This window comes from Yoonia sp. F2084L (genome assembly GCF_023015625.1).
In the GTDB taxonomy this organism is placed as follows: Bacteria; Pseudomonadota; Alphaproteobacteria; order Rhodobacterales; family Rhodobacteraceae; genus Yoonia.
Window position 1 is genome coordinate 561,605 of the sequence record NZ_JALKAH010000002.1, and the last position, 56,915, is coordinate 618,519.

General features: G+C 56.3%; 54 protein-coding genes and 3 tRNA genes (1 of these 57 cut by a window edge). 27 read left to right on the forward strand and 30 right to left on the reverse strand.

From position 1 onward, the window contains the following. Positions 1-29 precede the first annotated feature (29 nt). Genes ugpC through ugpB form a run of 4 tightly spaced genes read right to left on the reverse strand, consistent with a single transcriptional unit; the run spans position 30 to position 4,189 of the window. A complete protein-coding gene (gene ugpC, locus MWU60_RS08340; RefSeq protein WP_247226793.1) occupies positions 30-1,085 on the reverse strand; it encodes a sn-glycerol-3-phosphate ABC transporter ATP-binding protein UgpC in 1,056 nt (351 codons plus the stop codon). Between the two features lie 3 nt (positions 1,086-1,088). Continuing rightward, positions 1,089-1,925, reverse strand: coding sequence for a sn-glycerol-3-phosphate ABC transporter permease UgpE (gene ugpE, locus MWU60_RS08345; RefSeq protein ID WP_247226876.1), 837 nt, complete (start codon positions 1,923-1,925; stop codon positions 1,089-1,091). Between the two features lie 20 nt (positions 1,926-1,945). Continuing rightward, on the reverse strand, positions 1,946-2,827 hold the full coding sequence (gene ugpA / locus MWU60_RS08350) for a sn-glycerol-3-phosphate ABC transporter permease UgpA (RefSeq protein ID WP_247226794.1): 882 nt from the start codon (positions 2,825-2,827) through the stop codon (positions 1,946-1,948). 51 nt (positions 2,828-2,878) lie between these two features. Then, on the reverse strand, positions 2,879-4,189 hold the full coding sequence (ugpB, locus tag MWU60_RS08355; RefSeq protein WP_247226795.1) for a sn-glycerol-3-phosphate ABC transporter substrate-binding protein UgpB: 1,311 nt from the start codon (positions 4,187-4,189) through the stop codon (positions 2,879-2,881). Positions 4,190-4,415: 226 nt separating this feature from the next. Here ugpB and MWU60_RS08360 point away from each other — a divergent pair. The 4 genes from MWU60_RS08360 (at position 4,416) to MWU60_RS08375 (ending at position 9,279) form a co-directional block, all read left to right on the forward strand. Next, positions 4,416-4,489, forward strand: a tRNA-Gly gene (locus MWU60_RS08360). 97 nt (positions 4,490-4,586) lie between these two features. Continuing rightward, positions 4,587-6,377 (forward strand): ABC transporter transmembrane domain-containing protein, encoded by a 1,791-nt coding sequence (locus tag MWU60_RS08365; protein WP_247226797.1) that lies wholly within the window; start codon positions 4,587-4,589, stop codon positions 6,375-6,377. Between the two features lie 107 nt (positions 6,378-6,484). Further along, a complete protein-coding gene (locus MWU60_RS08370) occupies positions 6,485-8,371 on the forward strand; it encodes an acyl-CoA synthetase (protein ID WP_247226798.1) in 1,887 nt (628 codons plus the stop codon). A gap of 35 nt (positions 8,372-8,406) precedes the next feature. Beyond that, positions 8,407-9,279, forward strand: coding sequence for an NAD(P)-dependent oxidoreductase (locus MWU60_RS08375; protein ID WP_247226799.1), 873 nt, complete (start codon positions 8,407-8,409; stop codon positions 9,277-9,279). Between the two features lie 73 nt (positions 9,280-9,352). Here MWU60_RS08375 and MWU60_RS08380 read toward each other — a convergent pair whose 3' ends face one another. The 10 genes from MWU60_RS08380 to MWU60_RS08425 all read right to left on the reverse strand — a co-directional run bounded on the left by MWU60_RS08380 (position 9,353) and on the right by MWU60_RS08425 (position 16,951). Beyond that, positions 9,353-9,874 (reverse strand): chemotaxis protein CheD, encoded by a 522-nt coding sequence (locus MWU60_RS08380; RefSeq protein ID WP_247226800.1) that lies wholly within the window; start codon positions 9,872-9,874, stop codon positions 9,353-9,355. Further along, positions 9,871-10,803, reverse strand: a complete 933-nt coding sequence (locus MWU60_RS08385; protein WP_247226801.1) for a CheB methylesterase domain-containing protein — start codon at positions 10,801-10,803, stop codon at positions 9,871-9,873. Before MWU60_RS08385 ends, MWU60_RS08380 begins: the two co-directional genes overlap by 4 nt. A 186-nt stretch (positions 10,804-10,989) precedes the next feature. Next, positions 10,990-11,373 carry a hypothetical protein gene (locus MWU60_RS08390; protein WP_247226802.1) on the reverse strand — a complete coding sequence of 128 codons (384 nt, stop codon included), beginning with the start codon at positions 11,371-11,373 and terminating at the stop codon, positions 10,990-10,992. Then, the gene (locus MWU60_RS08395; RefSeq protein WP_247226803.1) at positions 11,370-11,756 is read right to left on the reverse strand and encodes a response regulator; all 387 of its coding nucleotides are present in this window, start codon (positions 11,754-11,756) and stop codon (positions 11,370-11,372) included. The genes MWU60_RS08390 and MWU60_RS08395 overlap by 4 nt, the downstream gene beginning before the upstream one ends. Beyond that, entirely contained in the window at positions 11,753-12,658 is a 906-nt protein-coding gene (locus MWU60_RS08400; protein WP_247226804.1) for a protein-glutamate O-methyltransferase, read from the reverse strand. The genes MWU60_RS08395 and MWU60_RS08400 overlap by 4 nt, the downstream gene beginning before the upstream one ends. Then, on the reverse strand, positions 12,655-13,122 hold the full coding sequence (locus tag MWU60_RS08405) for a chemotaxis protein CheW (protein ID WP_247226805.1): 468 nt from the start codon (positions 13,120-13,122) through the stop codon (positions 12,655-12,657). The genes MWU60_RS08400 and MWU60_RS08405 overlap by 4 nt, the downstream gene beginning before the upstream one ends. After that, positions 13,109-15,211 (reverse strand): chemotaxis protein CheA, encoded by a 2,103-nt coding sequence (locus tag MWU60_RS08410; RefSeq protein WP_348644671.1) that lies wholly within the window; start codon positions 15,209-15,211, stop codon positions 13,109-13,111. The genes MWU60_RS08405 and MWU60_RS08410 overlap by 14 nt, the downstream gene beginning before the upstream one ends. Positions 15,212-15,215: 4 nt before the next feature. Continuing rightward, complete coding sequence (locus tag MWU60_RS08415; protein WP_247226807.1) at positions 15,216-15,584, reverse strand: response regulator; 369 nt, start codon at positions 15,582-15,584, stop codon at positions 15,216-15,218. Continuing rightward, positions 15,581-15,856 carry an STAS domain-containing protein gene (locus tag MWU60_RS08420; protein ID WP_247226808.1) on the reverse strand — a complete coding sequence of 92 codons (276 nt, stop codon included), beginning with the start codon at positions 15,854-15,856 and terminating at the stop codon, positions 15,581-15,583. The genes MWU60_RS08415 and MWU60_RS08420 overlap by 4 nt, the downstream gene beginning before the upstream one ends. A gap of 123 nt (positions 15,857-15,979) precedes the next feature. Continuing rightward, positions 15,980-16,951 (reverse strand): glycosyltransferase family 2 protein, encoded by a 972-nt coding sequence (locus MWU60_RS08425; protein ID WP_247226809.1) that lies wholly within the window; start codon positions 16,949-16,951, stop codon positions 15,980-15,982. 281 nt (positions 16,952-17,232) lie between these two features. On the opposite strand from MWU60_RS08425, the gene MWU60_RS08430 reads away from it, so the two are divergent. The 3 genes from MWU60_RS08430 to MWU60_RS08440 all read left to right on the forward strand — a co-directional run bounded on the left by MWU60_RS08430 (position 17,233) and on the right by MWU60_RS08440 (position 20,222). Continuing rightward, positions 17,233-19,137, forward strand: coding sequence for a YjbH domain-containing protein (locus MWU60_RS08430; protein ID WP_348644674.1), 1,905 nt, complete (start codon positions 17,233-17,235; stop codon positions 19,135-19,137). After that, complete coding sequence (locus tag MWU60_RS08435; RefSeq protein WP_247226811.1) at positions 19,137-19,802, forward strand: YjbF family lipoprotein; 666 nt, start codon at positions 19,137-19,139, stop codon at positions 19,800-19,802. The genes MWU60_RS08430 and MWU60_RS08435 overlap by 1 nt, the downstream gene beginning before the upstream one ends. Positions 19,803-19,961: 159 nt before the next feature. Continuing rightward, positions 19,962-20,222 carry a hypothetical protein gene (locus tag MWU60_RS08440; protein ID WP_247226812.1) on the forward strand — a complete coding sequence of 87 codons (261 nt, stop codon included), beginning with the start codon at positions 19,962-19,964 and terminating at the stop codon, positions 20,220-20,222. A 163-nt stretch (positions 20,223-20,385) separates the two neighbouring features. On the opposite strand, the gene MWU60_RS08445 is transcribed toward MWU60_RS08440, so the two are convergent. The 7 genes from MWU60_RS08445 to thyX form a co-directional block, all read right to left on the reverse strand. Continuing rightward, a complete protein-coding gene (locus MWU60_RS08445) occupies positions 20,386-22,083 on the reverse strand; it encodes an ABC transporter ATP-binding protein (RefSeq protein ID WP_247226813.1) in 1,698 nt (565 codons plus the stop codon). After that, positions 22,083-22,988: an ABC transporter permease gene (locus MWU60_RS08450; RefSeq protein WP_247226814.1), complete on the reverse strand. Its 906-nt coding sequence runs from the start codon at positions 22,986-22,988 to the stop codon at positions 22,083-22,085. Before MWU60_RS08450 ends, MWU60_RS08445 begins: the two co-directional genes overlap by 1 nt. Further along, a complete protein-coding gene (locus MWU60_RS08455) occupies positions 22,985-23,959 on the reverse strand; it encodes an ABC transporter permease (RefSeq protein WP_247226815.1) in 975 nt (324 codons plus the stop codon). Before MWU60_RS08455 ends, MWU60_RS08450 begins: the two co-directional genes overlap by 4 nt. A gap of 24 nt (positions 23,960-23,983) precedes the next feature. Continuing rightward, positions 23,984-25,564 (reverse strand): ABC transporter substrate-binding protein, encoded by a 1,581-nt coding sequence (locus MWU60_RS08460; protein ID WP_247226816.1) that lies wholly within the window; start codon positions 25,562-25,564, stop codon positions 23,984-23,986. 273 nt (positions 25,565-25,837) lie between these two features. Beyond that, positions 25,838-26,206 (reverse strand): hypothetical protein, encoded by a 369-nt coding sequence (locus MWU60_RS08465; protein WP_247226817.1) that lies wholly within the window; start codon positions 26,204-26,206, stop codon positions 25,838-25,840. Between the two features lie 597 nt (positions 26,207-26,803). Beyond that, entirely contained in the window at positions 26,804-27,490 is a 687-nt protein-coding gene (locus MWU60_RS08470; RefSeq protein WP_247226818.1) for a hypothetical protein, read from the reverse strand. A 94-nt stretch (positions 27,491-27,584) separates the two neighbouring features. Then, positions 27,585-28,499, reverse strand: coding sequence for an FAD-dependent thymidylate synthase (gene thyX, locus MWU60_RS08475; protein ID WP_247226819.1), 915 nt, complete (start codon positions 28,497-28,499; stop codon positions 27,585-27,587). 197 nt (positions 28,500-28,696) lie between these two features. Between thyX and MWU60_RS08480 the strand changes: the two genes are divergently transcribed. After that, positions 28,697-30,088: a hypothetical protein gene (locus MWU60_RS08480; protein WP_247226820.1), complete on the forward strand. Its 1,392-nt coding sequence runs from the start codon at positions 28,697-28,699 to the stop codon at positions 30,086-30,088. 8 nt (positions 30,089-30,096) lie between these two features. Here MWU60_RS08480 and MWU60_RS08485 read toward each other — a convergent pair. Further along, positions 30,097-30,171 (reverse strand) — tRNA-Thr (locus MWU60_RS08485). An 88-nt stretch (positions 30,172-30,259) separates the two neighbouring features. Here MWU60_RS08485 and MWU60_RS08490 point away from each other — a divergent pair. The 3 genes from MWU60_RS08490 to MWU60_RS08500 are packed head-to-tail and all read left to right on the forward strand — an operon-like array spanning position 30,260 to position 32,157. Then, entirely contained in the window at positions 30,260-30,409 is a 150-nt protein-coding gene (locus MWU60_RS08490; protein WP_247226821.1) for a hypothetical protein, read from the forward strand. 6 nt (positions 30,410-30,415) lie between these two features. Next, the gene (gene murA / locus MWU60_RS08495) at positions 30,416-31,681 is read left to right on the forward strand and encodes a UDP-N-acetylglucosamine 1-carboxyvinyltransferase (protein WP_247226822.1); all 1,266 of its coding nucleotides are present in this window, start codon (positions 30,416-30,418) and stop codon (positions 31,679-31,681) included. Further along, positions 31,678-32,157: a DUF2948 family protein gene (locus MWU60_RS08500; RefSeq protein WP_247226823.1), complete on the forward strand. Its 480-nt coding sequence runs from the start codon at positions 31,678-31,680 to the stop codon at positions 32,155-32,157. Before murA ends, MWU60_RS08500 begins: the two co-directional genes overlap by 4 nt. 295 nt (positions 32,158-32,452) lie before the next feature. On the opposite strand, the gene MWU60_RS08505 is transcribed toward MWU60_RS08500, so the two are convergent. From MWU60_RS08505 to MWU60_RS08525, 5 genes are all read right to left on the reverse strand, one after another. Further along, complete coding sequence (locus MWU60_RS08505; protein ID WP_247226824.1) at positions 32,453-33,454, reverse strand: oligopeptide/dipeptide ABC transporter ATP-binding protein; 1,002 nt, start codon at positions 33,452-33,454, stop codon at positions 32,453-32,455. Beyond that, complete coding sequence (locus MWU60_RS08510; protein WP_247226825.1) at positions 33,451-34,452, reverse strand: ABC transporter ATP-binding protein; 1,002 nt, start codon at positions 34,450-34,452, stop codon at positions 33,451-33,453. The genes MWU60_RS08505 and MWU60_RS08510 overlap by 4 nt, the downstream gene beginning before the upstream one ends. After that, a complete protein-coding gene (locus MWU60_RS08515; protein WP_247226826.1) occupies positions 34,449-35,591 on the reverse strand; it encodes an ABC transporter permease in 1,143 nt (380 codons plus the stop codon). Before MWU60_RS08515 ends, MWU60_RS08510 begins: the two co-directional genes overlap by 4 nt. Continuing rightward, positions 35,588-36,601: an ABC transporter permease gene (locus tag MWU60_RS08520; protein WP_247226827.1), complete on the reverse strand. Its 1,014-nt coding sequence runs from the start codon at positions 36,599-36,601 to the stop codon at positions 35,588-35,590. Before MWU60_RS08520 ends, MWU60_RS08515 begins: the two co-directional genes overlap by 4 nt. 105 nt (positions 36,602-36,706) lie before the next feature. After that, a complete protein-coding gene (locus MWU60_RS08525) occupies positions 36,707-38,746 on the reverse strand; it encodes an ABC transporter substrate-binding protein (RefSeq protein ID WP_247226828.1) in 2,040 nt (679 codons plus the stop codon). 181 nt (positions 38,747-38,927) lie between these two features. Here MWU60_RS08525 and MWU60_RS08530 point away from each other — a divergent pair, with 181 nt between their 5' ends. From MWU60_RS08530 to MWU60_RS08555, 6 genes are all read left to right on the forward strand, one after another. Beyond that, positions 38,928-40,112 carry an FAD-binding oxidoreductase gene (locus tag MWU60_RS08530; RefSeq protein ID WP_247226829.1) on the forward strand — a complete coding sequence of 395 codons (1,185 nt, stop codon included), beginning with the start codon at positions 38,928-38,930 and terminating at the stop codon, positions 40,110-40,112. Positions 40,113-40,205: 93 nt separating this feature from the next. Then, positions 40,206-41,096 carry a MurR/RpiR family transcriptional regulator gene (locus tag MWU60_RS08535; protein ID WP_247226830.1) on the forward strand — a complete coding sequence of 297 codons (891 nt, stop codon included), beginning with the start codon at positions 40,206-40,208 and terminating at the stop codon, positions 41,094-41,096. 56 nt (positions 41,097-41,152) lie between these two features. After that, on the forward strand, positions 41,153-42,637 hold the full coding sequence (locus MWU60_RS19575; RefSeq protein WP_247226831.1) for a M81 family metallopeptidase: 1,485 nt from the start codon (positions 41,153-41,155) through the stop codon (positions 42,635-42,637). A gap of 285 nt (positions 42,638-42,922) precedes the next feature. Beyond that, entirely contained in the window at positions 42,923-44,233 is a 1,311-nt protein-coding gene (gene hisD, locus MWU60_RS08545) for a histidinol dehydrogenase (RefSeq protein WP_247226832.1), read from the forward strand. Then, the gene (locus MWU60_RS08550; protein ID WP_247226833.1) at positions 44,230-44,709 is read left to right on the forward strand and encodes a UPF0262 family protein; all 480 of its coding nucleotides are present in this window, start codon (positions 44,230-44,232) and stop codon (positions 44,707-44,709) included. The genes hisD and MWU60_RS08550 overlap by 4 nt, the downstream gene beginning before the upstream one ends. Positions 44,710-44,713: 4 nt before the next feature. Further along, a complete protein-coding gene (locus MWU60_RS08555) occupies positions 44,714-45,196 on the forward strand; it encodes a low molecular weight phosphatase family protein (protein ID WP_247226834.1) in 483 nt (160 codons plus the stop codon). 27 nt (positions 45,197-45,223) lie between these two features. Here the strand turns inward: MWU60_RS08555 and MWU60_RS08560 are convergent, their stop codons facing one another. Beyond that, entirely contained in the window at positions 45,224-46,354 is a 1,131-nt protein-coding gene (locus MWU60_RS08560) for a GGDEF domain-containing protein (protein ID WP_247226835.1), read from the reverse strand. 295 nt (positions 46,355-46,649) lie between these two features. Here MWU60_RS08560 and infA point away from each other — a divergent pair, with 295 nt between their 5' ends. From infA to MWU60_RS08585, 5 genes are all read left to right on the forward strand, one after another. After that, a complete protein-coding gene (gene infA / locus MWU60_RS08565) occupies positions 46,650-46,868 on the forward strand; it encodes a translation initiation factor IF-1 (protein ID WP_007205486.1) in 219 nt (72 codons plus the stop codon). 78 nt (positions 46,869-46,946) lie between these two features. Next, the gene (locus MWU60_RS08570) at positions 46,947-47,552 is read left to right on the forward strand and encodes a nucleoside triphosphate pyrophosphatase (RefSeq protein WP_247226836.1); all 606 of its coding nucleotides are present in this window, start codon (positions 46,947-46,949) and stop codon (positions 47,550-47,552) included. Continuing rightward, complete coding sequence (locus MWU60_RS08575) at positions 47,549-48,583, forward strand: ribonuclease E/G (RefSeq protein ID WP_247226837.1); 1,035 nt, start codon at positions 47,549-47,551, stop codon at positions 48,581-48,583. The genes MWU60_RS08570 and MWU60_RS08575 overlap by 4 nt, the downstream gene beginning before the upstream one ends. Next, complete coding sequence (gene yacG / locus MWU60_RS08580; RefSeq protein WP_247226838.1) at positions 48,583-48,768, forward strand: DNA gyrase inhibitor YacG; 186 nt, start codon at positions 48,583-48,585, stop codon at positions 48,766-48,768. Before MWU60_RS08575 ends, yacG begins: the two co-directional genes overlap by 1 nt. 95 nt (positions 48,769-48,863) lie before the next feature. Continuing rightward, positions 48,864-48,938, forward strand: a tRNA-Phe gene (locus MWU60_RS08585). A gap of 313 nt (positions 48,939-49,251) precedes the next feature. Here the strand turns inward: MWU60_RS08585 and parE are convergent. Beyond that, a complete protein-coding gene (parE, locus tag MWU60_RS08590) occupies positions 49,252-51,210 on the reverse strand; it encodes a DNA topoisomerase IV subunit B (protein WP_247226839.1) in 1,959 nt (652 codons plus the stop codon). Positions 51,211-51,411: 201 nt separating this feature from the next. On the opposite strand from parE, the gene MWU60_RS08595 reads away from it, so the two are divergent. Then, positions 51,412-51,948 (forward strand): dimethylsulfonioproprionate lyase family protein, encoded by a 537-nt coding sequence (locus MWU60_RS08595; protein ID WP_247226840.1) that lies wholly within the window; start codon positions 51,412-51,414, stop codon positions 51,946-51,948. Positions 51,949-52,094: 146 nt separating this feature from the next. On the opposite strand, the gene MWU60_RS08600 is transcribed toward MWU60_RS08595, so the two are convergent. Continuing rightward, positions 52,095-53,378 (reverse strand): alpha/beta fold hydrolase, encoded by a 1,284-nt coding sequence (locus tag MWU60_RS08600; protein WP_247226841.1) that lies wholly within the window; start codon positions 53,376-53,378, stop codon positions 52,095-52,097. A 120-nt stretch (positions 53,379-53,498) separates the two neighbouring features. Between MWU60_RS08600 and MWU60_RS08605 the strand changes: the two genes are divergently transcribed. The 4 genes from MWU60_RS08605 to MWU60_RS19580 form a co-directional block, all read left to right on the forward strand. After that, complete coding sequence (locus tag MWU60_RS08605) at positions 53,499-54,383, forward strand: NAD(P)-dependent oxidoreductase (RefSeq protein WP_247226842.1); 885 nt, start codon at positions 53,499-53,501, stop codon at positions 54,381-54,383. Further along, the gene (locus MWU60_RS08610) at positions 54,383-55,315 is read left to right on the forward strand and encodes a 2OG-Fe(II) oxygenase family protein (protein ID WP_247226843.1); all 933 of its coding nucleotides are present in this window, start codon (positions 54,383-54,385) and stop codon (positions 55,313-55,315) included. The genes MWU60_RS08605 and MWU60_RS08610 overlap by 1 nt, the downstream gene beginning before the upstream one ends. Before the next feature lie 73 nt (positions 55,316-55,388). Beyond that, entirely contained in the window at positions 55,389-55,796 is a 408-nt protein-coding gene (locus tag MWU60_RS08615) for a DCC1-like thiol-disulfide oxidoreductase family protein (protein WP_247226844.1), read from the forward strand. After that, positions 55,793-56,915, forward strand: the 5' portion of a protein-coding gene (locus MWU60_RS19580) for an SDR family oxidoreductase (RefSeq protein WP_247226845.1). Its footprint extends 488 nt past the window's final position; the window shows 1,123 of its 1,611 coding nt (coding positions 1-1,123); its start codon is at positions 55,793-55,795; the stop codon falls past the right edge of the window. Before MWU60_RS08615 ends, MWU60_RS19580 begins: the two co-directional genes overlap by 4 nt.

The window sequence follows — 56,915 nt, forward strand, 5'->3', positions numbered from 1 at the left end:
CCCGATAAGCACGACGTGATACTGACGCGTTATGCCGTAAGGCGCAGGCCTGAATTGATATCGAACAGATGTGATTTGTCGGGCTGTATGGAAAACTGCATGTCAGTTGTTTCACGACTGAGGATATGAACACCCGGCAGGCTGGCGGTAAAGCTTTCCTTGGTGTCAACAAGCTCGCAATGCAAAAGCGTGTTTGCTCCAAGCGGCTCTGCCATCTTGGCTTTCACGCGGATGGCTCCGGCTTCATCAGCGACCAGGTGTTCTGGACGGATGCCAAACTTGGTGGGGCCACTTGGCGCATTGGCTTCGACGATGCGCTGGTCGCCCAACATGACCCATCCGTCTTTGATTTCGGCATCCAGAATGTTCATCGCGGGGCTGCCGATGAACTGTGCCGCAAACAGGGTGCGCGGGGTCTCGTAAACTTCAAGCGGGGTGCCGATCTGTTCGGCGATCCCACCATTCATCACGATCATCCGGTCGGCCATTGTCATGGCTTCGACCTGATCATGCGTCACGTAAAGCGCCGTAATACCCAGCTTTGATTGAAGCTCTTTGATCTCCAGCCGCATTTGAACGCGTAGCTTTGCGTCAAGGTTCGAGAGCGGTTCATCAAAAAGGAATACTGCCGGTTCACGGACAATCGCGCGGCCCATCGCAACGCGCTGGCGCTGCCCGCCTGACAGTTCGCGCGGTTTGCGATCCAGCAGCGGTTCAAGTTGCAAAAGCTGGGCTGCCTGCAGCACTTTGGCGTCGATCTGATCTTTCGGCAGCTTTGCGATCTTCAAACCGTAGCCCATGTTCTGCCGCACCGACATATGCGGGTAAAGCGCGTAGTTTTGGAACACCATCGCGATATCGCGGTCCATGGGTTCTTTGTCGTTGGCACGTGTGCCCCCGATCACAACATCACCCGCCGTCACCGTTTCCAGCCCTGCAACCATGCGCAACAAGGTGGATTTACCGCAACCGGACGGCCCGACGATGACGATAAACTCACCATCGGCGATGTCCGTCGTGATGCCGTGGATCACGTCCGTTTCGCCAAAGCTTTTCTTGATATCTTGCAGGGAAACCGTTGCCATATCTTACTTCTCGCTATCGACAAGGCCGCGGATAAACAGCCGTTGCATGCCCACGACCACAATCACAGGCGGGATCATCGCAAGGATGGATGTCGCCATGATCGTCGGCCAATGGGCAAAGTCATCGCCACTGGGGAACATCTGTTTGATGCCCATGACGATGGTGTTCATTTCAGGATCGGTGGTGATGAGCAGCGGCCAAAGGTATTGGTTCCAGCCGTATATAAACAGGATCACAAAGAGTGCCGCGATATTTGTGCGGCTCATCGGCACGACGATATCCCAGAAGAACCGCATAGGGCGGGCGCCATCGACGCGGGCAGCCTCTGCGAGTTCGTCGGGGATGGTCAGAAAGAATTGGCGGAACAGGAAGGTCGCCGTGGCCGAGGCGATCAGCGGGAAGATCAGGCCGGAATAGGAGTTGAGCATGCCGAAGCCTGCGACGACTTCGTAAGTCGGTACAATCCGCACTTCGACAGGCAACATCAGTGTTAGGAAGATCAGCCAGAAGAACAGGTTTCGGCCCGGAAACTTGAAATAGACAATCGCAAAAGCGGATAGCAGCGAGATGATGATTTTGCCGACTGCGATGCCAATCGCCATGACCAGGCTGTTGAACAGCATCGTTCCAACCGGCACGTTTATCCCTGAAAACAGCGCGTTCTTGTAGTTGGTCCAAAGCTGATCGCCCGGCCAGACGGGCATGGGCGGACGGATGATGTCGGCTTGGGTCACGGTTGAGGCGACAAAGGCCAGCCAGATCGGAAAGAAGATCACCAGCACGCCAAGGATCATAAAGACATGGGTCAGCCAAAGGCCCGAGCCGCGCTTCTCGACCATACCATGAACTTGACGCGCCATTAGTAATGCACCCGTTTTTCGATGAACTTGAATTGCAGGACGGTCAGCAGTCCCACCACGATCAGCAGGATCACCGATTGCGCAGAGGACGAGCCAAGGTCTTGGCTGACGAACCCGTCGGAGTAGACTTTGTAGACAAGGATCGTCGTTGTTTGCTGGGGCCCACCCGCAGTGATCGTGTGGATCACGCCGAAGGTTTCAAAGAAAGAATAGACGATGTTGACGACAAGCAGGAAGAAGGTCGTGGGCGACAAAAGCGGCAGCACGATGGTCCAGAAGCGCCGCCAGAAATGCGCGCCGTCAATGGCTGCGGCTTCGATCACCGATTTTGGGACCGCTTGCAGGGCAGCGAAGAAAAACAGGAAGTTATAGCTGATCCGCCCCCAGGCGGATGCGACAACGACCAAACCCATCGCCTCACCCCCATTCAGCACATGGTTCCAGTCGTATCCCAATTGGCCTAGATACCACGACACAACGCCAACACGGGTGTTGAACATGAACAGCCAAAGCACGCCTGCGACAGCCGGAGCCACGGCGTAAGGCCAGATCAGTAAGGTGCGGTAAACGCCGGAGCCTTTGATCAAGCGGTCTGCGATGACTGCCAGAAAAAGCGCCGGGATCATTGAGCAGAGGGTGACTAGGATTGAAAAGACCGCGGTGGTCACGAAAGACGCGCGATAGAACGGGTCTGAAAGAAGAAACTCAAAATTGCCTAATCCAACCCATTGCATGGAAAGGCCAAAAGGGTCGGGGATGAACAGCGATTGCCAGATCGCTTGCCCGGCGGGATAGAAAAAGAACACAGCCGAAATCACGACTTGCGGCGCGATCAGCAAAGCCGGTAACAACCAGCCTTTGAATTTTACTCTTTTTTCCATGCACTCAACCGGCGAAAAAGGCGGACCACTTGGCCCGCCTTTTTGTTTGCCTTAGCCGTTCGCGGACTCGAACCGGCGCAAGAGCGCGTCACCGCGTTCTTTGGCGCTGTCCATGGCTTCCTGCGCTGTCTTATCGCCAGCCCAGATTGCCTCCAGCTCCTCATCAATGATCCCGCGGATCTGATCGAAGGATCCAAGACGCAACCCTTTGGAGTTCGCGGTTGGTTCATTCGCGGTCATCTGGATAACGGCAACGTCAGTGCCCGGGTTTTCTTCATAAAAACCAGCAGCACGTGTCGCTTCACCGGCCGCAGAAGTGATGGGCAGATAGCCTGTGTCCTGGTGCCACTGCGCCTGAACGTCGCTGGAAGACAGGAAAGCAAGGAATTCACCAACGCCTGCGTATTCTTCCTCTTCATGGCCTTCCATCACCCAAAGCGATGCACCACCGATGATGGTGTTCTGCGGCGCATTGCCGACACCTTCCCAATAGGGCAGGGGACGCACGTCAAAATCAAACTCGGCCTCAGCCTTGATCCCGGCATAACCAGCAGAGCTTTCGGTGAAGAGGGCACATTCGCCCGACCGGAAGTTCGCACCACCTTCGTTACGGCGACCGGTGTAGATGAATTTGCCATCTTGGGCCCATTCGCCCATGGCCGTCAGGTGGGCCACTTGAGCCTCGCCGTTCAGCATCAACTCTGTGTCGAGCCCAGCAAACCCGTTGTCCTGGCTGGCGAATGGCACATCGTGATAGGCTGAGAAGTTTTCGAGGTGGATCCAGCTTTGCCATGCAGTGACCAGTGGGCATTCGGAGCCGCCTGCTTTCAGCGCTTCAAGCGTTTCGCCAACGTTTTGCCATGTGGACAGATCAGTGTCTGGATCAACGCCTGCCTCTTCAAACGCATTGCGGTTCACCCACAAAACAGGGGTAGAGGAGTTGAATGGCAGCGACAGCATGTCGCCATCAGTTGTTGTATAATAGCCTTTGACCGACCCGATGTAGGCATCGGGGTCAAACGTCGCGCCGCTTTGTGCCATGACCTCAAAAACCGGTCTGGTCGCACCTTGCGCCGACATCATCGTCGCTGTGCCGACCTCAAACACCATCAGGATATGGGGATGCTCACCTGCGCGGAACGCGGCGATACCAGAGTTGAGCGTTTCTGAATAGTTGCCCTTGTGGCTTTGCACCACGACATAGTCGCTTTGGCTTGCGTTGAATTCTTCCACCTGTGCGGCGACCAGCTCGCCCAAACGGCCGGTGAAGGCGTGCCAGAACTGAACTTCGGTTTGTGCCGAGGCCGCGATTGGCGACAGCATTGTGGAAACGGCAAGAGCGCCGAGTAGTGATTTATGCATTAGTCCTCCCTTGCACCGCAGCGGTGCTTTGTCATGTGATGCAATGACTTAGGCCCTACATCTGTTTTGTGACAGTAAAACGATACACAGCCTTGGGATTTTATCAAGAAGGGACTATCCACCCCAATCTTGGTAGCGTGATGCCATGTCATGTTGCAAGATAGCGTATTGGGTATCAGAGCGTCTTGACCTAGCATCAAAGGTCCAATACCCAACAATCATCAGCGCGGGCGTTGTGTAATGGTAAGACCTCAGATTTCCAATCTGATGATAGGGGTTCGATTCCCCTCGCCCGCTCCATCTTTCATGCAGATCAAAATACCTCTGATGCATTTGGTCGCCTTGTGAAACGGTCAGTTCAGTTTTATGTCCTGCTGAACGCTGCTGAGGACCATTGATGGCCGAGACCCAAAGACCCAAACCAGAAGATCGCCCCACAGGCAAACGCGTCGGTGCGCTGACAGCACTGTGGCCGTTCATGAAGCCTTACCGGTTGAACATGCTGGGGGCCGGTTTTGCGCTGGTCTTTACGGCGATGGTGTCGCTCAGCTTACCACTGGCCGCTGAACGGGTGGTCGATAGTTTCGGGCTCGCCTCTGGTGAGATCGGCCAGCATTTCGTGACCATGCTGGTTATCGCGACGTTGCTCGCTTTTGGGACTGCGCTTCGATACTATCTGGTGACGCGGTTGGGTGAACGGGTGGTCGCTGACATACGCAAGGCCGTGTTCAACCGCATGATCAGCATGAGCCCCGCATTCTATGAACGCATCATGACCGGTGAGGTGCTCAGCCGGATCACGACAGACACAACGCTGATCCTGTCGGTGATTGGCAGTTCGGTATCCATCGCGCTGCGCAACATCCTGATTTTCATCGGGGGCGTTATTTTGATGCTGCTGACCTCGGTGAAGATGAGCGCGATGGTGCTTTGGCCGATCCCGGTTGTGCTGTTTCCGATCCTGTTTCTGGGACGGCGCGTGCGCAGCCTGTCCAAGGAAAATCAGGACCTGATTGCGGAATCCAGTGGCGATGCGTCTGAGCAGTTGCTGTCGGCCCAAACCGTGCAGGCCTTTACGCATGAAGAATTGAGCCGGGCCAAGTTCGACGAGGTGACAGAGCAAAGCTATCATTCGGCCCGCAAGCGGATCATGACGCGTGCGGCATTGACAGCCATTGTGATCTTTATGGTTTTCGCCGCCATCGTGCTGTTCCTGCAGATGGGGTCGCAAGATGTTGTCGCCGGTGAAATCACCGAGGGCGGGTTGGTGCGTTTCCTGTTTTACACCATCATGGTGGGCGGTGCCGTGGCGGCATTGTCCGAGGTTTGGGGTGAGTTGCAGCGCGCCGCAGGTGCGACGGAACGTTTGGTTGAATTGCTGACCGCCGAAGATACCGTACAGGACCCGGCGCAACCCAATGTGCTGCCAACGCCAGTCAAAGGTGCGCTGCATTTTGACAATGTGCATTTTCACTATCCATCACGGCCGCAGATTTCGGCGCTAGATGGTATCAACCTTGAGATTAAACCGGGCGAAACCGTGGCATTGGTCGGACCTTCCGGGGCGGGCAAAAGTACCATCATTCAGATGGTCCAGCGATTCTATGATCCGCAGGATGGGGCGGTGCGCATTGATGGCAAAGACCTGCGCGATTTGGATCGCTCAGACTTCCGCAAACACATAGCGCTTGTGCCGCAGGACCCGGTAATATTTGCAGACACGGCGCGCGAAAACATTCGCTTTGGTCGTCCGACGGCGACCGACGCCGAGGTCGAAGAAGCCGCCAAGGCCGCTGCGGCTTATGATTTTCTGACAGCACTTCCCGATGGCTTTGACAGCTATGTGGGCGAACGCGGTGTCATGCTGTCGGGCGGACAAAAACAACGGATCGCTATTGCGCGGGCTATTCTGCGCGATGCCCCGATCCTGCTGCTGGACGAGGCGACAAGCGCGCTGGATGCAGAAAGCGAATATGCGGTGCAGCGGGCAGTGGAAGAATTGGCGCGCACCCGCACAACCTTGATCGTGGCACACCGTCTGGCAACAGTGAAAAAGGCCGACCGGATCATCGTCTTGGAAGACGGCAAAATTGTTGCGCAAGGCAGCCATGATGCGCTGGTCGCCCAAGGCGGGCTGTATGCGCGGCTGGCGCGTTTGCAGTTTACCGAAGGTGTTGCCGCAGAATAGCGTTGATTTTCGCAGCGTAAGACTTGTGATTTTGTGCGTTTTTGCCCACCCTATGCTGTCAGGGAGGCTGCGTAAAACTGCGCGGTGAAAAATCGGGAGGAGACGGCATGGCTTTTGCAAGTGTCGCAGATCGGGATGCAATTGAGGCCGAAAAGCCGTGGGATGAGCGCAATACGCCGACAACGACGTATGAGTTACTCAGCCAGACGGCATCAAAATTTGGCAGTCGCAAAGCCGTCAGTTTCAGCCTTCTCTCTGACCCGAATGCGAAATGCGAAACGCTGAATTGGAATGAATTGCGCGACAAAACCGGTCAGGCGGCCAATATGTTCCGCGATCTTGGTGTCGGCGAAACGGATGTCGTCGCCTATTTGATGCCCAACGCGACCGAGACGATCCTGACCTATCTTGGTGGCCAAGTCGCAGGCATCGTCAACCCGATCAACCCGCTGCTGGATGCCGAACAAATCGCGGCAATTCTGCGTGAGACCGGCGCCAAGGTGCTGGTCACACTCAAGGCTTTCCCCAAGACCGATGTGGCCCAAAAGGCCGCCGAAGCGGTCCGGCTGGCCCCCAATGTGACCCATGTGCTTGAGGTCGATCTGCACCGTTATCTGACTGGTTTGAAACGGCTGATTGTCCCGCTGATCCGCCCCAAGAACCCGGTGACCCACAATGCCACAGTCCTTGATTTCAACGCAGAGATGAACAAACAACCCGCAGTACTCAGCTTTGAAGACAGCAAGGTGGACCGGGTTGCGGCTTACTTCCACACCGGCGGGACCACGGGCATGCCGAAGGTCGTGCAGCACCGTTATTCGGGCATTGTCTACAACGCTTGGTTGGGCGACAAATTGCTCTTCACCGAAGAAGACGTGCAGATTTGTCCGCTGCCTTTGTTTCATGTTTTTGCGACGATCGTCTCGCTGGGGGCGTCTTTGGGATCAGGGGCGCAAGTCGTGTTTCCGACGCCGCAGGGCTATCGCGGCGAAGGGGTGTTCGATAACTTCTGGAAGTTGGTCGAAAAACACAAAGTGACCTTCATGATCACGGTGCCAACAGCAATGTCAGCACTGATGCAGCGCAAGGTGGACGCTGATATCTCAACACTGCGTTTGGCATTCTGCGGATCAGCACCGTTGCCGCTTGAACTGTATCGCCGGTTTGAAGAGGCTGCTGGCGTGACCATCTGTGAAGGCTATGGCTTGACCGAAGCGACCTGCCTTGTGTCAATCAACCCACCAAGTGGGGAAAAGCGGGTCGGTTCGATCGGAGTGCCGTTCCCCTATACGCACGTCAAGATTGTGAATCCAGCAGATGGTGAAGTGCTTGATATTGACGAGATTGGCGAAATCTGCGTTTCAAACCCCGGTGTCTATGGCGGCAAAACCTATACTGAGACGGAAAAGAACGCCGATCTGTTCTATCCGGGACCGCAATCTGATGCGCAGTACCTGCGGACCGGCGATCTGGGACGTGTCGATGCCGATGGCTATCTTTGGATCACGGGCCGCGCGAAAGACCTGATTATCCGTGGCGGTCACAACATTGACCCCGCCGAAATCGAGGAGGCTTTGGCCGGGCACGACGCCGTCGCCTTTGCCGGTGCCATTGGCCAACCTGACCAGCACGCGGGCGAGGTGCCTTGCGTCTATGTCGAGTTGGTTGACGGTGCGAGTGTGACGCAGGAAGACCTAATGGATTTTGCCAAAAAGCACATTCACGAGCGAGCGGCGCATCCCAAGCACCTTGAAATCCTAAGCGAATTGCCAAAAACGGCCGTTGGCAAGATATTCAAACCTGATTTGCGTAAGCGGGCGATCACGCGGATTTATGACGCGGCCTTAGTCAACATGGCCGCCGAGGTGCGGGATGTGAGTGAGGACAAGAAACGCGGTCTGGTTGCGCATATTGTCAAAACCGGTGATGTCTCGGACGCCGAAATTGGCAGCGCGTTGAATGCCTACACTATCCCTTGGGAATTAGCGGACTAAGGTTCCGCGAAAGCAACGAATAAAGGACAGCTGTGATGACAAAACTCGCGTTTCTGGGCCTGGGGGTCATGGGATACCCGATGGCCGGGCATTTGCAGGCGGCCGGACACGATGTGACGGTCTATAATCGGACTGCTGCAAAGGCTGAAAAGTGGGTGGCACAGCATGGTGGTGCGATGGCCGCGACCCCACGCGGTGCGGCTGAAGGCGCCGATCTGGTCATGGCTTGTGTCGGGAATGACGATGACCTGCGGTCGGTTTGTCTGGGCGAGGATGGTGCGTTCGCGGCAATGTCTGCCGGGACGATCTTTGTCGACCACACGACAGTTTCCGCCGCAGTGACGCGGCAATTGCATGACGTCGCCGCGGCTGGTGGCGTGGCTTTCGTTGATGCCCCTGTATCGGGCGGGCAAGCGGGTGCTGAAAACGGCGCGCTTTCTGTGATGTGCGGTGGTGCGGCAGATAGCTATGCCAAGGCCGAGATGGTGATCAGTGCTTATGCTAAATTGTGCCGCCGTATCGGTGACAGCGGGGCTGGACAGATGACTAAGATGTGCAATCAAATCGCGATTGCGGGGCTGGTGCAAGGGTTGTCAGAGGCGCTGCACTTTGCCCAAAAGGCCGGGCTTGATGGCGAAGCGGTTGTCGAGGTTATCAGCCAGGGCGCGGCGGGCAGTTGGCAGATGTCGAACCGATACCAGACCATGCTGGACGATAAATGGGATCATGGGTTCGCAGTTGACTGGATGCGAAAGGACCTGGGAATTTGCCTTGACACAGCCAATGAGAACGGCGCGAGCCTGCCGGTGACGGCGCTTGTCGATCAGTTCTATAAAGACGTCCAGAAACTGGGTGGCGGGCGCTGGGACACGTCATCTCTGCTCAAGCGCTTGCAGGCGATGGGATAGACCGCAGGCAATTCAGTTGCCGCGTTGTTCATGATGTCCGGACAAGCCGGGTTGGATGAACAGTTCCCACCCTTTAAAATAGCGTGATGTCGGCAGGTTGTGGTGCGGGTGGCTTGATCGGGGCGACGTCAGGCAACGCACCTGACACTTGCATTTGCCTTGCCGCACCCGTTGAGGGAATGAACTGGATGCGGCGGGCCGATACACCGCCCAGACTTTGGGACAGGCAGGCGATACCTTCCCGCGCAAGAAAGTCGAGAGCGAAGGTCGCATTTGTCGCGCCAATATCGCGTGCATGTTCTGTCATGCGCGCACCACCGAAAAGTTTCGCTTGCAAATGCGACCGCTGGCCACCCGCCTTTAGAACGCGGTTGATCAGCAACTCCATCGCGTTCACTCCGTACTTCAGATCATCGCTTTCGGTTGTACCTGCGGTCGCCAAGAGAAAATGGTTCATGCCCCCAACCCCGGCCTTCGGGTCAAAAAGACAAACCGCGACGCACGACCCCAGAACGGTCGACATCATGACATTTGGATCAGCAGAAACGGCGTAATCGCCTTGGATGACCGTGACGGTCTTACGGCCTTGCGTCATGCGCGTAACCTCGCGGCACATGCGCTCAGCAGTGCTGGACCGATTTTAGGCAGTGGCAATTCTTGCTCTACGCCACCAAGTTCTTTCGCGATGCGCGGCATGCCGTACACAACGCTTGTCGCTTGATCTTGTCCAATCGTTGTCGCCCCCGCCTCGCGAAGGGCGGTCATACCGCGCGCGCCATCCCGCCCCATACCTGTGAGCAAGGCAGCCACGATGTTTTTGGCGATTGGTACGGCAGATGTGAATAGCGCATCAACCGACGGGCGGTGGCCCGAGACAGGCGGTCCCGCCTGCAATGACATGCGCGGGGCGGCCCCTTTGTGCAAACAAAGATGGGCCATGTCACCGGGCGGCAGATAAATATGACCAGGCTTCAACGGCATACCATCTTGGGCTTGTTCCACCTTTGCTTGGGTCGCGCCATCCAATAAGCGGATCAGGCTTGCTGCAAAGCTGCCACCGGTATGTTGCACAATGAGGGTGGGAGGGCATGTTGTGCCAAAACTCTGTGTGGTCTTTAGCAAGGCGTCTATGCCGCCGGTAGATGCCCCGATAAGCACAACTTTCTGCGGATCGAATTGCGTCTTACTCTCTGCTCGCGACGGCGGATTACTGGTGTCAGATTTTCGTTGTGATGCCGCGCGGACAGCATCCAGCAGCGCGCGGCTGTCGTGTTGATCGGTGACAAAAATGACGTGTTCGCGTGCCTTTGATGACAGCGACGACAGGACCATTCCCGGGTCATCAGCCATCAAGACGCAACCAATCCCCAAGATGCGAAATAGTGTATCCAGCAATTCAAACTCGGCGCAATCTGCGAAACTAGCTGCCATGACAACGCAATCGGGTTGGTTGTGCTCAGCAAAATCGTAGGTGCTCGTCAATGTGGTCGTGACCATACAAAAGACGGTGCCTGGGTGAGACATCAGGATGTTGCGCAGTCGCTCGCCTGCTAGCGGCGATGGATGAGAGACCAAAATCTGCATTTATTTTCTCAGTTCGGGTTGGAACGTTGCTTAGAAGGGTTTTTGTTTCGGGTTATGCGCCACAAAAGGTAGGCTGCAACAGTGTCGTCGTTTGTCTTCTTCCTTGGTCAATGCTGGACGTCAAAATTAGAAAAGTGAGATATCGGTCGCATTTACCGGCTCTTCCGCATCGTAAGGAGCGCCGGTTTCATCGCCGATCATGCGTCTTAAGTATTCAAGTCGAATTGGATCAATGACGTCGGTCTGTGAGATAAAGACCGAGTTGGGCATCGCCTTTGCGAGACGCGTCAGTAGTGTTTCGATCTCTTGCAACGATTGGCTGAGCATATCCATAGACTGTAAGTCTTTTAAGGAGACAGGATTTCCCTGTGTTGCGTCAACTGGCTGCAACAGGTGCAACTCGAGATCTCGCACTATTTCGTTTGTTACCCGAACAGCCGCGCTGGCATTCATAAGTACGTTCGCAACGCTTTGATGTCGCTCTTGCGGGCCTTGTGCAGGATCGTTCATAGGCGGCCGACCACACTTTCTATGCACTGCTTCATACTGGCGGTTGAGAAAGGTTTTTTGATGATGTTGTTCAACCCCAATGCCCGCCCCTTGGCGACCAGATCAGGCGTCGGGTTGCCCGTCACAAGAATGAAACCGATCCGCGCTGTTGATTTGTTTTGCCGTAGTGCCTGTAGCAGTTGCAGTCCGTCCATGCCTGGCATGTTGTAATCCGACAGCACAAGATGAACGGGATCGGCGATAAGTTTGTCAAACGCCGCCCGCCCGTCATTTTCAGCTTGGTTTTTCCAAATGCCCATTTCTTCAATGGCTTGCACAAGTAGTCCGCGGCTGACTCCCATATCATCGACAATCATTACACGCAGCGTGTCCTTCAAACTCATGTTTTGCCTTCTTTCATGTCAGGTTGTGCGGATCGCATAGGGCCATCCTGTTTTCTGTAGGTTGTGATGCCGACGCTTTCGAACTGTGTCGTGGCGGGGCCGCTAAGCCGCTCGGAGTGCCCGATCATTAGATGCGCGCCTGTTTCCATGACTCCAGCGAAACGTTGCCAAAGCCGCGCCTGGGTTTGTTTGTCAAAATAGATCGCTGCGTTTCTACACATAATGACATCGAACTTGCGCTGCATTGGCCAGTCTTCAATGAGGTTCAGTTCACCAAAGGAAATCAATTGCCGCAGTTCATCGCGGATGGTGATGTGTTGTGATTTCGCGCTGCCGCTGACCAGAAGGCGCTCGCGCCATGTAGAAGGAATTGCCTCTATTTGCTCAGCGGGATATGTGGCTTGCTTCGCCTTTGTGATGATATTTGGATCAATATCTGTGGCCAGAATTCTGAAATCATATTTGGTGATGTCTGGTGCCCCGGCCAACAAGGCTGCGGCGATGCAATAGGCTTCTTGTCCAGCAGAGCAGGCGGATGACCATAGCCGTACTGCCTGTCCATTGCGCGCCTTTTCAAGCAGTTGCGGCGCTATGATGTCACGCAGCGTTTCAAAGTGGTGCATTTCGCGAAAGAAATGCGTGACGTTGGTTGTGAGTGCGGACAGAAGAAAAGGCCGCTCGGTTTCGGCCTCTGGCCGGTCGAGTAGGGCGCAATAAGATTCAAAATCTGGTAGGTTGAGCGCGCGTAACCGCTTCGCAAGGCGAGAGTAGACCAATGCCTTTTTGGAGGGTTGCAGAAACAGCCCATATCGCTTGTTGGCCAGATCGGCAATCCTGCGAAAGTCTTGATCGGTGAACGAAAAATCACTGCTGCTTGTGGTTTGAAGAACTGCGGCCGTCATGCTGCTACCTGTCCTTGGTCGGGCAGTAGCGCCGCCAAGTTAATCACTTTTGTCATATCATCGCCAACAGGAATGATCCCCGGCGTTGCACGCGTTGTTGGATCTTCCGAGTTGCGCGGGGTTTCGCGCACCATATCCGGACTGACGCCTAGAATTTCAGAGACAGATTCAACAAGCAGCCCGACAATCCGTTCTTCAATCGCTGAGATAATGATCACATGTCGTTCACTAGGTTCGATTTTGGCAAAACCAAGTTTTTCAGCCAGATCAATTATTGGGATGACGGCCCCGCGCAGGTTAATGACACCAAGAACATGAGACGGCGAATGAGGTAGAATTGTCACCGGTGACCAGCGGCGAATTTCACGGATTTGCGTTATCTCAATGCAGAAATTTTGCCCACCCGCGACCAGTGTTACGAATTCAAGCTGTTTGGATTGATTTGCTTCTTCAGGAAGTGACATGAATTGGGTCCTCTTGCTGCATCGCATTCTGGCCCTGTAGCGACGGCGCGCTGGCTGCGATTGCCTCTGGATCAATAATCAACGCAATTTTCCCATCGCCCAGGATGGTTGCTCCGGAGATCCCAGCGATTTCTCCGTAGTTGCCTTGCATACTTTTGACGACGACCTGTCGCTGATCAAAGATATCATCAACAACCAGTGCACATTGAGCCACGGTTTCCGTTTGGATCAGCAACAACACGCGATCGGTTAGCGCCTTTTTACAGGGTGGCGTGCCCAACCTGTCCGCAAGATCAATGATCGGGACATAGTCGCCGCGGATCCGCAGCAGATGACTACTAAGCCCGATAGGTGAAAGATCGGCGTCAGTAGGGCGGATCGTTTCAAGAATACTGGTGATGGGTACCACCATTGTCTGTCCACCCACAAAGATGATCATACCGTCCATAACCGCAAGTGTCAGCGGCAACGTGATTGAAAAGGTGGTGCCTTCGCCACGTACGCTGCTGATGGCTATCCGGCCACCCAAAGCGGTAATGGCTGTTTTCACAACGTCCATGCCGACCCCACGCCCGGACAGATTTGTGACCTCCTTTGCGGTTGAAAACCCCGGTGCGAACAGAAGGTGGTCAATCTCCTGATCAGAAAGCTGTGCATCGGGCGCAATAACTCCCTTTTCAATAGCTATTTCTTTGATACGGGGCCGGTTAAGGCCGGCGCCATCGTCGATGATTTCAATCACAATGCTGCCGGATCGTTGGCTTGCAGTCAGCCGTAAAACGCCGTCCCGCTTCTTTCCCGCGGCTTCCCTATCATCAGGCGTTTCTATGCCGTGATCTATTGCGTTTCTGATCATATGCGTGAGTGGGTCCGCCAGGCGTTCGACCACGATCTTGTCAACTTCGGTGCCCTCACCTTCGGTGAGAAGCGTGACATCCTTGCTTGTCGCATCGGCCGCTTCGCGCGCGATCCGCATCATCCGTTGAAACAACGGTTTTACCGGCTGCGCCCGAATGGCCATGACACCTTCTTGGATTTCGCGAGCAAGCAGTTTGTAGTCATCGAGATCGGCAAACAGGTCGGAGGAGTTCGGCAGTGCCGCTTCTTCCAATCGTTGCGAGATAACGGATTGGTTAATGATTAACTCGCCGACAGCATTGATCAGTCTATCAACGCGTTCAGGGTCGACGCGAAGCGTTGCGTTTGAACGCTTCGCTTGTTTTTCAGTTGTCGGTTTCTTTTGGGGTTTTGGTGGTTCGGGTGTTGTTGCTTCGGATGCGATCTCGATTGGTGCAACTGTATCCGAAGGCTCCACCTGCTCGGGCTCATCGGCAATGAAGGGGACTGGAATATCTGCTGGATCGTCTGTCTCGATATTGCTGACCTTCAGATCGCATAAATCCTCTACAAATTGAAAGACCTCCAGGATTGGCAGGTCATTTTGTGGACCTTCAAGGTCGATCTTCCAACTTAGATAACCACTCGCCCAATCGTATCCCTCGAATGTGTCAGGAATGCCGGATGTGTCGATTTCCACTGTGGTGTTGCCCAACTCTTGCAACGCTCTAATAATCAACAGCGGGTCGTTGCCAGTGGCGTAGAACTCTTTGCCGGGTGAAAAGGTGACGTGATAGCGGTTTGGCGCCGCGGGTTCGTCAAAGGACAGTGTGAGTGCCTCGAAAACGAATTCTTCTTCGACAACCCCCTCGTCGCCGAGAAAGGACTTTAAATCGTCCAGAACCGGTGCCACTTGATCTTGGTCAGCGGGTGTATCGTTGCGCGCGGCATCCACAAGATCCGACAGAACGTCGCCCGCCCGTTGTAGTACACGCAGCAGGTTTTCATCGGCGTCAAGACGCCCGCCGCGCACCTCGTCCAGCACTGTTTCGAACGTATGGGCAAACCCAACCAAGTCTTCCAATGAAAACGCGCCGGCAGCGCCTTTGATGGAGTGTACGGCCCGGAAAACAGCGTTCACCGTTTCATCGTCGGCCTGCCCATCGCGCATGTCGCTGAGACCTTCGGTCAGCGCAACCAGAAGATCCTCACACTCTTCAAAGAATGCATCAAGAATTGAGCCGTCTGTCATCATCTCAGGTTCCCGTCAGTCGTTTGATGACCGACACCAAAGACGCGTCGTCGAAAGGTTTCACGATCCATCCGGTAGCACCTGCCTTGCGCGCGCGCTCTTTGAGGGCCGCACCGCTTTCGGTGGTCAGCACAAGCACAGGCACAGCCCGGTTCACATCGCCCGATCTGATGTCTTCAATCACGCCGAACCCATCCTTGTTGGGCATGTTAACGTCGGTGATCACCAGATCTGCCTGCGCGTCCTGAAATTTATCGACACCGTCCACGCCATCCACTGCGGTGGTGACGGTAAACCCGGCATTTTCCAGTGCTACGGTCAGTAGGGTGCGAATGGTGCGGGAGTCGTCAATTGCCAAGATATGTGCACTCATCCGTTTGCCCCCTGCGAAAGAAGATCATTTACACCAAGGTCGCGGATAGATGTTTCAAAAGCATCGGTTGGGTTCGACAAAGTGAAGGCGTGATCTTTTGTCGCCCATTGTTTCTGCCCCATCAGCAGTAACTGCGCGGCCAAACCCCCAAGGCGCGTTACGTTGGTGCAGTCGATTTCGACTGGTTCGTCCTGCGCACTTTCAAGAAACTGGTGCAGTTTTTCACAATCATCGATCTTCATCGTGGCCGTCAGTTCAAAAGTCGCCGTCATTTTGCAACGCTCCATCAAAGAGAATTGAGCTGCCTTTTTGCAGCCGTTGCGGCGGTTATGCGGGACGGTGCCTTAATTTGGCGTAAAGAGTTGCGGGATCTTCTACGTTCAACGAAAGACCACCTAAGTTGGCTTGCGCGACTGACCATAGGCAGGCGGCACCATCCCACACACAAAGCGCAATACCGCGGCGACACGTGCGCCACTTTGCAAGGCTTTGCCGATCCGTTGCATGCCTTTGTCGCGATCTATCAAAACCGTCAGGCCTCCGACAATTAGTCCGGCAAGCAAGCGCAGCGTGTGTCGTATGATGATGACCAGCAGGCGCGTTGCATTGGCCTGCCGCGATCCATGTATGCCATCGCGTTGGTGCAGGTCATTGATCCGAAGGGTCGATATCTGGTTGCGCATCGTGCGGAACAAACGATATTTCAGAGTGGCGCGCGCATTTTTGCGATCCTCAAAAACGAGGGCCTCGGGCACCCAACCGGCCTGAAATCCATGCTGATAGACGCCGCGCCGAAAGAATTCCAGGTCCTCGCCCCCGGTTTCATTGAACGCCATGTGAAACCGCAGACCAGCACCGGTTTCAGTGTCAAAAACGCTGCGATGGATCGCAAAGTTTTGGGTCGTCATGACTTTGGGGCGCTGCCCGGCGGGCACCTGAGCGGGACGCTTTTGGATCAGGAACCGGCTGGCATTTTCCGCGTAAACCAGTTGGCAAGGCCCCATCCGCATTTGCAACCCGCTATCGTCGCCCAGAGCAGCGAGGTAGTGCTGTAGCCAGTCCTGCGACACCCATTCATCGTCGTCCAATCCGATAAACCAACCGGCACCGCGTGCCTGGGCCAGATCAAGCGCGCGGTTGCGGGCATGCACCAGACCCACGCGCGGTTCGTGATGATATGAGATAGGATGAGGCAGCGTAACATCTGCAAGTGCTTCTTGCGCGACGGGGTCATCATTGTTGTCGACAACGATGATCTGCACCGCCCAACCCGCAGGCACTGGCTGGATCGCAAGGCTTTCCAGCAGCCGTCGCAGTTGCACATTACGCAACCGGGTGCACACACCAATGATGAGGCTCGTTTTCATTTGTGGCAGCCTTGGTAGGTCCTGAGCCCCAGAAGAGCACGCATGTCAATCGTCGCAGTTCTGAGGTAGCGGAGATCACGGACCGGGGTCAATCAGCGCGCAGCACTCATGCACATGTTTCCACGATCCGGCGGTTTTCAGCGCTCGACATCCGATGGGACCCATGAATATGTTTGGGAAGAATTTGACCGGTGCGTCAGGGGTTCGAAGACTTGGATATCAAGACTACGTTTAGGCTGCTTCTGGCGACGATTTGTGCGGCCGGTTTTCCCGTTTCGACAGTGGCGGAAGGGTTGGGCGGGCTTTCACAGGCCGTTGACACCCCGCGTTCCGCAAGTAGGTCGCCTGAAGATTTGGCAATAACCCTGGACTACCGCGAAGACTACCGCGCACTGTCTTTCGGCTTTCAGCCGAACACACGCCTTGAGATCGGGATCAGCTTTCCGACATATAGCGAAGGGAGCAATTCCTCTAGCGGCAATGAGCTTAGCTTTGGTCTTAAACTTTTGGACGAAGCCACGTATCTGCCAAGCTTAACCGTGGGCATCGTGGGCTTTGGCAGCGATGACCGTGGGGCGGGCGAGTACGTGGCTTTTGGCAAAACATTTGGGTCAGTCAGTGCGACAGCAGGCCTCGGCTGGGGCCGCTATGCCGAGGTGTTTTCAACGGGTCGTGGCGATGATGAAGGTGTGATTGAAACCGACCATCTGTTCGCCGGGGACACCGAACCTTTTGCCAACCTTGTCTGGGACACCGGGATTGATGGGCTGACGGCTGCGGTCGAATATAGCGGGATCGCCGGCGAAAAGGACGACGATACATACGCCCTGGGACTTTCTTACGAGGTATCCGACGGGTTGTTTGTGTCCGCACTTGGAAACAATCAAGACAGTTATGGCATCAGGCTGACGTTTGCAGCAAACCCCACACGACCCTATGTGCAGACGGATATCGGACGCGGGCCGCATCCTTTTGTCGAAAACCGCACGGCAAGGCCGAATGAACCGGGCCCACAGCAGGTCCTGCAAGTGGCCCAAGAGCGTCTGGAAAAGGAAGGGATCAGCATTCGCCGCTTTGCGATGGGTGCCGATACTATTGACGTGACACCTTCCTCTGCCACTGACCTGAACTTTGCACGCGTCACGGGCCGGGTCGCGCGGGTGTTGTCGGCGGTAGCCCCTGCGCGCATTTCGACATTCCGCATCACCCAGAATACCGGCGCGTTCGACAGCAACGTGATTGTTCTGAACCGCACAGGACTTGGTAAAGCCGTCAGCCAGCCTAACGCCGGTGCGCTCGCTTGGGACAGCACGAGTTTTGAAGTGAGCCCCTTACAACGCCAGGCGGCGCTGGTTGAGGTGCCGTTCGAACCCAGGCTGACCTATGGGATCACGCCTTCATTCCGGGCAGATTTCGTAACATCTGACAATTTGGAACTGACCGGGACAGCGGTCGCAAACGCACGCTACACATTTTCAGCGCAGACCTTCGTGTCGGGCGCTGTCGGGTATCGTTTCTTGAACCAATGGTCGCAAGAGGACCCGCCCGAAACGCCTGAAATCAGATCGGACCTGACATCCTACACCCCTGATGAGATTTATCTGCAATCACTCTCCGTGCGTCACAGGTTTCGGGTAAGCCCTGAAATCTATGGGCGCGTCTCGGCGGGTCTGTTTGAACGCGCGTTTGGTGGCGTAAGTGGGGAACTGTTATGGCGCTCGCCGGTGCAGGACTTTGCGCTGGGCCTTGAGGTCAGCAATGTTCAGAAAAGGGCCTATGAAGAATGGTTCGGTTTCGAAGACCTCAATGCGACGACTATCATTGGCAGTGTTTACGCCAACGTGGGGCGAAACGGTGACTTTATCATCGTTGATACCGGGCAGTATCTGGCCGGTGATTTAGGTGTCGATCTGACGGTTGGTCGGAACTATGCCAACGGATGGCGCATCGCGGCGTCAACTGGGTGGAGCGAGCGGTCCGATTCCGCCCTGAAATTCGGCGCCGAACTGTCCATTCCATTGGGGTGGACCTCGCCAGAGGGGGGCAAGCAGCGCATAGACCTGTCGGTCGGTGGCCCATCGGGTGATCTGGGATCGCGGGTGAACGGGACCGGCCTGCTTTATAACGAACTCCGCCAGTCTGACCGCAAGCGGATTGAGGATGCATGGGGGCAGTTTTGGAACTGATGAAACGCTTTTCTATCGTGGCGGCAGCACTGGCCTTGTCCGGCTGCGTCGCGACCATCGGACAGGTCGCCCAAACCATCCTTAACCCAGTCGAAGACGCCGGAATGTCGATACCCAACGTGAACCGGGCCGCCATTGAAGAGGCTGACCTTGCGGCCGTGCTGATCTTGAGCCCTGAAACGGGCATCGCCTCTGTCGCTGTTGCGGTGCAGAAGCGGGAAAGCCTCTTGCTTTATAGCTCAAACGAAAATCGGGGTGTGACCATGAATGGCGGCCTGATCTATGCGACCTTGGGCTTCGGGACCAACTTGCAGGCCGTCCTAACGCAGGCGGGTGACCCATTGGTGAATGATACACCCGCTGCGGATTGGCCACCGCAAGTCGCGCGGATTTATCAGTTGGCGGGACGTGGGCCGTCATTTGATACGATTGAAACGACCTGCGAAAACCGGGTTGGCGCGACATCAGATATTGATGTTGTCGGAGTGACGCGGCCCGTCGTTGAAGTGGTCGAGCTTTGCCAAACCGCGGATGGAGCCGCGTTCAACAATGTGCATTATCTGGATCAAGACACAGGCCGGGTTTGGCGGACAAGCCAGTGGACGGGACCCAAGCAGAAAAATGTTCAAGTAGACATTATTGATCAGTTTGATCCGAATTCCTAAGCGTGATCGGGGTTGGCAAACCCGCCCCGCCGATCACAAATAATACCACCGCAAATCGAGCTTATCTTACCTGATTGCAGGCGGGGCAGGGCTTTTCTGACAATGCCGTGAAGTGTCTGGATTTCGACTGCTCAGGCACTTTGACTTAAGGTCAATTGCGTGTACGACAAAATCATTGACGTTAAGGAAGTGACAAATATGAAAAAAATTATCTTTGGTTCAATTGTGGCCAGCCTGGCAGGTGTTGCTGCTTGGGCAGGTGGTCTGGCGGACGCGATTGTTGAAACCGTTCCAGAAGCGATGCCTGTCGAAACAACTGATTCTGCAACGGGTTGGATCATCCCGTTGCTTATCGTTGGTGCGCTTGTGGCCGTTGCTGTGGCAAGCAGTGATGACGATGACGATGAATACACAGGTTAATCGCCTGCGGTTTTGATGACAGGGTGATTTCGTTTCGAAGTTGTCTAACCGTCGCAGATAGAAAGAGCCTTTGGAGTATCTGTCCAAAGGCTCTTTTTCTTTTGTGACCATATGTGTTCATAACCATAAGTCAGAACCGGCTGCATCCCTGTTCGTTCCTGCGTTATCCAGCCACTGCAGTGGACTGCCAAGCCTTTGGCAGCACCGGCGTCAACGCCAATAGGTTTTGTGTGTAATCTGCGCTGGGTCGCTCAAACACACTGTCCGTGCTTCCGATCTCTTCGATGCGACCGTTTCGCAGCACCGCCGTGTCATCGGCCATCTGCCGCACCACAGCAAGGTTATGGCTGATAAACAGGATTGTGAGCCCGAACATGGCTTGCAGGTCTTTCAGCAGGTTCAAGATTTCGGCTTGAATTGACACATCCAACGCCGATGTCGGTTCGTCACAGATCAGAAATCTAGGACGGGCGAGTAGGGCGCGCGCGACAGCGATGCGCTGTCGCTGCCCGCCGGAAAACTGATGCGGGTATTTGTCAATCGCGTCGGGCTGCATGCCGACAAGTTCGAGCATTGCAGCAGCGAGTTTTTCGCGTTCTCTGGCGTCTGGGACAAAGCCATAAAACCACAAAGGTTCTGTCAGAATATCCCTGATCCGGTGGCGGGAGTTCAGACTGGAGTAGGGGTCCTGAAACACCATCTGAATAAGCTGCCGCGACGGATGTTTGCGTCCGCGCGCCTTACCGTCCGGTAAGATGTCATCCCCCAGCTTCATGATGCCGCTAGAGGGTGTGATCAGCCCGGTGATCGCTTTGGCCAAAGTGGATTTGCCCGACCCGCTTTCGCCCACAAGCCCCAGTATTGACCCTGGTCTGACCTCAAGGCTGACGTCATTTAGCGCAACGAAAGGTTCTGGTTTGCGCCACAAAGATGTGCGCGGTCCCCGAAAGCGCATGCAGATGTCGGTCAAGGTCAGACCCGTCAGCGCATGCTGTTGCCCCTCCAAAAGCCACTTTTCAGCGGCATTGCCAGTCACGGGCCCCTTGCCGTCTTCGTCGGGAACGCGAAACCGCTTGATGCGGTGGTCCAGCGGCGGCACCGCATCCATCAATGCACGGGTATATGGATGTTCAGGGGCACCCAGCACTTGCGCGGTTTCCCCGGTCTCCATGACGCGTCCCTTGCGCATGACGGTCACGCGATCTGCGATCTGGGCGATCACACCGATATCATGGGTGATCAACATGAAGGCGATCTGGCGATCCTTGGCCAACCTGCGGATCAGGTCGAGCACTTGGGATTGAACGGCCACATCAAGGGCTGTTGTGGGTTCATCGGCGATGATCAGCTCAGGGTCCGTGCAAATCGCCAGCGCGATCACAACGCGTTGCCGCATCCCACCAGAGAACTGGTGCGGGTAGGCTTTGATGCGCCGGGCTGCGTCTTTGATCCCGATTTCTTCCAGCAGGTCGACCGCACGTTTCAACGCATCGGCATAGCTGACATCAGAGTGCGCCTGAATGGTCTCGATCAACTGATCCTCGATGGTCATCAGCGGGTTCAGGCTGGTTTGCGGATCCTGAAAGATCATCGAAATCCGGTCGCCGCGGATGTCGTGCGCCTGATCTGGAGTGAGGGTGCGCAAGTTGGTATTGCCGAGTGAAAGCTCACCGTTTGCGATGTAGCCGGGTGACGACAAAAGGCCGATGACAGCAGCACCCACCGTGGATTTCCCAGCCCCGCTTTCGCCAACAAGCCCGTGGATTTCACCCGGTTTGATCGTCATGTCGACGTCTTCAATGGCGGTGAAATCGCCAAAGCGGGACGGGAATTTGACGCTCAGGTCCTTGATTGTCAGCATCAGCGCAGCCTCGGGTTAAAGACGTCGCGCAGGAAGTCGCCAAGGATGTTGATCGACACGACAAGGGCCACCAAGAACAGGGTGGGTATCCACAGGATCCACCATTCGCCTGATAGCAGGAACTGCATGCCGATCCGGATCAGGGTGCCAAGGCTGGGGCTATCTGCGGGCAGGCCGATACCAAGAAAGGACAGAGTCGCCTCCAGCAAGATGGCCGACGCCAGATCAACAGTCATGATCACCAACAACGGCCCAAGGATATTAGGCAAGATATGCACAAACATCACGCGTGAGGGCCGCTGCCCCATCATGATGGCCGCCTGCACATACTCCTTGTTCATCTGCACAAAGGTCGACGCACGCGCCGTCCGCGCGAAGTTTACCCACAGCGACAGCGCGATAGCGAGCGTCAGCACGGCAACCCGCACGTCCTGTTGCACGGCGGCGGGCAGAATGCCCCGCGCAATTCCGTCAATCAAAAGGGCGGTGAGGATCGCAGGCAGCGCAAGCTGAATGTCGGCAATACGCATGACAATCGCATCGAACCGCCCGCCATAGTATCCCGCAGCAAGGCCAAGCCCTACGCCCAGAACCGCCGCGATTGTCAGCGCAGACAGTCCGATCACCAGCGACAACCGCGCGCCGTAAAGTATCGACGAGATCATATCCCGGCCCTGATCGTCGGTGCCCAGTAGGTATTTGGGGTTTGACCCCTCCTCCCATACCGGGGGCAGCAGCCCATCGAACAGGCTGAATGAGGCCAGATCGTAAGGGTTTACCAAAGCGAGCCACGGCGCGAAAATCGCCCCCAGAATGATCAGCACGGCAACCACTGCCGCAATCATCGCTGCGGGCGAGTGAAAGAACAGCCACAGCCCTTCGTAGCGTTTGATGAACGCAATCATTGCACGTCCCTCACCCGCAGGCGCGGGTCAATTGCGACGTAGAGCAGATCAACAATCAGGTTCACCAGCACAAAGAAGAAGGCGATCACGACAAGGTAGACACCCATCACCGGGATATCGACAAAGCGGATCGACTCCAGAAAGAGCAACCCCATACCAGGCCATTGAAAGACGCTCTCGGTCACGATGGAAAAGGCGATGACCCCCCCAAACTGCAACCCGATGATCGTAATCACCGGCACCATCGTATTGGCCAGAGCGTGTTTGTAATGCAGCCTGCGCATCGGCACACCGCGCGCCATCGCAAAGCGGATGTAGTCCGAGCGCATGACCTCCATCATCTCGGCCCGGACAAGACGCATAGTGAGGGTGAGTTGATAGACACCCAAGGTGATCGCAGGCAGCAGGAGCGCGCGCCATCCCTCGATTGTGAATAGCGAGGATTCCCATCCGCCAATCTGCACGGTACCGCCGCGCCCAAAGGTGGGCAGCCAGCCCAATTGCACGCCGAAGATGAAGATTAACATAATCCCAATCACAAAGGTTGGGATAGAGACACCGACAAGCGTGGTGAGCAGGATCGCTTGGGTCGGTATCCCGCGTGGGCGCAGTGCTGTGTAGACACCCGCAGGAATGCCGACCAACAGCGAAATCAACAATGCAACGACGCCAAGTTCAAGGGTGGCAGGGATACGGGTCGCGATCATCTCGGCCACTGGCTGCCGGGTCCGGTATGAAAACCCAAAATCACCTTGCAGCATATCGGCAGTAAAGCGGCCGAATTGCAGGATGAAAGGGTCGTTTAACCCCAGTTCCTCGCGCAACCGTTCCTGATCTGCGACCGAAGTTTCCACACCCGTCATCTGGGTGATCGGGTCACCCACAAAACGGAACAGGGAAAAGGCCAAAAAGGCGACGGCCAGCATCACAAAGACGGACTGCACCAGCCGTTTGAGGATGAAGTAAACCATCGCCTTTTTGCTATTCTACCGCGCTCAGTTCACGGTCACCCAGCGCAACATAAAGAAGTTATCGGCACGTTGTGTGAGGTCCACATTGTCCTTGGCAGCCCAGATCAAAGGTTGCGTATAAAGCGGGATGTAAGCGACCTCTTCCTGGGTGATCGCCACGACCTCATCAATCATGGCCTGACGGGTGGCCGGATCAATTTCCTGCTGGATCTGCGGCAGCAATTCATCGACGCGCGCGTTGGAATAGTTGCCGAAGTTCCAAGAGCCGAGCTTCTTTTCGTCGTCTTGGCTGTGCATCAAGAAGCGGATTGGGTGCTCCATATCGAATGTACCCGGGGACCAGCCCAAGAGGTACATGTCAAAGTCATCCTCGCGCAGCTGCGGCCAGTAATCACGGACCGGACCGGTGGACAGTTCGGCGTTCAGACCGACAGCGGCAAACATGGATGCGGCCGCACGGCACAGCGCCTCATCGTTGATGTAGCGATCATTGGTACACTTCAGGCCAAAGGAAAACCCGTCGGGATAACCCGCTTCTGCCAGCAGTTCGCGGGCGCGGTCAGGGTCGTATGCAGGACGGTCCTGATTGGCCTCGGAATAGCCAGAGATACCAGCAGGGACGAGTTGATTTGCCGGTTCGATCTTACCGCGGAACAGCACTCGGTCGATGGACGCGATGTCGATTGCATGGGCCGCCGCAAGACGGACGCGCGGATCGGTAAAGGGATTGGCATCTGTCACATCCGAAGAATATAGCAGCGTGTCATGCTCATGCCCAAAGCCAAACATGATCACACGGGTTTCTTCACCCTCCAGCACTTTGAAACCATCACGACCTTCGACCTGTTCGACATCCTGCAATGGGATCGGCTGGATAAAGTCGATTTCGCCGGACAGAAGTGCTGCCAAACCAGTGGCTGAGTTGCCAATCGGGGTGAACACGGCCTCGGTCACGTTATGCTGGGCGTCGTCCCACCATCCGTCATGCGGCACCAGCGTCGTGCGCACACCGGGGTCGCGACTGGCAACGGTGAACGGGCCAGTGCCGTTGACGTTCATCGTGGCAAAGTTTTCCGCATCGCGGGCGGGCAGGGCGGCATCGTTGCTTTCGGCCCAATCCTTATCAAGGATCATGAAGTTTGCGATTGAATCCGGAAACAACGGGTTCGGCGCGGTTGTGACAAAGTCGATGGTAAAGTCATCCACGACACGTACATCAGATACCGGCGCAAACCAGGATCGTACGTCCGCCGCCTCATCCGATGCACGCTGATAGGAAAACATGACGTCCTCTGCTGTGAATGCCGCACCATCCTGAAAGGTCACGCCCTCGCGCAGGTTAAAGCGCCAGCCGTTTTCATCCTCCAACGGTTCCCATGACACAGCCAACGACGGCTCAATCGACATATCCTGACCACGACGCACGAGGCCCTCGTAGACGTTGTTCAAGAACGACAGCACCGGGGCAGAGTTCACCGCATGCGGGTCCATCGTCTGCGGGTCAGTTGTTGACGCCCAACGCAGCGTTTCAGCAGATACACCCATCGCACAAAACGCCAGCGCACTCCCCAACAGGGCAGAATTTCGCAGATTTCGTCGTGTCATAGTCTTTCCCCTCAGGACAAATTACCCGCGCTACAGTGACGGTAATCGGGCCGAGGTCAAGCAGGGGGCATCGGGTCGTCTGAGCGAATGCGATGGATGAAACGGCCGCTGGCATGCGAATTGGTTGGCAGATGGGCGATTTGCGAAGATGGCCCAGTCAGGCCATTAGAGCGATCACAATCAATTTACGATGAAATGGCTCTTCGTTGTCATCCTCATCGGCCACTGCTCAGTTGTTACGATGAGCAACAAACGCTCTCTTATCAAATCACACTATTTGGACCCATAGGCGTTGACGTCAGACACAGTCTTATGGGCCTTGATAATCCGCTTTGCGCTACGGTACTGGCTCCAAAGATAGAACGGGATCTGTAGCGCCCGGCCGGGGTTGTTGCGCAGATTGGGCATAATCGCGGGATATGCCAGCGTCTGAAAAGCTTCCGGCTTCATGTACCGAAAACGTTCAATTGCCACGCCGTCAATCTGCTCAACGACTGGCGCACCGGCATCATGTGGAGCAAGAATATAGAGGTTGTCATTTGGTCGGGCGGTCTTCCAGGCGCTGGCCTGCTCCATCACAAATGACGCCTGAGAGTCACCAGCGAAGCGCGGCAAGGTAGAGGTTAGGAAGAGTATGTTCATTGGCCTACTCGCGTCTCTGCCTTCAAGAGCCATAGGCGTCAGGCTTTCAGCAGTCGATTGGTTATGTTTGGTCTACCAGACAGCTAGCCGGTCAGCCGAAATGTAGCAACAACGGGCGCGGGACGCCACGACCCTCAAATTGAGGTAAACGGCTGATAAGGCATTAAGCGTCGCTGGCAGGACAAGGGTCAGGGCAGGCCACGACCTACGTGCGGAAGCGCCTATTTGGCAGAAACGGTTTTGGGGTGCGCGCCGTCTTGGAAATGGTCCAGTGGACCATTTCAGGCGCTCACGGGCGGAGCCCCGGCGGCGGAGCCGACCACATCCGGGATGACCGCGATTACGCGGCGCATGTGCAGCATTGTTGGATCAACCCGGTGAAACATGGGTTGGTAGAGGATGTGCGTGATTGGCCGTATTCGTCGTGGCATTGGGATTGTGGTGACGTCGGGCGGGGGTGAGCGCCGTCTTGGAAACGGTCCAGTGGACCGTTTCAGGCGCGAACGGGCGGAGCCCCGACTTCCCCCGCCAATCCGGTGGGTGATGTGGGATGTTGGGGTGGGAGTCGGGGCAGGCCCCGACCTACGGATCTGCTAGTTAGATGCGGTCAAAAAACTTTCGGCGGAGTGATGGGGCCAATGCCTTCAATCGCGGACTGATTTCTTTGTCATACACCCTGAAGCTCTCTCCACGCATTTTGTGATCGCTGTCCTCATGAGACATCTCTCTTTCAACTATGGCATGAACAACCTGCTTAGAAATACCTTCGAATTCCTCCATAAGTTCTTGTTCAATAAATACCTCGTTGAGATACAAACAGTTTCGGAAGTCATTAAGTGCATTGCGGGCTGAGTTCAGTTGTTTCCAAAACGCAGCTTCTATGAATTCTTTTTGGTTATCTGAAGCATCAAGAATCTCCTGCATCACGGAAGGAAGTAGATCATATTGCTCTAAGACTTCTTTCATTTTCTGCGCCGACATATTCCGTAGATTTGGGTAGCTCTGCAAAGGACTAACTAACGAACCTAAAGTACCAACTGACATGTTTGCCAATCGCCATAACTCGGAGAGCACTTCAAATTCTTTCTCTTGCGACTTAATCGTCTTGCTTAAAGCGCCGTCAACACTCGCACTCAGAGACTGTAGTTCTTTCGCGTTCTCATGCCTGTAAGCTTCAAGTTGCTGCTCGAATTTTTGTTCAATCCAAGAAACAGCGAAGAATCTGAACGCCCCATATGCAACAACAGCTCCTCCACCACCTGAGGCAAGGACAGTTAGAACCATATCCGAAAAATCCAATTCTGACCATCTCCCTTGCAACGCTATGTCGCGCGCCCGTCTTTCGGTTCAATCGCTCCACTGGAGCGTTTCATCCCTGCTACGCAGGGTCGTTCAAGACCCCTTCAAACTCCCGCCATTCCCCCTTGGACATGCCAGAGGTCTCTTGCGTCACCTCTTCACCTTTAAGCATACGCCGCACGCAGTCAATCGCCTTGGAGGAGAGTGTGGCGCCGCCCATGCGGTAGTCTTCGAACGCGCCGTAGGCGGCAGGCACCCAGTCGGCGACGACTTTGCAGATCTCGTCGGCGTAGACCCGGATTTCGTATTGGGCGTGGCTGTCGGCCCGGAGCCGCAGGAAGTGGAAGAGGTTGTGCAGGTCCACCTTCCAGTACCATTGCGTATAGATGTTGGCGGGCAGGTTCATGCGGGCCAGTTCGCGGGCGAGGCCTTGTTGGCCATCGTCCGAGATCATCTCGGCGTAGTGGTCATAGCAGCGCGCGGCGTCGCCTTTGAGGTATTCCAGCACGCGGGCGGCCTCGTCCCCTGTCAGTGCCTCGCCCCGCCCCTGATTGTTGATCACCGATTGGGCGGCGAGTTTGTCGGGTTCGGGGATGTAGAATTCGCGGTCGAGGATCGAGTAGCGCGCGGAGTATTCGTTCACATTCGCCGTCCGGTGCCGGATCCATTGCCGCGCGACAAAGACAGGCAGTTTGACGTGCAGCTTGATCTCGCACATCTCGAACGGGGTGGAGTGCCAGTGGCGCATCAGGTAGCGGATCAGCCCTTCGTCATTTTGCACCGATTTGGTGCCTTTGCCGTAGGACACGCGGGCGGCCTGACAGATCGCCGCGTCGTCGCCCATATAGTCGATGACCCGGATGAACCCGTGGTCCAGCACGTCGTAGGCTTTGTACAGGTGCCCTTCCATCCCTTCGGCCACCGCACGCAATGTCGGTTTGGCGTTGCTGCGCAATTCGTCGATTTCGGCCTGTTGGTCTGGGGTGATGGGCATCTGCGGTCTCCGATGTCGGTTGAGTCGCGCTACTATAGAAAATGGGAGGCCCTGATAAAACAACATATAGTGGTTGAGCGTATAATTATATCAACAGATGTGAGTTGACATGGGGTGGTGGGGCAGAGAGTTTGGCCCGCGCGAAGGCAGGATTGGGACTGCTTTGCGTCCGGTTTTGGCAAAGCAGAAGGTCCAACATGCTGAACTCAAAGATCATTGCGATCTTACTGGCACTTTGCGGCACAGCGGCAGTGGCCCAGGACAGCGTCCAGGTGCCGATTGATCAGGCCGCCTCTATCGCCGCCCAAGCGTTGCGCGGTGGCGATCCGGCACTGGCCTTGCAGATTGCCGAGGCGGTTTTGTCCCAACGTCCTGATGATCGCACCGCCCTGATTGTGGTTGCCGCTGCCGCCCCACAGTTGGGTGATGCTGAAAAAGGGCGCCGTGCGGGCGCGCGGGCCTGGTACCTGTCGCAAAGTGATGTCCAGAAATATGAGGCGGCGCGGCTGACGGCGCTGGCCGCTACGAATGAGGAACGCTTTACCCTGTCGACATTCTGGTTGCGCCGCGCCTTGACCGTTGCGCCCAATGAAGAAGAGCGCGCGCGCACCTTGAAAGACGCCCGCATTGTCAGGCAGCGCAATCCGTTGGCGTTTCAGGTATCGGGGTCGCTGGTGCCGTCGAACAACATCAATGGTGGCGCGGATGAGCAATCTGACGCTGTGGTCGATACGCCATTTGGTGAAACTGACGAAACACTCTCGCCGGACTCGCTGGCGTTGGAAGGCTGGCGTGCCTCTTTGAGCTTTGGCGCTCAGTACCGTTTTCAGGAAAACCAGAATAGTCGCACAACCGCAGGTCTGCGGTCGCAGCTCGCGCGGGCTTATGTGACCGACGACGTATCCATACCAGACGACGCATTCGACACCGCGTATTACGAATTGTCATTGACCCATGATCGCGCCTTGGAGAACGGCACCGTGAGTGTGACCGCATCACGCGGTCTGTTTGAATATCGCGACCTCGACTTTGATGCGTGGACAACGGATTACGAAAACTATGATATCTGGCGTTTGGGCATCAGCCGCCAGTTTTCGGTGGCGGAGCGCACGCTGTTGTCGCTTTCAGCGCGGCGCGAGTGGTTGGAGTACCTTGAACCGGGCATCGGAGACGTTGACCGCGTGAACCTAACCGCCGGCATAACCCACCAGTTGCCCAGCGGAGACCGCGTCGGCGCGACGCTTTCGGTCACCGACAGCGAGGGCCGCGACAATGCGAACTACACCTCGCGCGATCATGCCCTCGGCCTGAACTATGGCGTCGCGGAACCCCTTGGTCCTGTCAGCATATCCGTCGGCGGCGGCCTGAGATGGAGCGACTATCCGGACTATCGTTTCGGATTTACAATCCCGGAAGGCGGGCGGCAGGACACCACCATATCTTCCAACATAAACATCGGATTTCCCGATATTTCATATGCAGGCTTTACGCCCGGACTACGGATTGATGCATCCGCGACAGAAAGCAACGTCAGCCGATTTGACCGCACGACAGTTTCGGTGGGGCTGACGATTACGTCGCAGTTTTAGGTTTGAGATGGTGCTGTGAGGGAGGATCGAACTCCCGACCTCACCCTTACCAAGGGTGTGCTCTACCACTGAGCTACCACAGCATCCGGTGATGCGGGGGATTAGACGCAATCGTCCTTTGGTGCAAGCCCTCTCTGGACGGTTTTTGCGCGTATTGATAAGACCGCTGTCATGAGCGACAAAGACACCCAGAGTAAAACAGGCAAGATTGCCAAAACCCGCGAAGATCGCCTTAAGGCGGCACTCAAGGCCAACATGGCCAAACGCAAGGCACAGGCGCGTGCACGCGGCACTGACGCCCAAAAAGAAAAGAAAGAGTAGGCAGGCATGGATTCCATTGTGGTTACAGGCGGGACACCGCTAAAGGGCAAGATTGCGATTGCGGGGGCCAAGAACGCGGCTCTCACCTTGATGCCCGCAACGCTGCTGTCGGAAGAGCCGTTAACGCTGACCAACGCCCCCCGGTTGTCGGACATCAAGACCATGACGGCATTGTTGCAATCCTTGGGTGTTGAAGTGACCTCGATGCAGGATGGCAAGGTACAGGTGTTGTCCTCTCATGCCATGACATCGACGACTGCTGACTATGAGATTGTGCGCAAGATGCGCGCCTCGAACCTTGTGCTTGGCCCTTTGCTCGCCCGACATCACCGGGCGGTCGTGTCTTTGCCCGGTGGTTGTGCCATTGGGGCGCGTCCGATGGATATTCACGTCACAGCGCTTGAGGCGATGGGGGCGGAGATTGAACTGAAGGACGGCTATCTGCATGCCAAGGCCCCCGGCGGGTTGAAGGGTGCAAAAGTGCCTTTGCGTTTTGCCTCGGTCGGCGCAACCGAGAACGTGCTGATGGCCGCGACCTTGGCCAAAGGCACGACCGTGATTGAAAATGCAGCACGCGAGCCAGAGATTGTTGATCTGGCGAAATGCCTGCGCAGCATGGGCGCGCAGATTGAGGGTGAGGGCACGAGCACGATTACCATTCAGGGTGTTGATCGCCTTGGCGCCGCGACCCATCCGGTTGTGACCGACCGTATTGAACTTGGTACTTATATGCTGGCCCCGGTGTTTGCCGGGGGTGAGGTTGAATGCCTAGGTGGCCGTCTTGATTTGGTGGGATCGTTTGTTGAGAAACTGGATGCGGCTGGTGTCGATGTGACCGAAACGCCGGATGGTTTGAAGGTGAAGCGCCGCACAGATCGTGCAAAGGCTGTCGATGTAACAACCGAAGTGTTCCCCGGGTTTCCCACCGATTTGCAGGCCCAGATGATGGCGATGCTTTGCACGGCAGAAGGTACATCCGTGCTGGAAGAAAAGATTTTCGAGAACCGCTTTATGCATGCCCCCGAGTTGATCCGCATGGGGGCTGATATTGAGGTGCATGGTGGTATCGCGACCGTGCGCGGTGTCGAGCGCTTGAAAGGTGCGCCTGTGATGGCGACGGATTTGCGCGCCTCGGTGTCGCTGATCCTTGCAGGCCTTGCCGCCGAGGGCGAGACAACCGTCAGCCGCATTTACCATCTTGATCGCGGGTATGAGCATATCGAAGAAAAGCTCAGCGCTGTCGGTGCCAAAATCGAACGGGTGTCTGCATGACCCAAGACGCCACTTTTGAGGACGGGCGCGAGGCCCCTTTGCGGCTGAAAGCGCTCGATGCCGAGGATTTGGCAGTAATGGCTGCATTGGTACAGGATGCGGTGTTTCCCGCGGCAGAGATGCGGTGGGACCGCAAGGCGCGCCGCTTTGCCATTCTGCTGAACCGCTTTCGGTGGGAAGACGCGCCGAAGGCCGAGGCACGCAAGCGCGGCTACGAGCGCGTGCAGACGGTTTTGGCCGTTGAAGACGTGATTCGCGTGCAGAGTCAGGGTGTTGATAAATCGGACCCAGATATGGTGTTTTCGCTTCTTGCGATGGGGTTTGTTCCCGCCGAAGACGGCACTGGGCGGCTGGAGCTGACCCTTGCTGGCGATGGTGTGATCGCACTGGAGGTCGAAGCGTTGGAGGTCATTTTGCAAGATGTGACCCGGCCCTATGTGGCATTGTCAGGAAAGGCACCGGGGCATCCGGAGTGATTTAGGCAGTGTCTGGCTTGTGGGACTTTGCTGCCGTTCGCTGCGGCTGTGCCGATGGCCGGGTTCAAGAAGAAGCACTTCTCACCTCCAGATCGATACTGGCTGCAGTCGGCCTTCCCCGTTCACAACGCCGGCAACGGCCCACCAGCGACCCCAACTCACGCCATCCTGAGCAACGGTGTCGTCCCAGAGGTGGCGGCGCAGGAGGATCAGCTATCCTAGAACATCCGGCTCCTAAAGGGCAGAGACGGCGCGGATGTGCGGACGACTTTCTGCGAAAGCGCCGGTACTGCAATCAGCTGCGGCGGCTCAGTTCCTGCCATTTGTGACATGCCACATTGTGCTGGGTCCCGGCGGCCTCGAGGATCGGTTCTTCCACGCGGCAGCGATCAATAGCATGAGGGCAGCGGGTCTGGAACTTGCACCCGGGCGGCGGGTTGGTCGGCGAAGGGATTTCCCCTTCGAGTTTCTGCGCCTTGCCCCGGTCATCTGGGTCGAGCGAGGGGATCGCCGATAACAATGCCTGTGTGTAAGGGTGGCGCGGAGCAGAAAACAATGCCCGCGTCGGTGCCGTTTCGACCAGACGGCCTAGATACATGACTGCCACGTGGTCGCAGACATGGGCCACGACGCTTAGGTCGTGGCTGATGAACAAGAACGTCAGCCCCATTTCTTCCTGGATTGCTTTGAGCAGGTTCAGCACGTCGGCCTGAATGGACACGTCCAGTGCGGCAACGCTTTCGTCTGCGACGATAAACTTTGGCCCCGAGACCAAGGCGCGCGCGATAGAGATGCGCTGTCGCTGGCCACCGGAAAATGCGTGCGGGAACCGGCGCAGGTGTTCGACATTCAGCCGACACTTTGCCGCGATTTCGCGTACCCGTTCGTCGGTTTCCGCGCGTGATTTTGTAAGCCTCATGACCTCCAGCGGTTCTGCAATAATGTCGCGCACCGTCATGCGGGGGCTGAGCGCGGCATAGGGATCCTGAAAAATCAGTTGCGCCCGTTTGCGGTAGTCCTTCAGATCTTTCTTGCCGAGGTTCTTGAGGGAGTATTCCACCTCACCATCATCAAACAGAACATTGCCCTTGCTGATAGGCGCGGCGCGCAGCATCGCGCGGCCAAGGGTGGTCTTGCCCGACCCGGATTCACCGACCAAACCAAAGAAACTGCCCGGTGCGATTTCGATTGTTACGTTTTCAACCGCGCGCACCAAGGGCGCAGGACCGATCAGACCGCCGCGCAATGCATAATGGACGGACAGACCCTGTGCGGTGATCAAAGGTTTCATTGTCACAGGGAACCGCTTTCTGAGTCATGAAGATGGCAGGCGGCTGTGTGATCTGCACTGACGTTTGAAAATGTCGGTACCTCGCGTGCGCATCGTCGGCCCAGAACCTCTTGGCAGCGGGTGTTGTAGACGCATCCTGACGGTCGTTCTAGCGGCGACGGGATATCGCCGGGGATCGGCGTCAGTGGGGCGTCGATATCATCCAAGGTCGGCAACGCGGCCAGCAATCCGCGTGTATATGGGTGTGCGGGCCTGCGAATGACATCCCGCACGCTACCATGTTCCACCAACCGGCCCAGATACATGACCGCGACCGTGTCGGCGGTTTGTGCAATGACCCCCAGATCGTGGGTGATGAATATGATCCCCATTCCGAACTCGGACACGATATCTTTCATCAGGTCAATGACTTGCGCCTGAATGGTCACATCCAGCGCTGTTGTCGGTTCGTCCGCGATGAGCAGTCTGGGTTTGGTCGACAGGGCCATGGCAATCATCGCACGCTGGCGCATCCCGCCCGATAGCTCGAACGCATATTGGCCGAACCTGGTGTTCGCGTCCGATATCCCGACCCGATCCAGCATTTCGATGGACAGTTCCTTGGCTTGCGTCGGTGAAAAGCTGGTGTGGATCAACAATTGCTCGACCATCTGGTCGCCGATGGAAATGGCCGGGGCGAAGCTGGCCATCGGTTCCTGAAAGATCAGCGATATGGACCCGCCGCGCACGATCTTCATGTCGTGGTCGGTTTGCAGCGACATCACATCAACCGGGCCATCGTCCAGATGAAGGGTGATATTGGTAGCGGGGCCATAGATTGCATTGCGCGGGTTCAGCTTCATCAAGGATTTGGCGGTGACTGACTTACCTGACCCGCTTTCGCCGACCAAGCCCATCACCTCTCCCGCCTCAAGGCTGAACGAGACGTCGTCCACAGCCGTGATCCGGCCCTCGTCGGTATCGAATTGCAGGGTCAGGTTTTCGACGTCAATCAGTCGGCTCATTTCTTGGTGTCCCCATAGGGGTCAGCCGCATCGCGCAAGCCGTCGCCCACAAACACGAAGGCCATAACGAGGACGATGAAGAAGATCACCGGAATGAAATACCACTGATAATTCAGCAAAACATCTGCGCTGGTCACGTTTTGCAGCATCACCCCAAGCGAATTGACCGGGTCCTTGAGGCCCAGACCGATGAAGCTGAGCGCGGTTTCTGACAGCACCATGTAGGGAAAGGAAATGACCAGATCGACGATGATGTAGCTGGTGAAACTGGGTAGCAGGTGCTTGCGGATCACATGTCCCGATGAAGCGCCGCACAGCTGGGCAGCAAGCACATATTCCTGATTACGCTCGGTTAGCAGATGCGTGCGCACCCGCCTTGCAAGCGTTGGCCAACTGATGAAACCCAATATGACGGAGATGAAGAAGAACCTCTCTTCGGCGCTCCAAGTATCCGGGATGAAGGCGGCCAATGCCATGAAAAGCGGAATGGCCGGAATGGTGCGGACCGCATCCGTCACCATCTGGATGAAACTGTCGATCCAGCCACCATAATAGCCCGATATCCCGCCGATGATCAGGGCCAGCACGAAGGCCAGGAACACGCCTATCGTGCCCACCGCCATGGAGGTATTGATCGCATGGAAGGTGCGCGAAAAGATGTCTTTGCCGGTGGAATCTGTGCCGAAAAGGTGGATGAATCCTTCATCCACTCCAAAAAGGTGGGTTGAAAAGGTCATGAACATCAGCTGGTATTCGCTACCCTGAACAAAGAATTCGACATAGCGCCGCTTGTCCTTGTTTTCGGTGGTCACCCAGCGGAAATTTGTCTCGATCGAGCGTTCGCGTTCGTGTGTGTAAATGAACGGACGGAGAGAGCAGCCGTTCTCATCACAGAACTGTGGAATGGTCGGCGCGCCGTTCAGATAATCCTTGTCGCGACCGGCAATTGTCGGATCATAGGGCGTCAGGAATGGCGCGAACATGCCCGACAGGATCAGGATCACCAAAACCCAGGCCCCGACCATCGCTGCTTTTTGTTTCTTGAAACGGGTCCAGATCAGCTGGCTTTGCGAGGCGGTGAAATAGGCATCCTTGGCGCTTTGGTCGACGGATGCGTCATAAATATTGGTGTCACTCATGTCGTTTGTCCCAATATGCTATGACGTATGCGGGGATCGACCAGCGCCAGCACAATATCCGTGATGAAGTTGATAGCGACGATACTGCCCGTCAGGAAAAAGATGATCGCGCCCGCAAGCTGCTGATCGTTTGACCGCGCCAATGCTTCGATCAGCAATGATCCCGCCTCGGTCAGCGTCAGGATCAGGGCCACGATTGGCAGCTCGTTGAAAATACGGTTCAGATCGAAACCAAGCGAATTTATGATCGGGCTCAGCGCGTGTCGTGCGGGATAGCGCAGCAGCAACCTGCGTCCCGACACGCCACGCGCTGACGCCGCAGTTACGTATAGCTTGCTGATTTCATCCGACATCAGCGCTCGGACGGTTTGGATTGCAAACGCGGTGGCGGACCAGCCCAGAATGAACACTGGCAACCAGACGTGGCCAAGGAAGTCCTTGATCCGCGCCCAGTCCCATGGCGCGTCTCGAAATTCGGGCGAGAAGAGCCCGGTCAGACTGTTCCCGAACATGACGGTCGAAAACAGCATGATGATCAGCGCGAGCAGAAAGTTCGGCAGCGCAAGCCCCAGATAGCTGACCAGACGCAGACTGTTGTTCAGGACAGGGTTACGCGATGTGGCAGCGATGATGCCGACCGGAACAGCGATGGCATAGGCCAGCAGCAACGAACCAAGGCAGATACCGACGCTGAGCCAGACCTTTTGGCCCAGCAATTGGTTGATATCCAGACGCAGGATGCAGCTTTCGCCAAACTCGCCCCGAAATGCATTCAGAATCCAGCTTGTCCAGCGTTCCAGATAAGGTCGGTCCAGACCCAGCCGGACCCGCTCTGCCTCAATATCAGCGATGGAAATCTGCGCCCCTTGCGAGTTCTTGAATGCAAGGTAACGCTCAGCACAGTCCCCCGGCACCAGTTCCATTAGCGAAAAGACGATGAAGGACACCAGACAGAGCGTGAAAACAGCAAGGCCGAAACGGATTGCCGCGAAGCGTAGAAACTGGACCATCTGTCTGACACGCCCCTGCGTATTTTACGCCCCTTTGGGCGCTGTTGTTTTGGGCCTCGGGCCACATCAGCAGCCCGAAACGGCTATTTGAAGTCCGACAATGGCTTATTCGTCAAGAAACCACTGTGAAGGACGATAAGGATACGTCCTATAAAAGGCATATGACGCGGTTCTGAACTGTGTGAAATTTTTCAGTGCGGCGTTGCGATAGATCGGCTGCTGCCCTTTGACAGTACCAATAAAGAGCAGATTGCCCGTCATGTTTTCAACTAGCCGTAGCGCCAGCGCGTCGGATTCAGGCGTGCCAACTGGTGTGGCCTGAAACGCCCTGACATCTTCCATCATCTGTTTGACGTAGTCTGGCGGTTCCACACCCGCGGTCCCATCAGATTCCACATATTCACCCCAAAGCATCGCGGTGCGCATGTTGAAATAATTGTCGAACGGCGGAATGAAGCTTTCGGCGTTGCCAAGCACAACGGACAACGGCACGCTTTTCTCGAACAGGGACACGTCCAACTGGTTCGACGATTGTGACGACCGATATTCGTCTGTCGTCACCTCTTTGACGGTGTTGTTGATGCCGACATCACGCCAGTTTTGCCCAACAAGTTCTACGATATTGATTGATATCCCTTGCGTGGCCACCTGCAAGTTCAGAGTCAATGGATCGCCATTCGGCAATTCGCGCATCCCGTCGCCGTCAAGGTCAACGACGCCGACTTCGTCCAGCAATGACATTGCCAGGTCAGCATCGAATTGCGCGTAGTGCTGCTCCCATTCTGGCGTGATAAAATCAGGTGTTGGTGAGAAACCGATGTACTGCTGCGGCGTACCAAGACCAAACAAGGCAACTTCGTTGATTTCGTCGCGGTTGATTGCGACTGACATGGCTTGACGGAATCTCAGGTCACCAAAAACCTTGCGCTTCTCCAAATCCTCAGAGGTTACATTGAACGCGATGGTGGGCATCGTGATTTCAGGCTTCAGATCGACGACAAAACCGGCAGTTTCCTGATTCTCCAGCAACAGCGGGACGTAATCCACCTGCAGGGCCTGCGCCTTGTAGTCCACTTCGCCGTTCATCAGCATCAGCAGACGTACTTCGCTTTCGCCAACAAAAATCTCGTCCATCTCGTTGATGTAGGGCAGCTGATTACCGGCCGTGTCGACCATGTAATAGTAAGGGTTGGCAACATATTGGCGCCCCTCGGTGCTTTCGGCAATGACGATGTGGCTTTCCAAAGTGGGTGCTGCATTCAGTGGCAGGTTTGCGACCTTGTCAGGATGGGCCAACATCGGTGTTGGTGTGTCCATCCAGTCCGAACTGCCGTAGTAGACCCTGACCAGATCGTAGCCATCTTCAAAGCCAAGCGATTGCGCAAGCTCATCGGCATCGGGATTGATCGCGGGGTGATATTGCCCCAGAAAATGCTTCGGCTGAAAACCCTGTGCATAGTGGCTGGCAAAGTGAGACAGGAACCCCGGCTTTGGAGATGGCATGTTAAAACGCACGGTTTGCGCGTCAATCACATCGACCGTCATCGGTTCACCGGCTGCAAGGACATAGTCTTTCGGGCTTTCGATCACATTTGGATCAAGAGCTAGATTTTCGTACCAGAATTCAACGTCTTCAGCGCCGAACGGCTGACCATCGGACCATCTGTGGCCTTCGCGCAAGACAAAGGTCAACTGGGTGAAATCGTCATTCCAGGACCAGCTTTTGGCGACATTTGGCACGATTGTCGTCAGATCATCGGCATAGCGTACCAAATTGACATGTCGCACTGACATGAAGTCTGATGTCCCAGCCTCTGTCGCGTTGGACAGGGCATTGAAGACGCCGCCATATTTTCCAATTTCATCATATGGCGCGACGACAAGCGGCTCGGCAGGTAGGCGATCCGCCAAAGCAGGCAAATCCGGATTGCCCCGAATGCGCACGTTCAATGCTGCGATATCCGGGTTTTCGGACATTCCCAGATCGCAGTTTGCGAGGCTCTGGAATTCGCTCAGCTCATACTGTTGCGGGAACGCGCCAGCGGCGACGCCCATCGGATCCGACACGGTCACAGCAGGACAATTTGCCAGCGCCATCCCTCCAATGGCCGTCAATGCAGCACTGGATAATAGTATCTTCCTCATTCGTCGTCTCCTTGTTGGTCGTAAACAAAACAGTCTGAGATCTCGTGCGCAGTATCCGTTGTTCGAACAGATAGTGCGGCCCCGGTCGGACGAGCGCGCAATGGCTTTGACATCAGGAATCCCCAGAAACTGAAAAAAGTAGGTAATAAAACTTGCAAGGAGTCAACATATTACGTTTTTCTTGCAATGCATCAATAATGGGCGCTTTGTAGCAAAACCAGTCTTTGTCGCATCCTGCGCCGTCCAAGAGGTCGAAATTTTGATCTATGATTTTCTTGTAATCGGCGGCGGAATATCGGGCGCATCAGCGGCTTATGAGCTTGCCGATGCAGGAACCGTCTTGCTGCTCGAAGCAGAGCAGACCATGGGTTACCACAGCACGGGCAGGTCCGCGGCACTGTTTACGCGCAACTACGGTGGACCCGTCGTGCGGCAGGTCAACAAGGCCAGCGAGTCATTTTTCAGGTCACCGCCTGTCGCCTTTTGCGACAGACCTTTGTTATCCCCCCGTGGTGCGCTGACGGTCGCAATGCCAGAGCATCAGGGTAAGTTGGATGCGCTGCTGTCCATGTCCGAGCCCGGTGAGGAGGTCTGTTTAATTGATCCAACGGACGCCGTCGCAATGGTACCGTTTTTGCGACCAGAGCGTATCAGCCGTGCTGTGTACGAGGCTAACGCCACAGACATTGATGTCGCCAATCTGCATCTTGGATATCTGAAAGGTGCGAAGGCGCAGGGCGCTAAAACGCTGACGTCGCAACCGGTAAGCGCCCTCTCGTATCAATCAGGGGCTTGGCGCATCCAGACGAAGGATGATCAATTTGCTGCCGCAACAATCATCAATGCAGGCGGCGCCTGGGCCGACAAAATCGGTACGATGGCTGGCGCGCGCAGCATCGGTCTGGTGCCCAAGCGGCGCACTGCCATCATCATAAACGGGCCAAACGGGCTTGACTATGGTGCGATGCCGTTGGTCGATTTTGCGGGCTTTGGCGCATACATCAAACCTGACGCGGGCAAGCTGATGGCGTCACCGGGCGATGCGACAGCAACCGACCCGCACGACGCCTGGGCCGATGACATGGATATTGCGGTCCTCGCCGACAGGATCGAGCAAGAAACAACAATCGAAGTCACCAGGATCGCACACAGCTGGGCCGGCTTGCGCAGCTTTGTGGCGGATGATGTCCCGGTTGTCGGGTTTGACCCGGACGTGTCAGGCTTCTTCTGGCTGGCGGGTCAAGGCGGATATGGCATCATGATGGCGCCGGCTTTGGCCGTCATAACAGCTGACCTTTGTCTCAACCGATCGGTGGCTGACAAAACATCCCTCGTGGAAGGCCTTTCGCCGCATCGGCTGCGCTAACGCCCAGTCCATTGAGATATCACAAGGAACCCAGAAACAATTGACTTTCGGCAAGTTACACCACCAAATTTTCCCGATGATAGTGGAGGCAAAATGACTAAATCCCTGCGCGACCGCCTTGGTCAAGCCGCAGCATCTGCCTCAAAGGCGGACCGCGCGATAGCAACCTATATGCTCTCCGAACTTGGTAACCTTCCTTTCGAGACTGCTGCAAGTCTGGCCGCAAAGGTCGAGGTAAGCGAGCCGACCGTTGGTCGGTTTTGCCGTTCTATTGGCTATGAAGGTTTCAAGGACCTCAAGAACAATTTGCGCAACGACATGGGCGACCAGCCGTGGTTGATCGGCGACCGGCTGCGGGATCTGCAGGAACGCACCAAGGCTGGCGAGGATCAACTGACTCGCGGTCTGGAACTGGAGATGGCAGCACTCGTCGCCGTCTACGAAACCGCGCATACGCCGGAATGGGACAGGGTGGTCAAGCGTCTGGCGCAGGCCAGATCGGTCTTTGTCGTCGGTTTCCAGACAGAGCGTGGCATCGCGCAGATTTTCGTTAATCAACTTCAATATCTACGCGATGGGGTGCATTTGGTTGATCTGGCCAGCGGCAATTTTGCCGATGTGCTGGCTATGGATGATACCGACACGGCCTTGGTCATGTTCGAAGCGCGCCGTTATTCCCGTCAGGCTCGGTTATTGGCACAAGAAGCGCACGCGGCTGGCATTCCCGTGACGCTGATCACGGACCCATATTGCGATTGGGGTCATAACGTGGCGGATGAAAGATTTGTCGTGCCCACATCCTTCAACCTATTCTGGGACTCCACTGCCCAGATGGCCAGTCTTGCCAATCTTTTGGTCAACGGCGTGTTCATGGAACTGGGTCCCGAGGTCGAAGCCCGCATGAACAAGATCGCTCGGCTTTATGGCAAATTCACGGGTCACGTTGGTGCAGCAGGGTCCGACAAAACTGCGGCCAAAACCTGATTGTGCTTATGCCAGTCCAACCACAGAACACGTCGCTGCCATGAAGGATACGATCAGTGGGCTTCAAAGTATTAAGTGCTGAAATGTCGCACGAGACAAACACGTTCAATATTCATCCGACAACCCTGCAATGCTTCTATGACCGTTTCCTGTTGGATGGTGATCAGGCCGTCGCGGCGCGAGGTGAGCAGAATACCGAGCTTGCGGGACTACTGGAGACGGGTCGCGACTATGACTGGGACATAAGCCATGTCATCAGCGCTGCCGCCGGACCGGGTGGCGTTGTCACTCGCGAAGCCTTCGAGATACTGACAAAACCGCTGGTCGATGCGGCACATCGCGATTGGGACGGCATATTTCTGATCCTTCATGGTGCAATGGTCACCGACTTTTGTGACGACGGCGAAGGAGAAATCCTGCGCCGTCTACGTGCCATCGTTGGCCCGGACCTGCCAATCGCCGTTACGCTTGACCCACATGCCAACGTCACCAAAGCGATGTGTGATCTGGCCCAAATCCTGGTTTCTTTCACCACCTACCCGCATGTTGATATCCGCGCGACCGGGCGCCGGGTGGCGGAGCTTTTGCAGCGCACAATGTCAGGTGATATTCAGCCCAGAACGCTGCGTGCGCACCGTCCCATGCTGGAGGAAGCCAACGGCGGTCGCACAGATATCGGGCCAATGATCGAACGCCATGCGCTTGCGCGTGCCTTTGAGACGCGCAAAGGGGTCTATGCCATCAGCATCAACGGCGCATTCCCTTGTGCGGATATCGCCGAGGTTGGCCCAACGGTTCTGGTTACATGCGACGACGACACCGCAGCCCATCGTCTTATTGCCGAGACACTGGCGGACGACATCTGGACCCGTCGTCAAGAAGCTCTGAATACCTACCTGACCAGTAACCAGGCTGCGGTTGCCGCCCGGCAATGGAACGGCGACGCAGGTCCGCTGGTCATTGCTGACTATGCCGACAATCCCGGTTCGGGGGCATACGGGGATGCAACAGCGCTTCTTGCTGCCTTGATTGAGAGCGACATCAAGAACGCGTGTTTCGGGCCATTGGTCGACCCGGTCGCTGCCACGTTCCTTGGCGCGAAAACCAAAGGAAGCCCGGTCACATTGAACATTGGCGGCACAACGGCGCCAGAACTGGGCGGCAGCCCACTCAATGTGACGGGTATTGTCAAATGGGCAGGGGACGGCCGTGTCGTCGGGAATGGACCGATATTGGGTGGGTTAGAGCGCAGTTTTGGCACGACGGCAGTGCTTGAAGTTGGCGGCATCGACATCCTGATCGTCAGCATTGCGCACCAGATGTTGGACCTCAGGCAGTTCGAAGCTTTCGGGATTGATCCGGCGAAAAAATCTGTCGTCGCATTGAAATCGATGCAGCACTTCCGGGCGGCTTTCGCACCCATCGCGGGGCGTATCATCGTCTGCGATAGCGGTGCCTTGTGTACGCTCAACTACTCGTCACTGGGCTACAGGAACGTGCCGCATCCGACGTTTCCTTTGGACGAAAGATCTGCTGACTGACGTCTTCGGATATGTGCTCAGACAAAACTGATTCTAAGCGCAGACATTGCTACTGGGCCGAAAGATGGACCTGCCCCTCGCATTCAATGAATTGCACTCAACTGCGCGGTTACGTTCTCAGGTAAAAATTTCGAGCAAAATTCAAAAGCGCCATTTGTCAGCCGCGCAGCATCCGTCAAATGGGCTCAAAGCCGAAATTCTCCTACTGCCTCATCCGCACCCCATACCCACCATTGAACCACCCAGCCCACCCCGCTATGTCGTGGCTTCGCAAGGAGTGATGTGATGCCACAGTTTCTATCCACCGCTGACGCCGATTTTGAGGCCCGCTTTGCCGCCCTTCTGGGCGCGAAACGCGAGGATAGCCCGGATGTGGATCATGTGGTGGCCGAGATTATCGCGGATGTGCGGGCGCGGGGTGATGCCGCTGTCTTGGACCTGACAGCCAAGTTTGACCGGTTGGATCTGACGCCGGGGACCATGCGCTTTAGTGCGGCTGAGATTGAAGCCGAATGCGCCAAGGTGTCGGACGCGGATCGTTCGGCGCTGGAACTGGCCGCCGAGCGTATCCGTGCCTACCACGCGCGGCAGATGCCGGATGATGCGTCTTGGACCGATGAGACAGGGGCAACGCTTGGGTGGCGTTGGACGCCTGTTTCTGCGGCAGGGCTTTATGTGCCCGGTGGGCTGGCGTCTTATCCGTCCTCCGTTTTGATGAATGCTATTCCGGCGAAAGTGGCAGGTGTCGCGCGCTTGGCGATTGTTGTGCCGACGCCCGATGGCGTGACCAATCCGCTGGTTTTGATGGCAGCGAAAATCGCTGGCGTCGATGAGATTTACCGCATCGGCGGTGCGCAGGCCGTGGCCGCTCTTGCCTATGGGACGCAGACGATTGCGCCTGTTGATAAAATCACTGGGCCGGGCAACGCGTTTGTTGCTGCGGCCAAGCGTCGGGTTTTTGGCAAGGTTGGCATTGATATGATTGCCGGCCCGTCCGAGATTCTGGTGATTGCCGATAAGGATAACGATCCAGATTGGATTGCGCTCGATCTGCTTAGTCAAGCCGAGCATGATGAGAGTGCGCAGTCTTTGCTGATCACTAACGATGCAGGCTTTGGGAAAGCTGTTGCGAAGGCGGTGGACAAGCGACTTGAGACACTGGAACGCCGTGCGATTGCTGGGGCCAGTTGGCGTGATTTTGGGGCTGTGATCACGGTAAAGGATTTCGAAGAGGCCGTGTCGCTATCGGATCGTATCGCGCCGGAGCATTTGGAGCTTTGCACCGCTGATGCGGACGCCCTTTCCGAAAAGATCACCCATGCTGGCGCGATCTTCATTGGGGGTTGGACACCCGAGGCGATTGGTGACTACATTGGCGGTCCAAATCATGTGTTACCGACGGCCCGGTCCGCGCGGTTTTCAAGCGGGTTATCGGTCATGGACTTTATCAAACGCACGACCCTTTCACGCATGACACCTGACGCTTTGGCGGCCATCGGCCCGTCAGCCGAACGGCTTGCGATTTCTGAAAGCTTAGAGGCCCATGGTCTGTCTGTGCGCGCGCGCCTCGACCGCCTGAATAGAGGTGAGCCATGAGCAGGATCAGCCATATCGAGATTGACGACCGCAATCTGCCGCCGCCCACCCCTGAGATTGATCAGGAACGCAAAGTGGCGATGTTTGATCTGTTGGAAGACAACAGCTTTGCCATGCCCGCACGCGATGGGCGTGACGTGCCCGCAGGCCCATATAAGCTGAACCTGTCAATCAAAGAGCGCCGTTTGGTGTTTGATCTCAAGCAGGAAAACGACAATCCAGCGGGTGAGTTTCACCTGTCGCTAGGTCCCTTTCGGCAGGTCGTGAAGGACTATTTCCAGATTTGCGAAAGCTATTTTGACGCCGTGAAATCCTTGCCCCCCAGCCAAATCGAAACGATCGACATGGCCCGCCGTGGTATCCACAACGAAGGGGCGCGGATTTTGCAGGAAAGGCTGGAAGGCAAAGCCGACGTCGATATTGATACAGCCCGCCGCCTGTTCACCCTCATCTGCGTCCTGCACTTCGGAGGCTGAAAACATGGCGGAGGGGGACAAATACAAGGACCTTCCGCAGTCAGTCCTGTTTTGCTGTGACCATAACTCTGTTCGTTCGCCGATGGCCGAAGGGATCATGAAACAGCTGTATGGCACCGAGTGCTACATTCAATCTGTCGGGGTGAAGAACGACCTTGAGATTGACGGATTTTCCATCGCAGTCTGTGCCGAGATCGGGGTCGAACTGTCGCGGCATCGGTCGCGATCCTTCGATGAGATGGAAGACTGGGGCGATGATCTGTCATCTTTCGATCTGGTGTTGGCTCTTTCGCCCGCCAGCCAGCGCCGCGCACTGGATTTGACGCAGTTTTACCATCTGGATGTGGAATACTGGCCCATCCTGGACCCCACCGGGTTAGGCGACAGCCGTGAGGCGCGGTTGGCGCTTTATCGGCAAGCCCGTGATCAGATCAAGGACCGTTTGGTGGCGCGCTGGGGGCCAGGGATTGAAGCGGAGCCCGCGTAATCGCGCAAACGCGCCCATTGCCCTTCGTCACACCGATGCGGCGCGCGGTGCGGTTGCTGCACCCTGGATGTCGAGCTCGTATAGTTGCATATCACAGTCCGAGTTATATACGACGACCCGCGCCTTCCCTAAATTCTTTGCCGCATAAAGTGCGCGATCCGCTTTCTGCATGACGGCGGAAATCGCGTCGCCGTCTGCCGGAAAATCGGCAACGCCAACGGACGCGCTGACGGAACGTGTCGACAGACCGTTGGTGTGTTCCGCGCAAAGGCCAGTTACCAGCGCCGCGCCGAGTGTGTCCACGACCGGGTTGGACAGGTCAACGCCAACCAGGAATTCGTCTCCTCCAAGACGCGCAACAAAGGAAGGGTCAGGCACGAGGTCCCGTAACACCCCGGAAAGTTGAATAAGTATGGCGTCGCCTGCCGCATGACCAAACGTGTCGTTGACGTCTTTGAAACCGTCAAGGTCAATGAGGAAAACCCGTACCTTGCGTTGCGCGCCTTCTGCGGCGCGCTGCCAGGCCTGCGTCGCCGCCCGGTTGGCCAGACCTGTAAGCGCGTCAGATGTGGCCGCTTTCTCTTGCTCTTGAAGGGCGATGTGCAATCGCGCGTCGCTCCGCTCGATTTCGCGCACCATGATATACGTGCAGGTCATGATGATGAGCATCGTCAGAAAGAGTGACCGAAAGGTCGCGGACACATGCGCCGGCCAATCAAGATAATAGGGCGGCATGTAATCCCGGAAAATGTAAAGGCCGATCAGGCTGACATAGCAAAACAGGCTGAGATACAAAGTGTCGCGGCTGCCCAGAACAAGGGAAGACAGCGCCGGCAAAACGAGCAGTGCGGTCGTATGAAAGCCCCCGACACCACTATGGCTGATAACGATCGCAACAAGCCATACGCCACCCAGCCCAAAGGTCAGCCTTGCTGTCAATTGAACCCGCCACCGCAGTGCAGCAAGCATGAAACCGATCAGCATGGTCACGCAAAGCGCTATTGAGAAAAACGGCGTCTTGGCGGCAATATCCGCCGACATCGTGCGATGCGATATAAATCCGGCAAGTTGACCGACCGTGACGACCACGCAAACGACCATCAGGCGATGTCGTGATTGCTCACGCTTGGCCAGTGTTTCCTGCGAAAATGTCTGCATTGATTCCCAAAGTGGCCATGTACCCCCACGCAGCAGTAGCCTACATTCGATAACAACCGATAAATCTGGGGCAGCCCCTGCCAATGGCCGTGCCGGTAAACCTGATTAACCTGCCTTGGACGCGCGCCCAAACCGCATTCAGGCCCCGCGCACCCCGCTTTCGAACCCAAACACCACCGTCATACAGCTTTCAGCGTCAAAACAGAGGCTGCACCGATTAACCCTTGAAAATCCGTGCATTCAGGCGCATGTAAGCGCCGTCTGCATCAAGCAGATAACAGATATAGGAGATCACATGGCCAAGGAAGAACTGCTCGAATTCCCAGGTGTCGTGAAAGAACTTCTGCCAAACGCGACGTTTCGGGTCGAGCTGGAAAACGGCCATGAGATCATCGCGCATACGGCAGGCAAGATGCGCAAAAACCGCATCCGTGTTCTGGCAGGCGACAAAGTACAGGTGGAAATGACACCTTATGATCTGACCAAGGGTCGGATTAACTATCGCTTTAAGTAGCGTGAAGCGTGGCTTCACCGGGTGCGGGAAAGGGATTTGCCGGTGGCAAGTCACGGTCGTGCTGGTGGACGCTGATAAATGACCACACTGCGTTCTGATCCAACACTTAAGCTCGTTCTCGGCTCTGGCTCACCCCGGAGGCTGGAATTGCTGGCGCAGCTTGGACTGACAGCCAGCGCTGTGCGCCCTCCCGATATCGACGAAGATGTGCATAAGGGTGAGTTGCCCCGAGATTATGTCAAACGGATTGCATCCGAAAAGGTCGCAGCTGTTGACGCGGCAGAGGATGAAGTTGTCCTTTGTGCTGATACGACTGTCGCACTTGGTCGCCGAATTATGGGCAAGCCTGCGGATGCAGCCGAGGCGGCGCAGTTTCTGTTTGCCCTGTCTGGTCGGCGCCATCGGGTCATCACGGCATTGGCCGTCAAACGCGGGCAGCGCGTCTGGACGAAGGACGTGCAAAGCACGGTGGCTTTCAAACAATTGTCTGATGCGGAGGTGAACACCTATATCGCCTCGGATGACTGGCGCGGCAAGGCGGGTGGCTATGCGATCCAAGGGCCGGCTGGTGCGTTCATTCCGTGGATCAACGGATCGTACACAGGGATTGTGGGCCTGCCCCTGACGGAAACAGCAGGTTTGCTAACCGCTGCGGGCGTCGCGCTTTTTGGAGAGGCATCATGAAGGGCCGCACGATTGTTCTGGATCATATCGGTGAGATCGAAGCCGCCGCCTATATGGTGGACGGCAAGCTGGATGATATATTGATTGATCACGATGACGCCCCGCGCCCGGGTGCGATTTTTCGAGCGATTTGTGACCGTCCCATCAAGGGCCAAGGCGGGATGATGATGCGTTTACCTCAGGGTGAGACCGCGTTCCTGCGGCAAGGCAAAGGCCTGCGCCCCGGCCAACCGCTATTGGTGCAGGTCACGGGGATTTCCGAGGATGGCAAAGCGATACCGGTGACTGATCGTGTTTTGTTCAAAAGCCGCTATGCCATTGTGACACCCGGCAAACCGGGGCTGAATATCTCGCGCCAGATCACAGACGAAGACGTGCGCGACAACCTGCTTGCCATCGCGCATGAGGTGTTTGACAGTTCGCATGGGCTGATCTTGCGGTCCTCGTGTGCTGGCGCCGACAGAGACGAAATTGCCGATGATATCGTCGCAATGCTGGCGTTGGCGGATGCCGTTTTGGAGGATGCTGACGGGTCCGAACCAGAGGCGCTAACCGAAGGCGATGGGCCACATACCGTCGCCTGGCGCGAGTGGACAGGAGCGGCAGGGGTTGTGACCGAGGCCGGTTCATTTGAGAACCTTGGTGTGCTTGATCAACTTGAAGAGTTGGCGCAGCCAAAGGTCGCGCTGGGTGAGGGGCATATGTATGTGGAGCCGACACGCGCGTTGGTCGCGGTCGATGTGAATACAGGAACTGACACATCGCCTGCCGCAGCGCTGAAAGCCAATCTCGCTGCAGCCCGCGCCTTACCACGTGCCTTGCGGCTGCGTGGATTTGCCGGGCAGATCACGGTTGATTTCGTGTCCATGTCCAAAGCCCACCGCAAGCAGGTGGAACAATCGCTGCGCGCGTCATTCAAGGCGGATCCGATTGAAACCTCGCTGGTCGGCTGGACCCCAATGGGGCTGTTCGAGCTGCAACGCAAACGCGAGCGCCCCCCTTTTCCCAAGCATCTTTTGAAGGACATCTGATGGCCTGCCCAATTTGTGAAAAACCGACTGAAACCGCGTTTCGTCCCTTCTGTTCAAAGCGTTGCGCTGACGTCGATCTAGCCAAGTGGTTTACCGGTGGCTACGCCATTCCGGCTGATGACCCCGAGGACGCAGAAGAACTGGAAATCCAGCTGCAACACACAGAACGCGACAAACCACACTAACGTTCGGTTTTTCAACCAGTTCCCTCTGGACACCCCCATCCCTCACGTCTAAAACGCCGCTACCTGACGCGGTGGTTTTGCCCCCGTGTCCCAATGCCCGGGTAGCTCAGGGGTAGAGCAGTGGATTGAAAATCCTCGTGTCGGTGGTTCGATTCCGCCCCCGGGCACCACAAAATCAAAGACTTATCGGAACTGTAGAGTCTTGGGTGCCGTATGGGTTCGCAATACGACGTCTTTGCATCACCACTTGAGCTGAGCTAACCCAAAGTAGTCGGGCTTAGAGGAAGCCGTTCGACACACTGATTTGAACGGCTTATCCCTCAAACCAGTAAAAGCGATGTCGATCTTCTCGATTGCCTTTTCTACCGGTGCAGCCGCTTTGCTGAGCAATACTTGGGGCGCTTCTTCTGGCTTGTTGGGTAACTCACAGATATTTGGGAAATGCCTTTCCTGTGTTGTTGGACCCAGATTGATCTGCACCCTTTAAACGTCCAACTCCTCCACAAACCGCGCGTTTTCCTGAATATACTGGAACCGCAGTTCGGGCTTTTTGCCCATCAGTCGTTCCACCAAATCCGCTGTGTCGCCCGGCACTTCGTCGTGTACCGTGACCCGGATCAGTTTGCGGGTGGCGGGGTCCATTGTGGTTTCTTTGAGGTCCTTGGCGTCCATTTCGCCTAAGCCTTTGAAGCGTTGTAGGTCGATTTTACCTTTACCGCCCAAGCCCTTGGCCATCACCGCGTCTTTTTCCGCATCATCCGCCACATAGACCCGTTTCGCCCCTTGCGTCAGCCGATACAGCGGCGGGCAGGCCAGGTAGAGGTGTCCTTGGTCGATCAGTGGCCGCATTTGCGTGAAGAAGAATGTCATCAAAAGCGACGCGATATGCGCGCCGTCAACGTCCGCATCCGTCATGATGATGATCTTGTCATAGCGCAGGTCTTCGACGTTGAACCGCGTGCCCATGCCGACACCGAGCGCCTCGCAGAGGTCATTGATTTCAGCGTTGGTTGTCAGCTTGGATGACGCAGCGCCAAGCACATTGAGGATTTTACCTTTGAGTGGCAGCAGCGCTTGGGTCTTGCGATCGCGTGCGCCTTTGCCGGAGCCGCCCGCGCTGTCGCCCTCGACGATGAAAAGCTCGGTTCCCACGCGGTCTTTCGACGTGCAATCGGTCAGTTTTCCGGGCAGGCGCAGTTTCTTGGTGGCGGACTTGCGCGCGGTTTCCTTTTCCTGACGGCGGCGCAGGCGTTCTTCGGCGCGCAGCACAAGGAAATCAAGGATCGCACCGGCTGATTTCGTGTCAGCCGCCAGCCAGTTGTCAAAGTGGTCGCGCACAGCGCCTTCGACCATCTTTTGTACGTTCTCGTTTGAAAGCCGGTCTTTGGTCTGGCCCACATATTGCGGATCCCGAATGAAGACCGACACAAGCGCGCAACCGCCAGTGATCAGATCGTCGCGGGTGATCTGTTTTGCCTTTTTGTTAGAGACACGTTCGCCGTAGTCGCGGATGCCCTTCAGTATCGCCGCCCAGAACCCGGACTCATGCGTGCCGCCTTCGGGTGTGGGCACCGTGTTGCAATAGGACTGGATGAAACCATCCCGCGAGGGTGTCCAATTGATTGTCCAGTCGACCTTGCCGGGTTCGCCGAATTTTTCCTGAAATGCGACTGTGCCCGCGAAGGGTTTGTCGGCATAGGTCGTCGCACCCTCAAGCCGCTCTTTGAGATAGTCAGAGAGGCCGCCGGGAAAATGGAACTTTGCTTCCATCGGGGTATTGCCGTCCGAGATGCCGGTTTTCCAACGGATTTCAACGCCGGAAAAGAGATAGGCTTTGGATCGCGCCATCGCAAAAAGGCGTGCAGGCTTCAGTTTGAGATAGCCGAAAATTTCAGGATCTGGGTGGAAGGTCACTTTGGTGCCGCGGCGATTAGGTGCGCTGCCGATTTTTTCCAGCTTGGTTTGGGGAACACCGCGCGCAAAATCCATCGCAACCAGCTCTTTGTTGCGCGCGACTTCGACACGCAGATGATCAGACAGCGCGTTCACCACGGAAGAGCCGACGCCGTTCAAACCGCCTGATGTTTCATAGTTCTTGCCCGAAAATTTGCCGCCCGCGTTCAGCGTGCAAAAGATAATCTCAAGCGCGGACTTTGAGGGGTCTTTTGGGTGAGGGTCCGTCGGGATACCTCGCCCGTTGTCAGCAACCGATACGTTGCCGTTTTCGTGCAGTTCGACCTCAATCCACGTTGCATGTCCGGCGACGGCTTCGTCCATTGAGTTGTCGATGATTTCGGCAACCATATGGTGCAGCGCGCGATCGTCCGTGCCGCCGATATACATGCCGGGGCGCAGGCGGACGTGCTCCATATCCTCCAGCACTTCGATGCTGTCGGCGTTATAATCGTTGGGTCCGCTATTGGACAAAAGATCACTGGGCATGGGGCTCGAACCTCATTTATTGATTGCTGCTCAGTATGGCAGAGCAGGCAGGGCGGGGGAAGGCTGCATTCTTGTGCAATGGGTTGCAAAGATGGGCCTGCGGGCAAAAAAAACTGGGGTTGGCGCGGGGCTGTCACTCGCGTGGTCTTGGCGCATGACCGTCTGTGTGCCAAGACAGGCCGTCAAAAGGATCGCTGCACAATGAATGACCCGAAAGAAACGCCCGTACCGCGCCTGCGCCAACTGCCTGACTGGCGGTATCTGCTGCAAGAGTACTATGAGCTTTACCGCTATCTGCCGTCGGGTGGCAGCGACCGTATTCGTACCCATCAGCGTGCTGTCCGCGAGGCGATCAACCGCGTACTGCGGGCCAATCCAGTGATCCGCACCCAAACACCCGCGCAAAAGCCGGTCACGGCGCATCTCAAACGTGCTTTGGACGAAGGACGCGGGGATCGGATGGGATCAACCATTCGCGCGTTGGAGTCAGTGCAGGCCGATCTGTCGTGGCAATATGGTTATGAAAAAGTGCCCAAGGGCCTCGTCGGCAGCTATGCCTATGCCGAGGTTGCAGGCCCAAATGGTCCGGTCGTGTCAGAAGAGATCATTCTGGGCATAGTCCTGTTTGCGCCGGGTTGTACCTATCCCGCCCATGCCCACCGTGGGATCACGGAAAGCTATGTCTGTCAGGGGCCGTGTCTGAAAACCATCAGGGCGTTTATGTTCCCGGATCCCTGATCTTTAACCCGCCAGAGCACTTGCATCGGATCACAGTGGGAAAAAGCGAACCTGCCTTGCTTGTTTATGCCTGGATGGGTGCGCATGAGGATTTGCTGGATCAGAAGATGGTGTTCACGCGTAAACGCAAGGATTAACCGCCTCTTTTATTCGCCGCCCGCTTTTGTTTCAAACCGTAGGCCCGCCGCCGTCCGGTTTGGAAAGCCCGTCCAATAGCTGTGCTCGGGTGTTTGCACACCATCATCATCAACCGACCAGAGCCCATCGGTCGCCACAGGTGTCAGATCAAAGTAGCGCGCCTTTTCCTCATCCCCCTTAAGATGCATATCAAGGTATCCGGTCACAAAATGCTGGCTGATATTGTTCATCCGCACATTGTCCCAGACCGCATCGGCGTAGTGGTCAAACGGCGCATACCCCAGTTCTTCGGACACCGCATAGCTTTCGGCGGGGGCGGGCATCGGGGCGCCGGCGTTGTGGTTGGCTTGCGCGAACGTCAGCAGGTGCCGTGTGGTGTTGATCGTTTCATCAAAGATCGCGCGCATGGCTGAATACTGCGATACATCATCAATCTCACCAGCGATCAGCATCAGCGGCTTGTCGATCCCGGCCCAGCTTTCCGCGTCCCAGAACCCGGTGTTGTTGCCCCACGGCCCAAAAGCCACGATGGCTTTCACCCGGTCGTCCTTTAAAGAGTTGTGGCTTTCGGTGCCCATCAGGTTACGCTCCAGCAGCCCTTGCGGCGCGCCCCATTCATATGTGGTGCTGAGCAGGGTCACACCTGCACCTGCGTAGATCAATGCGCCGTAGCCGCCCATCGAATAGCCCACAATGGCGACGTTATCGTCTTGCACAATGCGGCCAAGATCACCCTCTAGCGCGGTGACGCTGTCGATCACAAAGCGCTGATCCCATGGGCGGTTCACCAGCGTCGACCCAAAGGCCGTCTGATCGTCATAAGTGCTGTCGGGGTGGTCGATTGAGGCCACAACATAGCCCTTTGAAGCAAGATTTTCGGCCAATGGCGACATCAGGTAGCGGTTCCCCGGATAGCCGTGAGAGATGATCACCAGCGGAAATGTCTCGGACGTATCAGGTGCCGCATCGCGGGCCGCTTGGCCAACAAGCGTGGCCTCGGTCACGCCGTCGCGGATCAGGGCGGTGTAGGTTCCGCCGGGCTCTGTGTCGTCCGTGGCGGGGTACCAAATCTCAACCGTGATTTCGCGGTCATAGCGCGGCGGCTCGCCGGTTTCGTCTGTGTTCACGATGTCGATTTGATCGCGGTTCGTGAAGGTCATCGTGGTCACGCCGATCTTGTGATCGCCAAAAGCGGCCAGCGCTGGTGCATCTGGGCGCACGACATCGATGCGGTTCTCGGCCTGGCTCGCCGTTGCGGCTATGATACCAATGGCTGCCGTGATCCTTCGCATAAGATGTTCCTTCTATGGGATGTTATGGGTTGCGCTTAACGTATAGGGCAACTTCAGGAATGAATAGTCATTGCGGTTACCTCTTGGCGGATTAATCTGGCGGGCAAAAGGAGAAACAGCATGCGCGTATTTTTCACTGGTGGCAGCGGCAAGGCTGGCAAACATGCGATCACTTATTTGCAAGGGCAGGGCCACCATGTTGTCAATGCGGACCGCGTCCCCTCTGGTCTGGATGTGTCCGAATTGCTGATTGATCTGTGCGATGCCGGACAGGTCATTGGTGCGATGTCACAGTTTACAGACTTTGATGAGTTGGACGCAGGCACAGGCGTGCCGACCTATGACGCTGTTGTGCATTTCGCTGCTGTCCCTCGCGTGATGATCGGCACCGATGGTGAGTGTTTCCGCCAGAATACCCTGAGCACCTACAACGTGATTGAGGCGGCGGTAAAGCTGGGTATCCCCAAGGTCATTTTTGCCAGCTCCGAGACGACATATGCCGTCTGTTTTGCCGATGGCGAGGTCAAACCGGACTATGTGCCGATTGATGAAGATCACCCGACGGTCCCCCATGACAGCTATGCGATGTCGAAGGTCTGCAATGAGGCGACGGCGCGATCTTTTCAGGCACGCAGCGGTGCCGATATCTATGGGTTGCGCATTAATAACGTGATCGAACCGCATGAATATGCTGAAAACTTCCCAGTCTTTATGAAGGACCCGGCCACCCGTCGCCGTAATATCTTTGCCTATATTGATGCGCGTGATCTGGGGCATATGGTCGATTGCTGTCTGCGGACCGATGGGCTGGGCTACGAGGTCTTTAACGTGGCCAACGATGATATGTCGGTCGGGATCACGTCTGATGAGGTGATTGCGCGGTTTTATGATGGCGTGCCAGTGAAACGGCAGATGCGCCCCGATGAGACGTTTTATGCCAATGACAAAGCCAGGCGCATGGTTGGCTTTGCGCCTAAGCATTCTTGGCGCGAGGTGCTGGGCTGATGCTTTCCCGGTTTGATTTGGCCGCCTTTGAGACCGCGCATCAAGATGCACGCCACGATATGGCGCGCAAGCTGGATCAAATCTGCCGTGACACCGGGTTTCTGGTGCTGGAAGGCCATGGCGTTGCGCCAGAAACTATCGCGGATGTCTGGCGGGTCGCAGAGGCATTTTTTGCCCAAAAGCCCGAGGCCAAGCGATCAGTTGCGCCACCCTATCAAGGCTATCCTTACGGATATCTAGGTCCTGATGCTGAGGCCCTGGCCCGCTCCAAGGGCGAGGACACGCCGCCTGATTTAAAAGAAAGCTTCAACGGCGGCCCGTTGCGTGTACCGGCAGATGCGAGTGCTGCGGCAATGGGTTTTTGCTATCAGCCGACGCTGTGGCCGGACGTGCCGGGTTTTCGTGCGGCGTGGGAAGCGTACTATGCCGCGATGGAGGAGTTGGCGGCGCGTGTCATGCGCGCTTTTGCCGTGGCTTTGGACCTGTCCGATCATCACTTTGATCCGTTCATTGCCCACCCGATTTCTGCACTGCGCGCGCTGCATTATCCAGCGACGGTGGATATGCCTTTGGATAAGCAACAGCGTGCGGGGGCCCACACCGACTATGGCTCGCTGACCATCCTGCTGCCGCAGCCGGGCAGTCAGGGCCTGCAAGTGAAGCAGGGCGACACTTGGGTTGATGTGCCCGCCCCTGAAGGTGCTTTTGTCATCAACATTGGCGATCTGATGGCGCGTTGGACAGCCGATCGTTGGGTCAGCACGCTGCACCGGGTGGTCGCAAAACCGGGGCAGCCCGCGCGTCAATCGCTGGCGTTCTTTCATCAACCGGATTGGGATTCTGAGATCGTGCCGTTGGATGGATCGGATGCTTATCCGGCGGTGCGCTCCGGCCCTTACTTGATGGATAAATTTCAGGCTACCGGCGTTTAGCCGCAGAACGGTGAAATCCGCTGGTCTGCCGCCGTTCCAGTGCTACCTTCAAACCCAGTAAGGATTGCCCGGCATGACCCCCACCGATCACCCGATTGCTGTAATGGATGCGACCTGCGCTTTGTGCAGTTGGGGTGCGCGGATGATCCACAGGCTTGATCGGTCAGGCGAGATCATGATCGCGCCGATCCAGTCTGAGACTGGGGCGGCGTTGATGCGCGAAAATGATCTGGACCCGCTTGATCCTGACACATGGCTATTCATCGAAGATGGCGCGGTCTGGCGCGACTTTGATGCGCTGATCCGGGTGGGTCAAAGATCGGGCGGGGTGGGGCGGCTGCTGATCGGTTTGAAACTGCTACCGCCGTCGCTGCGGAATTGGCTGTATCAGCGGATCGCCCGCAATCGCTATGCGATGTTAGGACGGGGCGATATGTGCGCTTTGCCTGATCCAGCTTTCCGGGCGCGGTTGCTGTCGTGAAGGTTATTGTGATTGGGGGTTCGGGCGTGTTTGGGTCGCGCCTCGTGCGATTGCTGGTGCGCGATGGGCATGAGGTTGTTGTCGCGGCGCGCTCAGCCGCTGCCGCGCAAAATCTGGCAGAGACCGTTGGCGCGACGTGCATGAGCTTTGATCGCAACGGAGATTTGGACGCACTCTGGCGCGTACAACCTGATGTTGTCGTTGATGCAGCCGGTCCGTTTCACGCTTACGGCGATGATCGCTATCGTCTGCCACGCGCCTGTATCGCCCAAGGTGTGCACTATCTTGATCTGTCGGACGATCTGGCGTTTTGCGCCGAGATTTCCGCGTTGGACCAACAGGCGCAGGCGGCAGGGGTCTTTGTGCTGTCAGGCGTGTCCAGCGTACCTGCCATATCGTCTGCGGCGGTCACCGCACTCAGCGTGGATGCCACCGCCGTCGACACCATCAGTTCCGCCATCCTGCCCGGCAATCGCGCGCCACGTGGCGCATCGGTCGTGCAAAGTATCCTGTCGCAATGTGGCCAGCCGATGGATGTTCCGGTAGATGGTGCCATCGTCGCACAACGCAGTTGGTCTTTGCCCGAAAGCTTCGATCTGGGGCAGGGAATGCGGCGCAAGGGCTGGGTCATTTCCGTGCCGGATCAAGGGCTCTTTGCGGATGCATTTGGTGCGCGCACTGTAGCGTTTCGAGCGGGGCTTGAGCTTGGGGTGATGAACCACACATTGGCCGTTTTTTCCGCGTTGCGGGCGCAGTTTGGTTTTGGGGCACCTGCGTGGCTCGGGCGTCTGACCCTTTGGTTGTCAAAGTGCTTGTGGTGGTTTGGTACCGACGCAGGTGGGATGATCGTGGATGTCCGCGTGAACACATCGGATGGATGGCAGCGCAGAACATGGCGGATGCGCGTGAACGCGGGCGATGGGCCGTTTATCCCGGCGGTGCCAGCGCGTGTGATCCTGCGCGACCCACAGGATATCGCGTCAGGTGCGCGACCCGCGGTATCGGTTGTGTCTCTGGCCGCTCTTGAACAAGGAATGGAGGATCTCGCGGTGCAAACAGAGATCGCAAAACAAGATATCATCCCGCTGTTCCCCAGCTTTCTGGGTGAGGACTATGCGG

Coding starts and splice junctions, on each gene's coding strand:
- ugpC (WP_247226793.1), bottom strand. CDS start 1,085: ATGGCAACGGTTTCCCTGCAAGATATCAAGAAAAGCTTTGGCGAAACG.
- ugpE (WP_247226876.1), bottom strand. CDS start 1,925: ATGGTCGAGAAGCGCGGCTCGGGCCTTTGGCTGACCCATGTCTTTATG.
- ugpA (WP_247226794.1), bottom strand. CDS start 2,827: ATGGAAAAAAGAGTAAAATTCAAAGGCTGGTTGTTACCGGCTTTGCTG.
- ugpB (WP_247226795.1), bottom strand. CDS start 4,189: ATGCATAAATCACTACTCGGCGCTCTTGCCGTTTCCACAATGCTGTCG.
- MWU60_RS08365 (WP_247226797.1), top strand. CDS start 4,587: ATGGCCGAGACCCAAAGACCCAAACCAGAAGATCGCCCCACAGGCAAA.
- MWU60_RS08370 (WP_247226798.1), top strand. CDS start 6,485: ATGGCTTTTGCAAGTGTCGCAGATCGGGATGCAATTGAGGCCGAAAAG.
- MWU60_RS08375 (WP_247226799.1), top strand. CDS start 8,407: ATGACAAAACTCGCGTTTCTGGGCCTGGGGGTCATGGGATACCCGATG.
- MWU60_RS08380 (WP_247226800.1), bottom strand. CDS start 9,874: ATGACGCAAGGCCGTAAGACCGTCACGGTCATCCAAGGCGATTACGCC.
- MWU60_RS08385 (WP_247226801.1), bottom strand. CDS start 10,803: ATGTCTCACCCAGGCACCGTCTTTTGTATGGTCACGACCACATTGACG.
- MWU60_RS08390 (WP_247226802.1), bottom strand. CDS start 11,373: ATGAACGATCCTGCACAAGGCCCGCAAGAGCGACATCAAAGCGTTGCG.
- MWU60_RS08395 (WP_247226803.1), bottom strand. CDS start 11,756: ATGAGTTTGAAGGACACGCTGCGTGTAATGATTGTCGATGATATGGGA.
- MWU60_RS08400 (WP_247226804.1), bottom strand. CDS start 12,658: ATGACGGCCGCAGTTCTTCAAACCACAAGCAGCAGTGATTTTTCGTTC.
- MWU60_RS08405 (WP_247226805.1), bottom strand. CDS start 13,122: ATGTCACTTCCTGAAGAAGCAAATCAATCCAAACAGCTTGAATTCGTA.
- MWU60_RS08410 (WP_348644671.1), bottom strand. CDS start 15,211: ATGACAGACGGCTCAATTCTTGATGCATTCTTTGAAGAGTGTGAGGAT.
- MWU60_RS08415 (WP_247226807.1), bottom strand. CDS start 15,584: ATGAGTGCACATATCTTGGCAATTGACGACTCCCGCACCATTCGCACC.
- MWU60_RS08420 (WP_247226808.1), bottom strand. CDS start 15,856: ATGACGGCGACTTTTGAACTGACGGCCACGATGAAGATCGATGATTGT.
- MWU60_RS08425 (WP_247226809.1), bottom strand. CDS start 16,951: ATGAAAACGAGCCTCATCATTGGTGTGTGCACCCGGTTGCGTAATGTG.
- MWU60_RS08435 (WP_247226811.1), top strand. CDS start 19,137: ATGAAACGCTTTTCTATCGTGGCGGCAGCACTGGCCTTGTCCGGCTGC.
- MWU60_RS08445 (WP_247226813.1), bottom strand. CDS start 22,083: ATGCTGACAATCAAGGACCTGAGCGTCAAATTCCCGTCCCGCTTTGGC.
- MWU60_RS08450 (WP_247226814.1), bottom strand. CDS start 22,988: ATGATTGCGTTCATCAAACGCTACGAAGGGCTGTGGCTGTTCTTTCAC.
- MWU60_RS08455 (WP_247226815.1), bottom strand. CDS start 23,959: ATGGTTTACTTCATCCTCAAACGGCTGGTGCAGTCCGTCTTTGTGATG.
- MWU60_RS08460 (WP_247226816.1), bottom strand. CDS start 25,564: ATGACACGACGAAATCTGCGAAATTCTGCCCTGTTGGGGAGTGCGCTG.
- MWU60_RS08465 (WP_247226817.1), bottom strand. CDS start 26,206: ATGAACATACTCTTCCTAACCTCTACCTTGCCGCGCTTCGCTGGTGAC.
- MWU60_RS08470 (WP_247226818.1), bottom strand. CDS start 27,490: ATGGTTCTAACTGTCCTTGCCTCAGGTGGTGGAGGAGCTGTTGTTGCA.
- thyX (WP_247226819.1), bottom strand. CDS start 28,499: ATGCCCATCACCCCAGACCAACAGGCCGAAATCGACGAATTGCGCAGC.
- MWU60_RS08480 (WP_247226820.1), top strand. CDS start 28,697: ATGCTGAACTCAAAGATCATTGCGATCTTACTGGCACTTTGCGGCACA.
- MWU60_RS08490 (WP_247226821.1), top strand. CDS start 30,260: ATGAGCGACAAAGACACCCAGAGTAAAACAGGCAAGATTGCCAAAACC.
- murA (WP_247226822.1), top strand. CDS start 30,416: ATGGATTCCATTGTGGTTACAGGCGGGACACCGCTAAAGGGCAAGATT.
- MWU60_RS08500 (WP_247226823.1), top strand. CDS start 31,678: ATGACCCAAGACGCCACTTTTGAGGACGGGCGCGAGGCCCCTTTGCGG.
- MWU60_RS08510 (WP_247226825.1), bottom strand. CDS start 34,452: ATGAGCCGACTGATTGACGTCGAAAACCTGACCCTGCAATTCGATACC.
- MWU60_RS08515 (WP_247226826.1), bottom strand. CDS start 35,591: ATGAGTGACACCAATATTTATGACGCATCCGTCGACCAAAGCGCCAAG.
- MWU60_RS08520 (WP_247226827.1), bottom strand. CDS start 36,601: ATGGTCCAGTTTCTACGCTTCGCGGCAATCCGTTTCGGCCTTGCTGTT.
- MWU60_RS08525 (WP_247226828.1), bottom strand. CDS start 38,746: ATGAGGAAGATACTATTATCCAGTGCTGCATTGACGGCCATTGGAGGG.
- MWU60_RS08535 (WP_247226830.1), top strand. CDS start 40,206: ATGACTAAATCCCTGCGCGACCGCCTTGGTCAAGCCGCAGCATCTGCC.
- hisD (WP_247226832.1), top strand. CDS start 42,923: ATGCCACAGTTTCTATCCACCGCTGACGCCGATTTTGAGGCCCGCTTT.
- MWU60_RS08550 (WP_247226833.1), top strand. CDS start 44,230: ATGAGCAGGATCAGCCATATCGAGATTGACGACCGCAATCTGCCGCCG.
- MWU60_RS08555 (WP_247226834.1), top strand. CDS start 44,714: ATGGCGGAGGGGGACAAATACAAGGACCTTCCGCAGTCAGTCCTGTTT.
- MWU60_RS08560 (WP_247226835.1), bottom strand. CDS start 46,354: ATGCAGACATTTTCGCAGGAAACACTGGCCAAGCGTGAGCAATCACGA.
- infA (WP_007205486.1), top strand. CDS start 46,650: ATGGCCAAGGAAGAACTGCTCGAATTCCCAGGTGTCGTGAAAGAACTT.
- MWU60_RS08570 (WP_247226836.1), top strand. CDS start 46,947: ATGACCACACTGCGTTCTGATCCAACACTTAAGCTCGTTCTCGGCTCT.
- MWU60_RS08575 (WP_247226837.1), top strand. CDS start 47,549: ATGAAGGGCCGCACGATTGTTCTGGATCATATCGGTGAGATCGAAGCC.
- yacG (WP_247226838.1), top strand. CDS start 48,583: ATGGCCTGCCCAATTTGTGAAAAACCGACTGAAACCGCGTTTCGTCCC.
- parE (WP_247226839.1), bottom strand. CDS start 51,210: ATGCCCAGTGATCTTTTGTCCAATAGCGGACCCAACGATTATAACGCC.
- MWU60_RS08595 (WP_247226840.1), top strand. CDS start 51,412: ATGAATGACCCGAAAGAAACGCCCGTACCGCGCCTGCGCCAACTGCCT.
- MWU60_RS08600 (WP_247226841.1), bottom strand. CDS start 53,378: ATGCGAAGGATCACGGCAGCCATTGGTATCATAGCCGCAACGGCGAGC.
- MWU60_RS08605 (WP_247226842.1), top strand. CDS start 53,499: ATGCGCGTATTTTTCACTGGTGGCAGCGGCAAGGCTGGCAAACATGCG.
- MWU60_RS08610 (WP_247226843.1), top strand. CDS start 54,383: ATGCTTTCCCGGTTTGATTTGGCCGCCTTTGAGACCGCGCATCAAGAT.
- MWU60_RS08615 (WP_247226844.1), top strand. CDS start 55,389: ATGACCCCCACCGATCACCCGATTGCTGTAATGGATGCGACCTGCGCT.